The sequence below is a fragment of the Kluyvera sp. STS39-E genome, assembly GCF_040932435.1.
In the GTDB taxonomy this organism is placed as follows: Bacteria; Pseudomonadota; Gammaproteobacteria; order Enterobacterales; family Enterobacteriaceae; genus Kluyvera.
This window is the reverse complement of record NZ_JBFQGA010000009.1, coordinates 115,344-173,014: the sequence shown is the minus strand read 5'-3', so window position 1 is coordinate 173,014 and position 57,671 is coordinate 115,344. Positions and strand designations below refer to the sequence as shown.

Below are 57,671 nucleotides of genomic sequence, written 5' to 3'. Positions count from 1 at the left end.
AAGAATGATTTACAACACCAGAAGTATACATAGCTAATCCAACCTTGTGGGTTACTGTATGCATATACAGTACTACCCGTCTCACCAAAGATCAACCTCAATTTCTGAAAGTAACTCGCAAAATTGCACAGAAAATGCACGGGATGACAAATACACCTTGCTGTGTAAGGTGAACTTCCCTATGTTGCTTACTATGCGTTTCATTAACAAGTTTAATGTATCCATGCACATGATTATTAAGGATTAATCATGAAAATTATATCGTATAAACGGATTTATCAATCCCAAGAATGTTTCTCAATATTGGGGAAAATCAGGTCACGGGCGCTGTTCGGCGGTTACAGCCTTGCTGTCGACGACGCGGTCTTTGCAATGGTTGCGGAGGGGGAACTCTATCTGCGGATGTGCGAACAAAATGCCACTTATCAGGCTCAACACTCACCGCAATTACTCACATTACGAAAACGCGGGATGCCGTTGCAGTTAAAGTATTTCCACGTTGATGCTGCACTATGGGCGAATGCACCCGCTTTACTGCAGTTGGGTTTATCTTCACTGGAGGATGCTCGGCTAGAGAAATCCCTACAAAGGAAGCCATCACGGTTGAAGGATTTGCCAAATCTCTCATTTCATATGGAGCTGTTGCTGCATGAAGCCGGCGTTATGGATGTACAGGCGCTACGGCAAATTGGGGCGCAAAGTGCATGGCTGCTTCTTCGCCAAATCCGTAAACAGATCGGCATCAATGTGCTTTTTTCGCTAGAAGGGGCGATTACCGGCGTCCACGCTGCTGCACTCCCGGCACTAAGGCGCCAGGAGCTACAGAGTTGGGTGAAAATCTACATTCACAAATGGTAGATAGTTAGGTTCTAGGCCAGAACCTGCTTTTGAAGCCGACAGATTTCTGGAAGCAGTGAAATCATCAAACCGATCTGTTGCAGGACTAATGGCTCTTTGCTGTCTAGGCGAGTATCTAAATGACTAATCCGCTCGGCTAATCCGGTTAATGCCTGCTGAACTCTGTCTTCGTCCGCAGGCTGATGATGTAACGCATCATCGACATAGCAGACGGCATCGTCCAGAAGAGCCAGAACTGTCGGGGTAGTCAATTTTTCGCGGTGGGCGCCCAGCGCGGAAATATAGCTGGTTAAGGTGTGGTTGAGACACAGCAGGCGGAATGCAGTTTCACGCATCTCAGCGGTTACTTTGGGTTCTGTTGACATGTTTGACACGACAGAAGCCAACTCAGCATCGCGGTTATGCGCATCGCGTCGTGCAATACGGTAGGCGAGGCGGTTATCGCGGCCCTGATGATATTGTTCAAGAATAGCATCGAGATAGCGGCAGTTCGCATCGACGGCGCGCTCAAGCACCCGAGGTAAATTGCGGAATTTCCAATCCGGCCAAATAAAACTTACCGCTATCCATGCAATACCACAGCCTATTAGCGTATCAATGACGCGGGGTAGCGCGACTTCAAAACCTTCACCAAGCAGGTTGAAACACAGTAATACCAGCAGTGTGATGAACATGGTCGCGTGAGCATACTGCACATTACGAAAGGCAAAGAAAAGCACGCCGGTGATAACAATAAGTACCAGTTGCCCTTCAAGAGACGGTACGAGCAAGAGTATGGGTAGCCCCAAGGCCACGCCGACGAGTGTACCTATAATACGTAGCGCCAGCCGGTGGCGGGTTGCGTTGTAGTTTGGCTGGCAAACGAACAAGCTGGTGAGCAAAATCCAGTAACCGTGCTGTAGACCGGTTAACTGAATAAAGGCATAGCCCGCGCATAAAACCAGCGACATGCGCACCGCATGACGAAACAGCGCGGATTCTGGCGACATATTGCGGCTAAGCCGTAAGCGAATATCGTCGAATCCATGCAGACTATCATCAGCCAACAGCGTCTCTGTTTCACTCTCCATCTGAGATTGCAGCTGTTCGGACTCAATCGTTGCAAGCTGCGCATCAATGGCGCGCAGGTTGTTAAGCAGAAAACCCATCGCCTTAATTTGTTCAGGCGCAGCACCACTAGCCCGGGCGCGATCGAGTGCCGCGTCCAGATGGGTAAAAGCACGTTCAAAACGTGCATCATGCTGATAAGGAGTACGCAGCAAAATGGCTTTTGCCAGCGCCTGGCAGGCCATTGACTGCATAGAAAGCAGGCGCTGGAAACGGAACATCACGTCGCTATATTGGAAAGTATCGCGCAGTGTTTGGTACTGGATGTGCGATGAACTAGCGCGTTCGTGAATATCCTGAGCGACAAAATAGTAATGCAGCGTTCGACGCGTGCTGCGTTGGCCGCGATCCCCACGCAGGCGAGTTAATAAGGAAACCTTGGTCTGATTTAGTATGGCCATCAGTTGCCCGTTTGCCAGCGCGAGATCATACAGCGGCGCCTGGTCTTCACCGTCGAGGTCCGGGTCAAACAGACGAGACTTTAATTCAAGATAGTGAGCTAACTGCTCATAGCTGCGAGCGAGGTTATCCTGCAGCGGACGGATTGGGAAAATTAAGTGCCCAGTCAGCGTCAGCAGGTTATACCAGATTGCGCCAGCAATCAGCAGCAGCGGCTGCATATACCACTGGCTGTAGAGCGATACGCCCAGCATGGTATAAATGGCGATTAGCAGTGCACCAAACGCGATGGTGGCGTAGCGTTGCCCCAAACCGCCCAGCAAAATAAAGCCGACGGTTGAAACGGTCAGTCCCAGCGCAAACAGCCACGGCCATGGGAACAGCAGCTCTACCGAAGCAGAAGCAACAAAAAAGCTCAGTAGCGTAATAACCAGATTGCGCAGTCGCCCGCTCAGGCGATCGTCCAAATCAGTAAGAGCTGCCGCAACCACACCCAGCGTGAGTGGAATGGTTAGCTTAACGTCGCCCAACCACCATGGCAGAGCACAGGTCCCTACTAGCGCGATAAAAATCCTAGCGTTATAAAGCCAGGTACTATTCCATGTATAGCGGCGGAGCAACGGGCTAAGCATCTTGAGTGATGGATCCTAATTTACTGGAAACGACGACGAGCGTTAGCTTCACGTGCTGCGCGCGCAACTTCAACCGAAACCACGCGACGCCCGACGGGCCACAGCGCGATAGCAGCAATTTTAAAGTTTGCGATGCCCACAGGGATGCCAATAATGGTCACGCACTGCGCGATGCCCGCCACGATGTGCATCAGGCACAACCACCAGCCGAAAAGCACAAACCAGAGAATATTGAGCAGCGTACCGCCAGCATTCATGATGCCGCTTTTCGCGCCTGGATCGAGTTCATCAACATGTACGGCCTCATTGCCGTATGGCAGCAGCGACAGCTTGGTGATTTCCCAGCATGAGCGCGTGAGCGGCAGTGTGATAATTAAAACGATGCTGAACAGCGTTGCCAACAGCCAGCCCAGCGTTGTCAGAAAACCACCTAAAACAAAATTCAAAATATTCAGAACAGTACGCATAAAACCTCTGTGCAGTGCTGAGAAAAATAAGACCTGATGATTGTAACGTTTTTTTACGCTGGAGCACCTATTCTCTGGCGGTTACACTGTGAGATATCGAAAAAAGTCAGGACTCGGCATGACATGGAATTAAAAGCAACGACGCTGGGCAAGCGCATGGCGCAGCATCCCTACGACCGGGTTGAGATCCTCAATGCGGGTGTCAGGGTCTCCGGCCCACAGCATGAATATCTTATTCCTTTTAATCAGCTCATAAACATCAACTGCAAGCGCGGGCTGGTGTGGGGTGAGCTGGAATTTGTTCTGCCTGAGGATAAAGTCGTACGCCTGCACGGAACGGAGTGGGTCGATACGCAGCGTTTTCATCGTCATCTCCACGCCTTGTGGCAGGAATGGAGCGCAGAAATGAGCAACATTGCCGCCGAGCTTCTCCAGTCGCAGCTGGCGATTATTGCGGGCAGCAACGTCGAAACGCAGTGGCTAACTCGGCAAAAAGCGCAGGCTATCCGCCAGCAGATCATCACCGCGCTTGAAGGTTTACCGCTGCCAACGCGCCGTCTTATGGAATTTGATAATTGCCGTGATGCTTGGCTGGAGTGTCAAACTTGGCTGGCCGATAAAGATAGCGGCAGGGTGAAACACAACCAACGCTATACCGAAACCATGCTCGCTGAGTACAGCGAATTCTTTGATCGGATTGAATCTTCACCGCTGAATACCTCTCAGGCTCAAGCGGTGGTGAATGGCGAACGATCGCTATTGGTACTTGCAGGTGCCGGCAGTGGCAAAACCTCCGTGCTGGTGGCTCGTGCCGGTTGGCTGCTGGAGCGCGGTGAAGCTTCTGCTTCGCAAATTTTGCTACTGGCGTTTGGCCGTAAAGCGGCGCAAGAGATGGATGAGCGCTTGCAAGAACGATTGCACACCGATGCCATTACCGCCAGAACCTTCCATGCTCTGGCGCTATCTATCATCGAGCAGGGCAGTAAAAAAGTGCCGGTGGTCAGCAAGCTGGAAAATGATGCCCCTGCACGTCATACCCTATTTACCGAATGCTGGCAGGCCCAGTGCCGTGAGAAAAAGGCCCAAGCGAAAGGTTGGCGGCTTTGGTTACAAGAAGAACTGGGCTGGGATGTTGATGATGAGGCCTTTTGGGAAAACGAAAAGATCAAAAAACGGATGGGCAGCCGACTGGATCGCTGGGTAAGCCTTATGCGAATGCACGGCGGTACGCAGGCAGAGATGATTGCCGCTGCGCCAGAAGAGGTGCGCGATCTCTTCGGCAAACGTATCAAACTGATGGCCCCGTTGCTCAAAGCGTGGAAAACCGCGTTGAAAGAGGAGGGCGCGGTCGATTTCTCGGGGCTTATTCATCAGGCCATCATCATTTTGGAGAAAGGGAAGTTTGTCAGTCCGTGGAAGCACATCTTAGTGGATGAATTCCAAGACATCTCTCCGCAGCGTGCGGCATTGTTGGCCGCGCTGCGTAAGCAGAATTCGCAAACCTCGCTTTATGCCGTGGGGGATGACTGGCAGGCGATTTACCGGTTTAGCGGCGCACAGCTATCGCTTACCACCGCGTTCAACCACTATTTTGGTGAAGGGGATAACTGCGCGCTGGACACCACCTACCGCTTTAATAGCCGTATTGGCGAGATAGCCAACCGCTTTATTCAGCAAAACCCGCATCAATTGAACAAACCGCTTAACAGCCTGAGCGCCGGGGATAAAAGCGCCGTGACGCTGCTGGAAGACGACAAGCTGGATGATTTGTTTGATAAGCTCAGCGGCTACGCGACGCCAGAGCAGCGGATCTTGGTGCTCGCTCGCTACCATCATCTTAAGCCCGCAGCGCTTGCCAAGGCCGCGACCCGCTGGCCAAAATTGCATATCGATTTTATGACGATCCATGCCAGCAAAGGGCAGCAGGCGGACTACGTCATTGTGGTTGGTCTTCAGGAAGGATTCGATGGTTTCCCGGCACCGGCCAGAGAGTCAATTATGGAACAGGCACTGCTGCCTGAGCCGGAAGATTTCCCTGATGCCGAAGAGCGGCGTTTGCTTTACGTGGCAATCACCCGCGCGAAATTGAGAGTCTGGCTACTGTTTAATAAGGCTAAACCGTCACCGTTTGTTGAAATTTTAAAACAGCTGTCGGTCCCGGTTGCGCGTAAGCCGTAAACTGAACCGGCATCGCAGCAGCGGTGCCGGTATTCTCAGCGAATTACTTCAACCGTTCAGAAAGGTAGCGCTGGTAGTCAGGGATCAGAATATCGACAGGCTTGCCGAATTCAGGTGACTGGATAATAAAATCAGCGGTGGAGGCATTAGTGGCAACCGGAATGTTCCATACGGTCGCGAGGCGCAGCAGCGCTTTTACATCCGGATCGTGGGGAACGGCGTTAAGCGGATCCCAGAAAAAGATCAGGATATCAATTTTACCTTCCGAAATGAGCGCACCAACCTGCTGGTCGCCGCCCATCGGGCCGCTCAGCAGTGCCTGTACTTCCAGCCCCGTTGCCCGCTGCACCAGATTACCGGTGGTGCCGGTGGCTGACAGCGTATGCTGAGCCAGACATTCCTTATGGCGTTGCACCCATTTCATCAGCATGTCTTTGCAGTGGTCGTGTGCGACCAGCGCGATGTGTTTGCGTGCCGCGAGGGTGCGAGTCGTGAGTTCCATAAACATTCCCTAAGTGTGAGATCCAGACAGATTACTGCAAGAGAATCAGGCTGCAAGCCCTGATTGGCAAAAATTTGACGCGCGACATTGGCGGACTCGCTTACACTTAATCAAAAGGCTTGGAGGATAATGATGACTGAAAATGAAATTGCCAGTATTTTGACCACGACCCGCACCATTGCGCTGGTGGGAGCCAGCGATAAACCCGACCGCCCGAGCTATCGGGTGATGAAATATCTGTTGGATCAGGGCTATCACGTGATCCCCGTTTCACCCAAAGTGGCTGGTGGTACGCTGCTTGGGCAAAAGGGCTATGCCACCCTTGCGGATATACCTGAGAAAGTCGATATGGTGGACGTTTTTCGTAATTCTGAAGCGGCGTGGGGCGTGGCGCAGGATGCCATTGCCATTGGCGCCAAAACGCTGTGGTTGCAGCTTGGCGTAATCAATGAACAGGCCGCCGTGCTGGCGCGTGATGCGGGGCTGCATGTGGTGATGGATCGCTGCCCAGCGATTGAAATACCGCGGCTTGGTCTGGCTAAGTAATAAAAAACCCCGCATAGCGGGGTTTTTTCATTGAACAGGGCGGCTAGTTGCGCAGCCGCGGTGCCTGTAGCTGTCGGCGAATGGTGCGGGCCAGTTCATCCATCGTAGGTTGTTCAGGATGATCTTCACGTGGCTCACTGCTTAACTGCGCTTCGGCCAGATAAGTGTGCATCGGCTGGCCGTCATCGTCTTCCATCACCACGTGATACCAAGGCAACGCACGAAGTTCATCGTTAGCCGCCAGCTCATCGGGTTCTGGATCGTCAAGCGAGTAAACCGGGTCGATATCCACCACCACACCCAGATAGCCCAACAGAGAATGACGCACCTGTTGGCCAATACCGAATTTGCTGGTAATCATCATATACACCTCCCGGGAAACAGCGCCTCATACACACTCTCTATATATAGACACCATTTCGCTTTTCAAGTTACATGACGCGGCAGGCAAACCCTTTCAAATAGAGCCCTTCCGGGTACGTCGCAATCACAGGATGATCGGCTGCCTGACGGAACTGCTCTATAAATTGTACATCACGACCGGCATCTACAGCGGCATCGGCGATGATTTTCTGGAATAAATCGGTGGTCATCAGGCCAGAACAAGAGAAAGTCAGCAGCACGCCACCCGGGTTCAGCAGCTGGATAGCCAGCATATTGATGTCTTTATAACCACGGCAAGCGCCCATCAGCTGGCTCTTGTTCTCAACAAATTTCGGTGGGTCCATGACGATGACGTCAAATTTTTCACCCTGGTCGCGATATTTGCGCAGCAGTTTAAATACGTCATCGCGCACGAACTCCGCTTTGCTCAGGTCGAGTTTGTTCAACTCTACGTTCTGGCGAGCAATGTCCAGCGCTTCCTGAGAGGTATCGACGCTGGTGACCTGGCTGCATCCGCCCATCAGCGCGGAAACGGCAAAACCGCCGGTGTAGGAGAAACAGTTGAGGACGCGTTTGTTCTCGACATAGCGGCGGGTTGCCAGACGGCTATCGCGCTGATCAAGATAGTAGCCGGTTTTGTGGCCGCCCTGAATGTCTACCAGCAGCTTCATCCCGTGCTCTTCAATCGGCAGCAGCGTTGGCGGCAATTCGCCAGTGACCGGCCCCTGAGTGAGCTCCATCCCTTCTTTTTTACGCACGGCGACGTCGCTGCGATCGTAAATAGCGCACTCTGGATAGAGAGTTTGTAAAGCGCTGATAAGCGGCGCACGCTGATATTCAGCACCGGCGCTCAGCAGCTGCAGTACGAGGAACGAACCAAAGCGGTCGATGGTCACGCCCGGCAGACCATCAGACTCACCGGCAATGAGACGGTAGCTGTCCAGCCCGTCTTTTTGCGCCAGCCAGTCGCGCCAGCTTTGCGCCTGCTGCAGACGGCGAACGAAGAAGTCGATGTCGATGCTTTCTTTAGCGTCAAACGTCCAGACGCGGGCACGGATCTGCGATGCCGGAGAATATGCGCCGCGGGCTAACCATTTACCCTGATGGTCCACAATATCAATGGTCTCACCGAGACTGGCTTTGCCTTCCATGCGGGCGACCGCACCGGAAAAGACCCAGGGATGACGGCGCAGTAATGATTTTTCGCGCCCTTTGGCTAACACTAAACGTACACTCATAGTTTTTCTATCTGGCTATTTGAAGGAATCAGGCTGCATTTTCCCGACTTCCCCGCACAAATGCAACGAACGACGGAAGAATGTGGCGGTGATTACCGTTACAGTGTCTTGATGAAGTGAAAACATAACGGGGAAAAGCGACATGGAAAAATGTGTTATTTGTTGGGTTTACGGCCAGGTTCAGGGCGTGGGCTTTCGCTATTTTACCCAGCAGGAGGCAAAGCGGCTTGGGCTTTGCGGCTATGCGAAGAATCTCGATGATGGCAGCGTTGAAGTGTTGGCCTGCGGGGATGATGAGCAGGTTGAAAAACTGTTAGCGTGGCTAAAGGCCGGTGGGCCGCGCAGCGCTAGGGTTGATAAAGTTCTGAGTGAGCCTCATCAACCCGAAAAAGCGTGGAGCAACTTTAGTATTCGCTATTAAATACACTTCACCGGTTTTGGCAGGCCGGCAATTTTTGTCGCCTGTTTGGCCGGGCCTTTTGGGAACAACCGATAAAGATAGCGGCTGTTGCCTTTCTCTTCGCCGAAGGTATTCGCCATTGCCTTCACCAGCATACGGATGGCCGGTGAGGTATTAAATTCCAGATAGAAATTACGCACGAAACGAACCACTTCCCAGTGTTCAGGGCTCAGTTCAATCCCTTCACGTTCTGCAATCGCCGCTGCCAGCCCTTCGCTCCACAGCGTGGTATCTTTGAGATAGCCTTCGCTATCGGTTTCAATTTCGGTATTTTCGTAGATAAGCATAATTTTTCACATCACAAACAGATGCCGGGAAGTGTAGCAAATAAAAAGGCCCCGCATAAGCGAGGCCTCGATACTGCATGTTGAGCGGGTTAGTCGCGGCTAGCGAAGCCCAGGATGCTCAGCAGACTGACGAAGATGTTGTACAGCGACACGTAAAGGCTCACCGTCGCGCGGATGTAGTTGGTCTCGCCACCGCGGATAATGTTGCTGGTCTCAAACAAGATAGCGCCTGAGGAAATCAGGATGAACACGGCGCTAATTGCCAAGTGCAATGCCGGCAACTGCAGGAAGATGTTCGCCACCATACCAATCAGCACCACCACGATACCTGCCATCAGCATACCGCCGAGGAAGGACATGTCTTTACGGGTGGTCAGCACGTAGGCTGAACAGCTGAAGAACACCAGCGCCGTACCGCCTAACGCCATGCCGATGACGTCGCCCATGCCCGCAGACAGGTAGGCGTTAAGGATTGGCCCCAAGATGTAACCCAGGAAGCCGGTGAATGCGAACGCGGACAGAATGCCGACCGGCTTGTCTGCCGTTTTATGGGTCAGGAACATTAAACCGTACATACCCACCAGCGTCAGGATTAACCCCGGCGACGGCAGCATTAACACGGTGCTGGCTGTTGCTGTAATGGCGGAAAACGCCAGCGTCAGGCTCAACAGAAAATAGGTATTACGCAGGACTTTGTGGGTGCTCAATAGCGATGAGCGGTCACGCGATGATGTAATTATACGTTCCATAAGTCACTCTCTTTATGACAGATGTTAATAGTGACGTAGCATAAGAAAAGTTGCTTTTATTCCCTAATGTTTTTACCCATCTTTACTCTGCCTAACAGGGGGATTCCTGCCCGGTCACAGAATCCTCGCTAAAGTGGTAAAGAGCGAGATCAATCTCTTATAGGTTGTTGAAAAAACTTGCGTAATTTCATATCCGTGCCAAGAGTGAAGAGGGTAAAAACAACAAGGCAATGGAAATGAAATTACAAAAATATAACTACATCACGATGGTCATTCTGGCGATGGGAATGGCTGGGGCAGCGCAGGCCGCAAACGTCCCTCAAGGCACTGAGCTTGCCGAGCAGCAAACGCTGGTCCGCAGCAACGGCAATGAACCGGCCTCACTGGATCCTCATAAAGTAGAAAGTGACGTTGAATTTAACATTATCAGCGATCTGTTTGACGGGCTGGTGGCGGTGAAAGGCGATGGCAGTATTGAGCCACGTCTGGCGCAATCATGGGACAATAAAAATAACACCGTTTGGACATTCCACCTACGTCCGGGGATAACCTGGGCCGACGGCTCGGCGATTACCGCACAGGATGTCGTCTGGAGCTGGCAGCGACTGGTCACCCCGGCCACCGGTTCACCGTATGCAAGCTATCCAGGCAATATGCATATTGTTAACGCCGCAGATATTGCGCTAGGCAAAAAAGATCCCGATACCCTCGGTGTGAAGGCGCTGGACGACACGACGCTGGAAGTCACCCTCACGCAGCCCACTTCATCATTCCTTGCAATGCTGGCGCACCCATCGCTGGTGCCGCTGGATAAAGTGCTGATTACGCGTTACGGCGATAAGTGGGTTAAACCCGAACATTTTGTTGGCAGCGGCGCCTACAGTCTGACCGACTGGGTCGTTAACGAACGTATTGTTGCCACACGTAACCCGCGTTACTGGGACGACAAACATACGGTCATCAACAAAGTGACTTATCTGCCGATTCGCTCTGAAGCCTCTGACGTAAACCGCTATAAAGCCGGTGAAGTTGATATCGTCTACACGCTGCCGATTAACCAGTTCAGCCAGTTGAAAAAGACGCTGGGCGACGAGGTCGATGTCTCTCCGCAGCTGGCAACCTATTATTACGAATTCAACACCACCCGCGCGCCGTTTAACGATGTCCGCGTGCGCCGAGCGCTGAATATGGCGCTGGATAAAGACATTATCGCTGAGAAGGTGATGGGGCAGGGACAGCGTCCTGCGTGGGTCATCAGCCAACCTGAAATCGGCGGTATCAAGCTCCACGGCCCTGACTACGCCTCCTGGCCGCGCGATAAGCGTCTAGCGGAAGCGAAGAAACTGCTGGCCGAGGCCGGATTTAACGATGCGCATCCGCTATCGTTCAATCTGCTGTATAACACCTCCGAGTCGCATCAGCGCGTGGCGATTGCCGCGGCATCGATGTGGAAGAAAAATCTCGGCGTTGAAGCGAAGTTGCAAAACCAGGAGTGGAAAACCATGCTGGATGCGATGCATACTGGCAGCTTCGATGTGGTGCGCTATGCCTGGATTGCCGATTACGATGATGCTTCTACCTTCCTGAACACCTTCCGTACCGGCGACAGTGAGAACACGGCAAAATACAGCAACCCGGATTATGACGAGGCGCTGCGAGATGCCGCGAAGGCACCAGATTTAGCGCAGCGGGCGAAGGATTATCAGAAAGCGGAAGATATGCTGGGGCGCGATGTGCCGGCCATTCCAGTTTATCACTACGTACGCACGCACTTAGTGAAGCCGTGGGTAGGTGGATTTGCACCTGATAGACTCGGTTATTACTACACCAAAGATATGTACATCAAAAAGCACTAGGCAGAAAAAGGCGGCTAAAGCGCTGTAAAACTAGCCGTTTTGTTGTTTTTTCAGACGAACAACAACTTTTTGGCTGTTTTTCAGGCAAACGAACGTATTGGTGCTTTACAGGTCCGTTCGGGATGTTTATAGTGCGCCTCATTGGAAGCGTGGCCGAGCGGTTGAAGGCACCGGTCTTGAAAACCGGCGACCCGAAAGGGTTCTAGAGTTCGAATCTCTACGCTTCCGCCAAATAAGAAAAGGGGTTACCGAAAGGTAACCCCTTTTTGCTTTGGGCGTTGGTATATTTCTCGTTTTAATCTCCCTCATCAGTTATTCCTTTTGTCTTTGCTGTTACCTCCAAATCTGAAATCGCCTTAGCCTTTCTATCATGAGATGTTCCAAGGATCTTTTTGCCCAATTTTAGTCCTACTGATTTCTTGGCATCATTGCACTAGGGGTTAAACGTTTTACGGTTCACTCATCCCCCTGATGGGCTAGGGACTACAAACCCAGTGGCAAGGCCTCCAGCTAAATGCGCTAGCTTTACCACGCAGGAACGCTGGGACGAATAAACAACGGCAACCGAAAACGAGACGCTTAAACAACACCGGGCAGTCGCACAGGCGCAATGGATTATGACTGCGATGCACATCTCGGCATGTAACAATTTTAAAACATTTCCTATGAGACATGTGTTTTTATATGTCATCTAAGTAATGCTTGCGTCAGTCAGTGTGGATTTATATCTCTGTAAGTCATCGGGTATCAATATTATTTAATTTTTTGTAATTACATAAAAAAAATGGTTTGAAAATTCTGAAAATGTCTTCGCAAGACCATACATACTTAATCTTGAGGGGGGCGACTTAATCTTTTGTAAAACAAGGTTTTTTTTAACTAGAATGCTTCTTTATGCATTTTTTGCAGATTAAATGGCTACTATCTTTCAATGGGTTATTTTATTATCAATATGTTTATATTGTGTTAATTATTTTACTTGATCAACATTTAATTCTAATTGATATTTATTCCATGGTTTTTAATCTTGGTTTTGTGTAAATAATAAAATATTACATTGACGTTTGTGTCTGATTGATAACTTGTTTGGTCATTTGTAGAATCGCCGAAAATCAACATCAGAGATGTATCGTAGATAGGAGGACTTTATTTCATGAAGATGATGCCTATGACGCTAATTATTAATGCCATTAGGTGGATGCAAGGTGTTTTAGTATAGCGTTGATTTTCACCTTACGTTAAATTCATTAGCGTTATTTAATTTTTAGATGGAATTATGCACGTTTAAATCATGCATTGATTAACATTGTTTATGTTTTGAAATATCACATATCTAAACTTGGTGGATGTTCTTACGACCTTTTTATTAAAGGTGGCGGGTTTTTATTGTGAAAAGGAAATGTTTTTCTCTTCCTATAAATTGCATCCTTCTGATAAATACATGAATGCTTCCCATCATATTGGGCGGGGGTTCTACTATATTAGCTGGGTAAAAATGTCTACACATCCTAAAATGCTGGCACTATTAATTGCGTTAAACTCGAATTCTCTGTACGCAGCCATTCTTCTGGATGACACAGCCTTTCCAACTTCAGAGATTTCATCTGAACAGGATGACGTCATCATTACTACGGTAAACCCAATTTCAGAAATTAATATATCTAAAAAAGATAGATTTGGTTTGAAGGCGCATAATAATAGCATGGAGTTATCAGGTCCGGGGGTCTATATGATCAACTCAGACTGGGATGCTCCATTCTATCAGTACAGCGCAATAAGTTTAAGCAATACTGATTTTAAGTCTTATAGCTCACTAGAGATAAACACTTTTGGCGGAATAGGCATCAGGAGTTATGGGAGTGTGAAGGGGTTATTTGACAATGATTTGATCATCAGAAATCACTCTCTCAATGAAAGCGGTTATGAAGGCACTCCAAAATTTGTGGGGATAAGGTCGGTGAGCGAGTTGATTTATGGGCCATCTGAGCTAATTTTTAATAAGGGTGTTTCAATTTTATCAAATGCGCCAAAGTCATATGGAATTTATATTCAAAATGGTGCCTATGCAACGACAGATTTAGATCATCTCATTTTTAATGACATTGTTAATATTGTATTTGGCGGTGAGGACAGTATTGGCGTTTATGCTGAAGATAGAGTGGGAATAAGGCGATTTGGTTTCCTTTCCGGGTTGAGTGATAATATTGATTATATTTCTTTTAAAAACGGATTGAACGTGAATGTGGCCAATGGGTATGCAATTAAGACTACGTTGGCCGGTTCCGCAATCAGTGTTGCCGGTAAAAGTAATATCGTCGGTGATATTTATGCAGGGAATGATGGCTTAATTGAATTAATGTTGACATCCCAGTCATCGGTGGTTGGTAATATGAATAACCACAATGAAGACTACAGTATAAATGGGAGGATTAACGTTTCGTTATCCGAAGGCAGTGTGTGGTCAAATCAGGGCGATTCATTTATTAACGATTTGCTATTGAATAATAGCGTGTTGAATTTCTTACGAAGTGATGACCGATTTAATACCGTTGTTGTTGAAGGCGATTTTTTAAGTCACAACGGTGTAATTAATTTCAATACTGTACTGGGTAGCGACAACTCAGCAACAGATAAGTTAATTATCAAAGGCAACACTGCAGGAAACGCGACAGTTTATGTTAATAATGTGGGTGGTCAGGGGGCTGAAGTCATCAATGGTATAGAACTGATTCATGTTGATGGAGATTCAGCCGGTGAATTCATACAAGGGGGGCGTATTGTTGCGGGCGCATGGGATTATAGCCTCAGGCGTGGTTATGGTTCGAATGACAAGAATTGGTATTTGGTTAATAACAGCATTGCTCCTATGCCACAGCCACAACCAACTCCTAACGCTCGTCCTGAAGGGGGGAGTTATATAGCGAACCTAGCCGCAGCCAACAGACTGTTCAACGTCCGCCTGCACGATCGCAGCGGTGAAACCTGGTATCAGGATCCGGTCACCGGTGAAGCCCAGGTCACGAGCCTTTGGCTCCGCCAGGTCGGTTCACACAGTAAATTCCGGGACGGCAGCGGTCAACTGAAAACTCAAGGCAACAGCTATGTCGCACAACTGGGCGGTGATTTGGCCCAATGGTCTACCAACGGTTCGAATGAGGGGCATCTGGGCCTGATGGCCGGCTATGCTAATAGTCATAGCTCCACCACTTCTTCTCGCACCGGTTATGGCTCAAAAGGTTCCCTAAACGGTTACAGTATCGGAATGTACGGGACCTGGTTTGAGGACAAGAAAAACGATGCTGGCCTTTATCTCGACAGCTGGCTGCAGTATAGCTGGTTTAATAACAGCATCAGCGGTGAAGGGCTGTCGAGTGAGTCCTACAAGTCAAAAGGGCTGACAGCCTCGATGGAAACCGGCTACACCCAAAAACTTGGTGAGATCGCTGGCAGCCATGGCAGTGTGAATGAGTGGTTTATTCAGCCCCAGGCTCAGCTCACCTGGATGGGCGTGAAATCTGATGATCATCGTGAAACGAACGGGACAGTAGTAAAAGGACAGGGTGACGGTAATGTTCAGACTCGTTTGGGAGTGCGGACGTTCCTAAAAGGCCATCACGCCATGGATGCCGGCACTGGGCGTAGCTTTGAGCCATTCGTGGAGGCAAACTGGTTGCATAACAGCCGCAGCTTTGGCTCCACGATGGATGGTACCCGCATCCACCAGGCTGGCTCTCGTAATCTGGGAGAAGTTAAAGCTGGTGTAGAAGCGAAGCTGAGTCACAGCCTTAACCTGTGGGGGAATGTCGGGACGCAATTAGGTACCCGCGGCTACATGGATAGCAGTGCCATGGTTGGTGTCAAAATTAACTTTTAACGAAACGAACTCTGCGCTGCCAGAAAAACTGTTAGCACCTCCTTTTGTGGCAAATCTCCCATGATTTACGCCTAAAAAGACCAAAACCCGTCCCGACGGGTTTTCTATCTATGAAATGAATAAGTTAACCGATACCCTGAGCATCACTGACGGCGCTCAGGGTGACAAAAAGCGAGTTAAGAAAATCCTACTGGAAACGTAGGAAAGCACGGATGACTGGTTTTATTCATTCGACGTCGAAACAGGGCTGTAGCGAGGGGGATCACCTGCTCAGGACCATGTCGTAATTCGATGTGTTGTCCTCAATTCGTGGAATGCAAGAACCGGTCTAATCATAGAAAACTGAGGGCAGCAGAAAATGATCACGTGCAAAAAATAAAATTAACTTACTGTTATTAATATGATTTTGATTAAAAAGGCCACCTTCAGGTGGCTATTTTCATGGGGCAGCAGGAAGTCAAAACAATCAAAAAATAGTGGATTCAATCGCCTCCGAACTAATTCAGTGAGAAGTTTTACGGGTCTTACGAGCTATTACTAATGGTCGCACTTGGCTTTAATATCCCCGACAAAAGCGCTAACGGCATCTTGCGACACGTTATTGGAGTTCGTTCTGTTTATAGTCATATATGCTTTTGTACCATCAGTTGAAATCTGCCATGTCTGGATAGTAAGGCCGAGGTCTGTATTGTACGTTCCTATCATCGCTGTGGGACTGACTACGGTGTAGGTCATGATGCTATCTGTGACAGATGGGGCTTTCTTATCAATATTGAGGACAAATACTTTTCCAGTAAAACCATCTTTTTTAAAATCATATTGGTTGTACTGCTGGGAGCCTACACCGCTAAGATTTCCGACAACCCAGCATCCTGCATTAGCGGAAGCAGCAACCAGTCCTAGTAAGATTCCTAGTAAACATTTATTTAACATACTTAAATTTCCCTAAACCATATCGGATGATTGATATCTGTGGGGAAATAATACACGTATCCAATTTTTGATAAAGGTGGCCCAACGGTAGTTGCAGCGAAAGAGATAATCATGGCAAAGGGCGTCAGCCCGGCTGTCTGCTATGGAAGGCGGTCGTCGTTAACATTATCATGAAAATGATATTTATTTTCATTTGTGAATTGTTTCCGGAATATCGGTGCGCTACGGGGCAGCGTTCGCGCAGATTCTTGATGTCATCGTGACGTATGCCGTGACTGAATGTCCCTGAGAGTGCTGCGGACTGATGAGGCAAAAAAGTCGGGTTCAGAAATACATACCCTGCTGTAATCAGGCAACGGACCCGACAGAACACTTTCACCTGTCGTCGGAGGATTGCTAGCGAAGAATGGTGTCAAAGCGGTCCTTCTTATTACCTTTCCCCCTAAAATAAAAACCTAATAACGGATAGGTCTTTTGGCCTTCTATATATTGATTTGAATCAACATAAGATCATTACGCTAACCATTGTCCATGAAATTTAACTTATTCGATATAAATGTTCGCTTAATGTACTGCGCATGGTCTGATTGGCTGGGTAATCAGTACAATTTACTATTGGCTATCGGTAGAAAATTCTTAAAACAATAACTGAAACAGATAAAAGATCGGTATATTTGATCTTGGGTCGATCATTATTCTATTATCGAGTTTAAATCACTTTCATCTGAAAAGTGTGGACAGCGATAAACCGAGGGATGATGAGATGGCTGATAGTTTCCAGAATGAAGTGCCAAAGGCACGTATCAATCTAAAGCTTGACCTGCATACGGGAGGTGCTAGCAAGAAAACTGAACTCCCCCTGAAATTACTTGTGGCGGGCGATTTCAGTAATGGTCAGGAATCTGCGCCACTATCGGAGCGTGGAAAAGTTAATGTAAATAAAAACAACTTTGACGCGGTGTTGTCAGAATATTCCCCAAGCGTCGACCTTACCGTTAAAAACACCCTTGCCGATGACGGCAGCGAAGACAGCATCAGTCTGACCTTCCAAAGCATGAAGGACTTCTCCCCAGAACAAGTCTCCCGGCAAATCCCTCAGTTGAAGGCCATGCTCTCCATGCGCAATTTGCTCCGCGATCTCAAGGCCAATCTTCTTGATAACCAGGCTTTCCGTAAGGAACTGGAAAAAATCCTGCTGGACCCGGCATTAAGCGCAGAACTCCGTGCCGAGCTGTCTGCTCTGGCCCCGAAACAGCCATAACGGTCACGATGATTTAACGGATTAAAAAGGAATATGCTGATGTCTGTAAAAAATGAGAATGCCGCGGCTGGCGAGAGTGTGGTGCTTGAACGTCCTGCTGCAGGTAGCGTGTATGCGTCCCTGTTTGAAAAGATCAACCTGAACCCAGTCTCTGAGCTGAGCGCGTTGGATATCTGGCAGGATGCACAGGCGATGTCGGATGCAACTGCGGATGAACGTTTAACGGCAGGAATGCAGGTGTTCCTAGAATGCCTGACAAAATCGGGGTCCAAAGTTGAAAAGCTCGATAAAACGCTGATTGATCAGCACATCGCGGAGCTGGACTACCAGATTAGCCGCCAGTTGGACGCGGTAATGCACAGCGAAGAATTCCAGGCGGTAGAAAGCTTGTGGCGTGGCGTGAAATCGCTGGTGGATAAAACCGATTTCCGCCAGAACGTGAAGGTTGAGCTGCTGGACATGTCTAAAGAAGACCTGCGTCAGGACTTTGAAGATAGCCCGGAAATCATCCAGAGCGGTCTGTATAAACACGCCTATATTGATGAGTATGATACCCCTGGCGGAGAGCCCATTGCCGCACTGATCTCCGCTTACGAGTTTGATGCCTCTGCGCAGGATATTGCTCTGCTGCGTAATATCTCAAAAGTCTCTGCCGCAGCGCACATGCCGTTTATCGGCTCTGCCGGGCCGAAATTCTTCCTCAAAGATACAATGGAGGACGTAGCAGCGATCAAGGATATCGGTAACTATTTTGACCGCGCGGAGTACATCAAGTGGAAATCATTCCGCGAAACGGATGATGCTCGCTATATCGGTCTGGTGATGCCGCGCGTGCTTGGCCGTCTGCCTTATGGTCCAGATACCGTGCCGGTGCGCAGCTTTAACTATGTTGAAGAGGTGAAGGGTCCGGATCACGACAAATACCTGTGGACCAATGCTTCATTTGCTTTCGCGTCCAACATGGTGCGCAGCTTCATCAACAATGGCTGGTGTGTTCAGATCCGTGGGCCGCAGGCTGGTGGTGCCGTTCAGGATTTGCCTATCCATCTGTACGATCTGGGCACTGGCAATCAGGTGAAAATTCCGTCTGAAGTGATGATCCCAGAAACCCGCGAATTTGAATTTGCGAATCTCGGTTTTATCCCGCTGTCCTACTATAAGAACCGCGATTTTGCCGCATTCTTCAGCGCAAATTCCGCCCAGAAACCCGCGCTTTACGATACCGCCGATGCTACGGCAAACAGCCGAATCAATGCGCGTCTGCCATATATCTTCCTACTGTCACGTATTGCCCATTATCTGAAGCTTATTCAGCGCGAAAACATCGGAACCACCAAAGACCGTCGTCTGTTGGAGCTGGAACTCAACACGTGGGTGAAAAGTCTGGTCACCGAAATGACCGATCCCGGCGATGAGCTACAGGCGTCGCACCCGCTTCGCGATGCCAAAGTGGTGGTCGAGGATATCGAGGACAACCCAGGCTTCTTCCGCGTGAAGCTGTATGCGGTACCGCATTTCCAGGTCGAGGGGATGGACGTCAATCTGTCGCTGGTTTCCCAGATGCCTAAAGCCAAGTCGTAAGGCGAGGGGAAATCAGGGATGAAAATTTTTCGCCCACTTTGGGAGGACGGGGCCGCTCTGGCCCCGCAACAGTTCCAGCAGCAGGCCCGTTGGGATGCTTATGTTGCTGATATGGTCGCCCGGATGGCAATTTCCCATCCTTGGGGCGTGGCAAATGCAGAATTTGACGATGCCGCTCTCGCATTGTCGCGCCTCAATGCCACCCGCTTGGTGGTCCGGTTTCAGGACGGAACCCTTGTTGATACGGATTTGGCAGATAATCTTCCGCCGGTTTGTGATTTATCCGCCGCAAGCGGCTCTGAGTCTGTTGACGTGGTTGTCGCGCTGCCGCTACTGAGTGCCAGTGGTGGCAATCTTGATAACGGGCAGGACAGCGAACGTCCGCGCCGCTGGAAAGCGCAACGGGTAGTGGTGCAGGAGCTGGCCGGACATGAAAGCGGGGAGCTGGCCATTCTGCGTCATGCCATGACGCTGCGTTTGTCCACGCAGGAAAACACCGCATATCTGACCTGTCCGGTGGCCCGATTAGCACGTAACGCGCAGGGGCTGTGGAGCCGCGATCCTTCCTTTATTCCACCGATGCTCTCCGTTGCAGCAAGCCCTTCGCTGGTCACCGAACTGGGCGATCTGCTGGTCCGCCTGCAGGCTCGACGTAAACGCCTGATGGCGATGCGGCGCGAAAGCAACGAACGTCTGGCCGATTTTGCGGTGGCCGATGTTTCGCTGTTCTGGCTTCTCAATGCCCTGAACAGTGCCGAGCCGGTGCTGGCCGAACTGCTACAGACTCCGAATCGTCACCCGGAACTGCTCTACCGCGAACTGACTCGCTTGGCCGGCAGTTTGCTGACTTTTTCCCTAGACAACGATGCCGGGAATATCCCCGCTTATCAGCATGATGCACCTGAGCATGTGTTCCCGCCGTTACTGACACTGCTTGATAAGTTGCTGGAAGCCAGCCTGCCATCCCGGGTTATCAGTATCCAACTTGAGCAGCAAGAACAGCTCTGGAAAGGCTCTCTTCACGATGCGCGTCTGCGCGAAGGCGCCGATTTCTACCTTTCCGTGCGTTCTTCTATGCCAAATCATGAGTTGCAGACGAAATTCCCACTGTTGTGCAAGGCGGGCAGCCTTGAAGATGTATCGGATGTGGTGAATGTGGCGCTGAGCGGAATGGTAATCAAACCGCTGGCGCATGTGCCTGCGGCGATCCCTTTGCGTCTTGAGAATCAGTATTTCTCACTGGATCTAAGCTCGGAAGCGGCCCGTAGCATGCTGGAAATGGGCAGTTGCACCTTCTACACCCCGCGTTCATTGGGGGATGTGAAACTTGAGCTCTTTGCGGTGCTGCGCACATGAATAAATCCACTCTCAGTCAAATTGAACAGATTTTTTATCCGGGTTGGCTGATGGTCAGCCAACTGCGCGGCGGGCAGGAAGTCCAGGATGGGGAGGGGCTCTATCGCCGGGCTCGCCGTCTGGTACAGGAAGTGCGTGCCTCGCTTTCAGATGCCGGTTATAGCGACATCTGCCGAGACCACATGGTATACGCCCTGTGTGCCCTGCTTGATGAGAGCGTCCTCAACCGGGGAACCACGGACGACGGCTACCTGATTTGGCGGCGAGACCCGCTGCAGGCGCATTTTTTTGGCACCTTAAATGCTGGGGAAGAACTGTGGGAACGGATCCGCAATCTGCTAAAAGAGTCCGCGCCGGACACCGCAGTACTGACCTGCATGTACCGTACCCTCCAACTGGGATTTGTTGGCCAGTATCGTGCGCAGGATGACGAGCGTCGAGAGGATGTGGTTCGTGCGCTGGCTGAACGGGTGCCCGCATTTACCCTTGCTCAGGATGCACCGATTGTCGTCAGAGCATCTCGCCTGCGCGGCGGTCGTCGTCTGTACTGGCTCTCTTGGATTATCGGGGCGGCTGCTCTGGCGGCGCTGTGGTTCTTCCTCTCATCCTCCCTCACTGAACTGGTGAGCCAGACGATCAGGCTGGGGTAAACGATGCGTGATGTTTACCGGATCCTGCTAACCGTGCTCGCGGGCGTGCTGGCGATGTGGCTTATCCTAGGCTTCTGGCCGCTGTCGGTCGGGAGTCGTGTGGCGCTCAGCCTGCTGGTTTTACTGATCTGCGGGGCGATGCTCTGGCATCAACAGCGGGCATCCCAGCTACGGGCACAGGCGCTCATGGAGATGATGGACGAAAGCCTGCCCCCGGAAGATTTTCAGGGCGCGGTTATTTTGGCGTGCGGCGATAACGGCGCGCTGTTTGCTGAGTCTGCCCAGCATCGTGAAACCCGACAGGGCTGGTATGTGCGGATAAAAGATGCAGAGCAACTGCCGTTGCTTGCCCTGCACCTGAGTCAGATTCGTCCGGCGCTGGTGTCACAAATCTCTGTGCTGTTGGCGGTGGTGCCAGAGCAGCACACATCCACTGATGATTTTACACAGGCTTTACGAGGCTGGCAGCGTGCTGTCGTTCAATGCCGCGCGGCATTTGGCGCGCTTCCCCCGCTGTGGGCCGTCACCTGGCTGTCGCCGCCATCTGTCTGTTCTGACGTCGAGCCGGTTTGGTTTACCACGGTCAGCCAGCGAGCGGGTATCCAGGTGTATCAGCCAGGCCAAGGCAATTTGCCACTGGCAGATTGGGCCCGGGAAACAACTGCGGACGTGCGGCTTTCCCGTCTGAGCCAAGGGTTATGGCTTGAGAGTGGACTCACTTGGCTCCACAGCGCGGTTAGCAGCCTGCTGTCGGTGCGCCAGGGGGAATTGCCTGCCCTGAAACTCTGCGTTCAGGCGCTGTGTATGGTGCCAGTTAACGGCGTCGCCGGTAACCTTTGGCAGCAACATATTGCTTCTGTCACCGCACTACCGCCGGACGCCGCTAGGAACGGTGAGCCTTTACCGCTACCGGAATTGCTGCTGCCCGCGCTGCCACGCCGTCGTGGCGTCAGCCGGCGTATGGTGTTCTGGCGCTATATCGGGTTGACGGGGGGCATTTTCCTTGCGCTGGCGATGCTAGCCTCTTGGGTGAACAACCAGCGACTCATCCGCAATGTGGGCGATCATCTGGCCTTATACCACCACCTCACTGGCACACCGGCTGCACCCAAAATCCTTGCCCAGCAGCGGCTACGTGCCGACGGCGCTCTCTTGGACGACTGGCTGCGTCGCGGCGAGCCTATACGCTATCGACTGGGGCTGTATCAGGGGCTACGCCTGATACCTGCAGTGGAAGCTGCGGTGAACGACTGGGCACCACCACCACCTCCGCCTCCGGTTATCAAAAAGATTATCCAGGGGCCGAAGACTATCCGCCTCGACAGCATGTCGCTGTTTGATTCCGGCAAATCAACGCTGAAAGCCGGGTCAACCAAAATGCTGGTGAACTCGCTAGTCGGCGTTAAGGCGAAACCGGGCTGGCTGATTGTCGTGTCCGGCCATACCGATAACACCGGCAACCCGAAGCTCAACCAGATGCTGTCCCTGAAGCGTGCAGAAGCGGTGCGCGACTGGATGCGTGATACCGGTGATGTGCCGGAAAGCTGTTTTGCGGTGCAGGGCTATGGCGAAAGCCGCCCAATCGCAACCAATGATACGCCGGATGGCCGTACGCTAAACCGCCGTGTCGAAATCAGTCTGGTACCACAGGCCAACGCCTGCCAGATACCGGGCAATCCCAAAGCGTCATCGCAGGATGATGACGTCTCACAACACAATGGAGAGTAATTCCATGGCAATTCCTGTTTATCTTTGGCTGAAAGACGACGGTGGCGCAGACATTAAAGGGTCTGTGGACGTTCAGGATCGCGAAGGCAGCATTGAGGTGGTGGCTCAGGAACATAATCTGTACATCCCGACCGATAACAACACCGGCAAGCTGACGGGCACCCGCATCCACACGCCGTTCCTGTTCACCAAGGAAATCGATTCGTCCAGCCCGTACCTGTACAAGGCGGTGACCACCGGGCAGACCCTCAAGTCCGCGGAATTCAAGTGGTACAGAATCAACGATGCTGGCCAAGAAGTGGAGTACTTCAACACCAAACTGGAAAACGTGAAAGTGGTGAAAGTGAACCCAGTGATGCACGACATCAAGGATCCTTCTTACGAGAAGCACAACCACCTTGAGCGCATTGAACTGCGTTACGAAAAAATCACCTGGACCTACAAAGACGGCAACATCATTCATTCCGATTCTTGGAACGAACGCGCCACGGCGTAAACCGCAGGCGGGCAGAGTTTTCTGTCCGCTTTTTTTGCTGAGCGTCTGTTAATGCGGGCGCTCAGCAAAAAACCTCACAATTTGTCCGCTCAACCACATGCGCTTTGGTCCCCGTTACGGGAAACAGCGATGGGCGGTAGCGTGCCCGGAAGCCATCAAGAGAGAAAAAAATGGAAAACCCAGCCATCCTGTTACGACGTCTGAATCCGTACTGTGCCCGCGCGATGGAAGGGGCTGCTTCACTCTGTCAGACCCGCGCCCATGCTGAAATTCTGCCAGAACACTGGCTGCTAAAACTGCTGGAGCAGGGCGAGGGCGATCTTATCGTGCTGGCACGTCGCTACGAGTGGGATATGGACAGCCTCTGGCAGGATTTATTGGGCTGGCTCGATAAACAACCGCGCTCAGTACGCCACCGTCCACAGCTCTCGGAGAACAGCCAGAAGCTAATGCAGGAAGCCTGGTTGCTTGCCTCACTGGCTGGCGAAGAACAGATCCGAAGTCATCATCTGCTGATGGCCCTAGCCGAGAAACAAAACCTAGTGCGCTGTGATGGTCTGTGGCCTTTGCTGACACTGGGGCAGAGTCAGTTGGAGCGCCTACGTCCGTTGCTTGATGCGCAGTCAGATGAACGCCCGGAAGTGCAACTGGAGGCGAAACTGGCGCACAGCCACGGTGGAGACGTGGAGTTCGTCGGCCGTCCCGTCGGCGCGGAGGTAAAAGAGGGGGAACTCAGTCCGGCACTGCAGAACGCGCTGGATAAATTTACCCTCGATGTCACCGCGAAAGCGAAGGAAGGAAAAATCGACCCGGTATTTGGTCGTGATACCGAAATTCGCCAAATGGTGGATATTCTTTCCCGTCGCCGCAAGAACAACCCGATCCTAGTCGGTGAGCCGGGCGTTGGAAAAACTGCGCTGGTGGAGGGACTGGCGCTGCGCATCAGCGAGGGCAACGTGCCGGAAAGCCTGAAAACGGTGGTATTGCGTACTCTCGACCTTGGTCTGCTGCAGGCGGGGGCCGGCGTGAAAGGGGAATTTGAACAGCGCCTGAAAAACGTGATTGATGCCGTACAGCAGTCACCGGTGCCCATTCTGTTATTTATCGACGAAGCCCACACCATTATCGGTGCGGGCAATTCAGCCGGTGGCGCGGATGCTGCAAACCTGCTGAAACCAGCACTTGCCCGCGGTGAACTTCGCACCATCGCCGCAACCACCTGGTCCGAATACAAACAATATTTCGAGCGTGATGCCGCGCTGGAACGCCGCTTTCAGCGGGTGTTGGTTGATGAACCCGACGACGATACCGCCTGCCTGATGCTGCGTGGCCTGAAATCCCGCTATGCCGAGCACCATGGTGTGCATATCACCGACGATGCGGTACGTGCTGCCGTGACATTGTCGCGTCGTTATCTCACCGGGCGACAGTTACCTGATAAGGCGGTTGATTTGCTCGACACCGCAGCCGCCCGTGTGCGCATGAGCCTCGATACCGTACCGGAAGAGATTACCCGCCTGAAAGCGCAGATGATAGCACTGACGCTGGAAGAACAGGCGCTACTGGAAGACATTGCCGCCGGAAGCAACAGACATGGCGAGCGCCTGAACATAATTGAGCAACAGCGCGCTGGGCTTGAAACCACTCAGCAGCAGCAGGAAGAACGCTTCGGGCAGCAGAAAGACATTGCCCTGCAACTGATGGACTGCCGCCAAGACATCAGCCGTCAGGCGGATATTAATGACCTGCAACAACAACTGAATAGCGCGCAGCAGGATGACGTGCTGATTCAGATAGATGTTGATACCCGCACCGTTGCCAATGTGATTGCAGACTGGACCGGTGTGCCTTTATCTTCCCTAATGAAAGACGAACAAACCGAACTGCTGATGCTGGAGGCCGAAATCGGCAAGCGTGTGGTTGGTCAAGATGCTGCCCTCAATGCGATAGCGCAGCGTCTGCGTGCGGCCAAAACCGGCCTGACTTCAGAAAACGGTCCTCAGGGCGTGTTCCTGCTGGTTGGCCCTAGCGGCGTAGGGAAAACGGAAACCGCACTGGCGCTGGCTGATGTGATGTACGGCGGCGAGAAGTCGCTCATTACCATCAACCTCTCCGAATACCAAGAACCGCACACCGTTTCCCAACTGAAGGGCTCACCCCCTGGCTATGTCGGTTACGGGCAGGGCGGCATTCTGACCGAAGCGGTCCGCAAACGTCCGTACAGCGTGGTGCTGCTGGATGAAGTGGAGAAAGCACACCGCGATGTGATGAACCTGTTCTACCAAGTATTCGACCGGGGCTTTATGCGCGATGGCGAAGGCCGCGAAATCGACTTCCGCAACACCGTCATTCTGATGACCTCCAACCTTGGCAGCGACCATCTGATGCAGTTGCTAGATGAACAGCCGGATGCAACCGAAGGCGACCTGCACGAACGGCTGCGCCCGATACTGCGTGAGCACTTCCAGCCCGCGCTGTTGGCCCGTTTCCAGACTGTGATTTACCGTCCGCTGAGTGAGCCCGCGATGCGTACCATCGTGGAAATAAAACTCGGCCAGGTCAGCCAGCGCTTGAATCGCCATTACGGGCTGACGACGCATATTGGCGAAAGCCTGTATGACGCACTGACCGCTGCCTGCCTGCTACCCGACACCGGCGCACGTAACGTCGACAGCCTGCTCAACCAGCAAATTCTGCCGGTGCTGAGCCAGCAACTGCTGGCCCATATGGCGGCGAAGCAGAAGCCCGCTTCTTTAACTCTGGGATGGAGTGAGGAAGAGGGCATAGGGCTGGAGTTTGATTAACAGGCTTGGCTAAAGGGCAACAATTATGGACAACGCAAAAGAGATTGCCAGAGATATGTTGGATGCCATTCATATTGATGGGTCCGGACTTATCGGTGCCGTGGCGAAAGGCATTATTTCCTTACCAGTCAGCCTTGCCTACCTTGGCTATGATTTTATAGATGCCGAACACCGCAGAGAGAATCAGGATGATAAATTTCGATTAGCAGCGCTGGTTAAAAAAATAACCTTTAACGATAAAATTATTTATAAAGTTATTGAACCATTTATAGATGATTTTATATCTCGGGTTGATATGCCTTCTGTTACACTTCACATCATCGGTAATAGTGCGGGTAAGGCACTTTTTTCACAATTTACTGGTGTGAAATTGGGATATATGATTTCGGAACGAGCAACAACTGCATTGTTTGCGGGCACAGTGATCGGATCGTTACTTTCAATTGGCGCAGAGGCATCGCGTGCAATTTACACATCACGATATTTACGGCAAAGAAACCCTGAGGTTTATTACAAATTGAAAAATATGGGGGATTTGGACCTTTTATATTTCCTTGTCGAAGATACAGTCAAACCTTTCGAAAAAGCATGTAGCATACATGAACTCAATCCAGAAGAGTTTAGTAGGATTTGCAAATATTTCTTTGGTGGATTATGAATATTTTTGGAAAAATAATTTCTATTGTGCTTAATATTATTTGTGCAGTTGGCGCGACGCTTGTGCTTTGTGGGCTACTTCTTGTGCTTTGGTTTTTCTTTGTATCAGAGATGGAGAACAGATTCTATTGGGGAGGAGGGGCTTTTATCGTTGCATGTCTTGGTTATGTAATTTATCGGTATGCATTCCCAAAAATTCATAAAAAATGGGGGGATCATTATTAGTTCATATTTCACTTAGTTTAAATGGATCGTTATGAGCATAAAAGATTTTATACTTATCATTGTTTCACGGATCGTGGCCAGCATCGGGATGACGCTAGGGACTATCAGTATGGTATATTTTTTCTACTGTATCTTCTTTTCTGCTAATCCTTACCGATTTGTTTTTGGAGGGGCGAGTATAGTAACCTTTATCATAGGTTATGGATTTTATAAATTCTCCCTGAAATATATTTATGATGAGTGGGATCATTATAGATAGTACTCATTATATCTGTTGAGCTTGATTTTATTCGATATCATTCTGATCCGGGACAGGAGTTATACAAATGGAAAATATATTTAAAATAACAGAGGGTATCCTTAATCGCTATAAATTAGATATTCCTACCTGCCCTTATCCGTTGGATGTGGAACGTTTTGATGGTTTAGAACAAATGAGTGCTCTATATCATTATACCATTCGTTTTACTAGCCCACATCCGGACGTTACGGCTGAAATGATGTTGAGTAAAACAGCAACGCTGAGCATGGGGATGGGGGAACTATTTACTCCTATTGTCGGTAAAATTGTCCATGGTGTGGTGACAAATTTCCGGCGCCTGACAGGCTCACGCGATCAGGTTACGTATGAAATTATTCTGGAACCTTTTATATCCTTGTTGGATAGGCAGTATCGTACTCACCGTTTCTTCGTCAATAAATCAGTGCCGGAAGTGGTAGCGCAAATTCTTGGCGAGCATGGTTTGAAGGGGTGGGAATATGAGTTCGCCCTCAAGGCTGAGTATCCGAAACGCGAACAGATAAACCAGTATCAGGAAAACGACCTCGCATTTATCGAACGCCTGTTGGCCGAGGTAGGCATTTTTTACTTCTTCACTCTGCAGCCGGATACGCAGACTGAGGTGGTGCACTTCGCGGACAAACAGAGTGCTTGGGCGTTTGGCAAAACGCTGCCGCTAAACAGCCCGTCAGGGACGAATGACAACGGCATTGATTCAGTATGGGGCGTGCATGTCTGGCATAACGTGGTAGAGCGCTCGGTCACCGCCAGTGATTACAATCACCGTGAAGCCCAGAATATCTTGACTTCAGCGCCGGCGGACATGACTCGCGGAGACGGGGAGGGGAACACTTACGGTGATGTGTATCACTACCGCCCACGTCACCTTGAGCGCGGTGATAAAATCACACCGACGGCAGAAACCGGTAACTTCTGGGCGCGTCTGGAGCACGAACGTTTCCTGTCTACCCAGACCACGGTAACTGGCAGCAGTACTGACCATGCCTTGGGTCCGGCGCAGGTACTGACCATCACTGAGACGGCTATCCTGCCGACACTGCCTCGAGAAACAGAAAACGGGGTCGTCATTATCAGCGCCGGTTACTCAGCCAGCCGTCAGAACGCGCTGAAGGTGGAGTGGGCGGCAATGCCATATTACGAGAACCGCTGCTGGCGTCCTGCCGCTAAAAAGCGTCCGGTAGTCAGCGGTACGCTGACGGCCCGCATAACCAGCGCTAAAGAGAACGATATCTACGCCTGGCAGGATGCCTCGGGGATGTACCGAGTGAAATTCGATGCCGACCGCGATGATAAGCGCCAGGGCCAGGAAAGCATGCTCGTGCGCTTCGCCAAACCTTACGGTGGTGACAAATACGGTTTCCACTTCCCGCTGATACAGGGCACAGAAGTTGCCATTGCGTTCCATGAAGGCGATCCGGACCGTCCTTATATCGCTCATGCCCTGCACGACTCCCGCCACGTTGACCATGTCACGGAGGCTAACAGCACGCGCAACGTTATCCGCACAGCGGGTCTGAACAAACTGCGGATGGAGGACAAGCGCGGGGAGGAGCACGTTAAGCTCAGCACGGAGTATGGGGGGAAGACGCAGCTTAATTTGGGGCATAACGTGGATGCCTCCCGTGAGTTGCGTGGTGAAGGGGCTGAACTTCGTACCGACAGGCACGTTTCCATCCGGGGTGGAGCTGGGGTGTTTATCACTGCAGATAAACAGCCGTTTGCTGGGGACAAGATGCTTTCCATGCAGGAGGCGATTGCCCAGCTCGAGAATGCACTGAGTATTGCCCGAACCATGTCAGACGCAGCTGAAACCGCGCAGGCGCTACCCGCTGATATTCAGAGTCAGGTGAAGTTGACTGATGCCCTCAAAGATCTGGTGCAGCCAGGAATGGTGTTGAATGCACCTGAAGGAGTAAGCATCACCAGTCCGCAGGCTGTGCGTGTGGCTTCTGGTGCAGCCAGTGTAGGGATCATGTCCCAGCAAAATACTGATATCAGCGCGCTTAAGCGTTTTACTGTGGCTGCGGGTGAAGCTGTGAGTATGTTGGCTCGTAAGGCCGGGATGAAACTCTTTGCTGTTAAGGGAAAGGTAGAAATTCAGGCTCAGGATGATGCGCTTGATGCGATAGCCAAAAAGGATGTGACCGTAACCAGTACGGAAGGGCGGGTTGAAATCACGGCAGCGAAAGATGTCGTGCTGAAAAACCTGGATGGATCGTTCATCCAGTTGCAGGGTAAAAATATTATTCTGGGCTGTGAAGGTAATATCCTGTGGAAATGCGCCAACGCGCAGAAAATGGGTGCCGCCAGCTCTACATCCTCCGCACCTGATTTTCCTGGTGGGTATAGTGAGTATTTCGTGGCGCACGATGATAAAACTGGGCAGATCACACCGAACACTCGCTATCGGATTACGACTGGTAAGGGTGTTGTCTATTCAGGGGTGACTGATTCTGAGGGCAAAACCGCAGAAATCTTCACCGCATTATCAGATAAGATAAAAGTTGAACTCGGATAATTAGCTCGGATACACCAGAATAAATTTAACAGGAGTTGCCTCCATGAGTAATACGACAGAAACCGTTCATGGTAGTGGTAAAACAGGGATGCAAGCGAATGGTATCAAAGCCAATCATGTTACTGGCATCCGACTATATTTCCATGCAGATAGTGAAACATTTCTGGCTGTTGACGGTGATAAGCTTGAGCAGGAAAGTAATGAGCTAAATAGGTTGTTAGGTGACCAGGTTGATACGCAAATGCGCATAGATGATCTAACAGCTCAGTGCACAAAATTAAGCTGGGGGCAGGTTGGGGAGAAACAGGTTCTCCAAACTCAGATACAACAAGAAGTCCAAAGACTTGATGGTCTCAATAAAAAGTTGAAAGTTAAACTGACGACGCTTACACCGACAGAGGAACTTCCGAAAGCCACACTTCTTGACAGCAGTAGCAAAAGTGCTGTCGGGTTAATGGAATTAATTGAGGTTCGCGGAAATATGAAAGGTGTTCGGTATATTTACGCTATGTCAGATCAAATTAACAGCCAGTGGCGGCGTTATCCTCTTGGGGAAGGAGATAAAAAATCTGGAGGCAAAAGTTTTGTCGTCACTGAGTCATATACTGATAGTGAAGGAAAGACAAAAACACGGGAAAGAATTGATTATGACAAGCTCAAATCCCAGGTAAGTAAGATAAAACCAAAAATGCTGAAGGCTGAACAGGAATTATTGGAACAGCATACAGGTGTTCTTGGACAGTGGGCCAGAGATATGAATGATAGCCTTAAACATTCTCCATACCAGGGGGATAGATTTGGCTTTGATTCCCAATCCCAGCTCATGCGCTGGACTTATGGCGCGGGTTTAACGGAAGAATTAAACCCATTTGAAGTAGATTTTCGTAACAAGGGTAAAAAGTTAAAAAAGGAAGCTGCCACTAGCGGAAAAGCAAGTGCTTACGCAAGTCTTGCTCTCGCTGAGTCTAAAAGTAAATTAACCCTGTCGCTTCCTGACATACACGGTATTACGATGACCTATCCGCTGAAGCCAGAAATGGGTGGGGGAACCGGTAATTTGGGTACACTGCGTTTTGACTTTGAACTGGCATTGGCCGGTAGTGTTGGTGCAAGCTTAGGTGTTGAACTCGGCGTATCGATGAAAAGTAACTGGGCAAAAGGAGTTCCCGGATCTTCAGACAATACAGGCGCTCCCGGAGAGCGAAAAATAGATATAAGCAAAGCTGTTGAGGATCCAGAAACCACGGGAGAATTAACTGTTTTTGCCGGAGCCCAAGCCTCAGCGAATCTTTCAGGTGCTATTAAATGGCTTAACCCTGACAAAAAGGATTTAAAATATACGCAACTGGCAAAAGTGGCATTAGGGGCTACGGCTCAAATGGGAGTGGGTTGGAATGGTTCTTTCCGGTTCAGTTACGAAAATGGAAGAGTCAAGGTTCTGGCGAGAGCTGGAATGTGTTGGGGAGGAGGGGGAAAAGGAAGTGTTGCTTTTGATATAGATGGAGAGGCAATTATTACCGATTTCATGCCATGCTTAACCTACATGCTTCGGAATGCTGATTATATTCAGCTGTCAGAGAATGTAATCAGAGAGGGGGATTTTTATGCATTCTGCGCTTTACCGTTACTTATCGGTATGTACGGAGCTAATCAGTTGACTGATCATTTAGAAAAAGAAACAGCTCTGATATTAGAAAGGTTAAGAGATAGCTGGGATGAAAAAGAGCGGCGTGTACAGTTAATGCAACACATTTTAGATACACAAGGGGAGTGTTTAAGATATTCACCTCCCGAAAGTAAAGGAGCAGCGATCGCTTCGTTGACCGAGCGAAATTTCTGGGATGATGTTGCCAGCCCCGCAAGCCATGCCCAAACGAAGTGTGAAGGTCAGGTGACATATAGTGCAAGAAAACGGGCCGTACTGCTGTCATTACGTTGGATTCAGTCAAAAAGAGATTATGAAAATGTTATGCAGCATCTATCAAAAGCATTCGAAATATCAGGTTCATGGCAATCAAACCAACAGAAAGTAGCTGATTTTCTTGCATTGGGCGAAGAGGTTCAAACATATGGATTAGGGCGTGTTGTCCCAAATGCATCCTCCGTTAAGCTTTTTCCAAGCCATTACGCCAAAAATTTAATCTCAATCTACGAAAGCTTACCTGAATCAATAGATGTTCGTGGTAATGAATTGAAATCATTATCGGAAGTTTCTCCTTTTTTGATGGGAAGCTGCACCAGAGTTGTTGTTGATGGCATGGAGTTGAAAAAATGAAAATAAATAAAATTACTTTTTTTATAGCTATTAGTAGTTTCATTATTACTGGTTGCAATGAAGAAAAAGGCCAACAAGAACAAAGGAAATTAGCTTCACAGATTGTCGATTCAATGGTAACAGTAGATGGTGGGCGTTATCAGATGGGGGATTTTGGGCCTCTCGTTGGAGAAAAACTACCGTTCAGCAATGATAATAATAACAAGCCGCTGCATTGGGTTGATTTGACGAAATTCAAAATGGCAAAAAACAGAGTGACGTGGGGAGAATTTAATTTATGGTTATCTTTAACTAACAAAGATGCCAATAAATATTATAAGAAAATTTCAAATAGAAAAGTTGAAAGTAAATATGACGAACGTATGCTTAAGTACATTGGCGATGATTATCCAGCGGTGGCTAATTGGTCGGATGCATCTTCGTTTTGCCACTGGGTCGGTGGTGTTTTAGGACGGAAAGTATCATTGCCCACGGAAGCCCAATGGGAATATGCTGCACGCAGTCGCGGAAAGTTTAGACAGTTTGCTAATAGTGATAATATTTATGATCTAAGTGTTCCCGATTCAAAACTTAATTTTACTCACGACAGATCTCCAGTAGGCGCTTTTCCGCCAAATCCACTGGGACTTTATGACATGATGGGTAATGGGCATGACTGGGTTAATGACTGGTATGCTGATGATTATTATCAGCATTCGCCTGAAAAAGATCCTCAGGGGCCAGCTAATGGGACTGAAAAAGTAGTAAGAGGTTACTTAGGGTCAATGTTTGGTTTGTATGATATTACTCGAGGAAGCAATAAGCCGGAAACTGAATCAACAGGCTATGGATTCCGTTGTGTAGAAAACTAAATTACAGGGATAATGTTGCCAGCCCCGCCCCAAAATTTGGTTTCATTAACAGACCAAATCCAGGTTGGGTTCGCGTAGTGTGGAATATGAATGGAGAGAAGGTATGAGGCTAATAGTTAAAGCAATATCATTGTTATTTCTGGTCGGTTGTAACAGCAGTTCAGCAACTAATACAAAAGGGGATATTCATGCCCCGTTCGATGAGTGGTACTTTACATTTTCGACGCCTAGACCTCTGCCGGCCAAAGTTACACTTGTTAAACTTATTGATGTGAATAGATATGGAAAGGTCTTTCAGACAATAGATCAGCCACAAGGGCAGAGTATAGGAGTCTGAAGTCAACATGCAGGCCAAGGTATATCTCCTTTTAACAAAGCGAAATCTCCACCTCAAGTTATAAAATTTTGCTGGGATTCAATTATTGATAAAAAAGTCTATGAGACCACATTGATTTTTTCTTCAGATACAAAAAATAAAATGCTAAGTACTGAACCCAGTAATTACTCCCATGGAGATACATATTTTTTCCAATGTATAGTTATCGGGTTAGCTCCTGAAGGGAAAGTGCGAGTATGGTTAAAGAATAATGGAAGACCAAACTTAGAGCAAAAAAACACTCAGATTATCACAGTTTCTGGATCTGAATTGGATATGTGCAAAGGTGTGACGAAAAGTAACTTTAGCTATGGATATGATGACGATATCATAGACTTTATTAAAAATAAAAAATATCCTTATGGGGCATGGTGAATCATCATATTTTAAATGCGATAGGGGCTAAGTATCCGTAATTAATTCGAACCCCGGTTGGGTTCGTGCTGTCTGGAATATGCAGGGAGGAAAATCATGAAATCAATCACCAGAATAACTTTGGTTTTATTACTTGTGGGTTTTGCTAATGCCTGTGCCAGTGAGCAACCTAACAGTCTCAAAACTCCATGGGATAAATGGTACTTTGCCTTTACTACCCCAAAAGCTTTACCGGCGCAGGTTACACTATTAAAGCTGTTAGATGTTGATGGTTATGCATCGACATATAGAACTATTGATCAGCCGCGTGGAATCAGTGTCGGAAAATGGAGTGAGCGGAACTCAGCGGGGAGTACGCAGTTTAATAAAGCCGATAGATTGCCGCAGATAATGATGTTTTGCTGGGACTCGATTATTGATAAAAAAACATATCAATCAACTTTATTTTTCTCCCAAAATACATGGGATAAAATGATTAGCCCTTACCCTGATGTTTTAGAACCTGGGAAAGATGCATACCGGCAGACGATGCTGATAGGTTTGGCACCTGAGGGAAAAGTACGAGTCTGGTTGAGACAATATGGTCATTCGGACATCCCATTAAATGATACAAAAATAACGACTGTATCAGGTAAAGAACTTGATATGTGTAAAGGGGTGACAGGGCACCCTGATGGGTATGTTTACTATGGTGATACTCCTGATTTTATCAAAGGTAAGATATATCCTTATGGTAATTGGTAATCGTTGAAAACAGTGATTTTTAAAGATGTACATCACAAACCATTAATGGTCTATCATGCTTTTGTGAAAGGTGTTTTTATGAAACCATTTTACGGATTAGTATTGTTTTTTATCTCCAATCTGTGTTTTGCTGAAACGGTCACTATAGACCCAACATCAACAACTAAAGCCGACGATGCAAACTCAATTGCCAATATGTATCGTATGGGTATGGGTGTTCCGAAGGATATGAAAAAAGCATTTGAACTCTATCAGATTGCAGCTGAACTCGGAAACACGGATGCTCAGATCGATTTAGGTGATATGTATTATTCTGGAAAAGAAACCACTCAGAGCTACGAAAAGGCTAATTATTGGTATGAGAAAGCTGCGAATAAAAATAATGCCACAGCTCAGATGTATTTAGGTTACGCATACCTTAATGGCAAGGGAGTTGTAGTGAATTATGATAAAGCAAAGAGTTGGCTTGAGCTTGCAGTCAAACAAGGTGAACCTTCAGCTATGTATCATTTAGGCACGATGTTCTTTGATGGTAAAGGCGTAACTAAAGATCAAGACCAGGCTACCCCACTATTCAAAAAAAGCTGCTCCGAAGGTGATTCGAATGCGTGTGATAAGTTAAAGGAAATTAAAATAGAGAAATAATGTTCTTATCTGCATAGAGAAATGCATATGTGGAAATTAAAAAATGGAGTTTCGTATGTCTAAAGGCTTTGTATTGATTGGTGATAACACTACGCACGGCGGACAGGTTATTTCTGCCTCATCAACAATGGTAGTAAATGGCAAAAAGGTTGCTCTCGTTGGCGATAAAGTCAGCTGCCCAAAAGATGGACATGGCATTAATACCATTATTGAAGGATCGCCTGAATGGACCTCTGACGGTAAAGCCGTGGTTGTGGATGGTTGTCACTGTGAGTGCGGTTGTCAGGTGATCTCCAGTGCACCGGATTGCGTAATAGGATAAGTAATGAGCTGGGAGCGTCAGAAATCAACGATATCGGCTAAGCCCGAAGAACCTTCATTCATCCTGTGGATGATGCTGGGGGTTCTTGCGCTGGTTGGGTGCGTACTGTTGTTTGTCTTGCATGCCAATCAACTGGCCGGGCCACTTCAAACATTTAATCTTTGGGCTGTCACCGCATGCCCAACAGTTATCTGGTTTTTCTTTCTCTGTCTACGTGGCTGGCTCTATAACAATGCGGTGGACAAATACGAATTTGAATCCGGTGAAGCAGAATTTGCACAACAACAGTGGGTGAACTGGGCTGGGCGCAATATCGTAGTATTACACAGTGGCGTAATGCTACCTGCAAATCTGACGCCTCAACTTTTTTTGGCAGCCCCGCCAACACTGGAGCAAAGCACATCTCTGACCCGACGAATTTGTCAGCAAGGTAGTCACGAGGCGTATTGTTTTGTTTTGCTGTCAGGGTTAGCCAGCGCTATATCAATCCACGCTTTGTCACCACCGCTGGGAGTTTTATTCAGCATAATACTCAGTTATTTTATGTTTCCAACGGTGAACATGTCATTGTGGCCTGGCGTGGTACGCAGGAGGTGAGGGACTGGGTAACGGATATTACCTTTAGCCCACAGGTGTGCCCATCCTATCTTGCCCCGACGGGTAAAATTCATAAGGGTTTTTTAGATGCTTTTGAGTATGCTAAGGAGATGTCGCTTTCGAGTTTTGATGATATAAAATCGTTTATAATTGAAAAGAAACAACTATTCTTATGTGGGCACAGCTTAGGAGGAGCGCTGGCATTGATTTATGCCGCAGAGTTAAAATCAATAAAACCGCTTCTTTATACCTACGGTATGCCGAGGGTGTTCACCGCCGACGCCATTCTGCAGCTTACGGACATCACGCATTACCGGCACGTTAATGACTCGGATACCATTACCAGCGTACCAATGGATGTAAATCTCTATAACTGGTTTTATGAGATTTATGGTCCGATTGGTAGCGTACTGGGGACTACATGGTCCGTAGCGGAGTTGCTCTCACAAAAAATCACCGGCATTACCGTGGGGGATTGCTTTTGGCATCACGGAGATATTGTGCTGTTCTATTATACCACTCAGGTAGTGGAAAGCCTGCAATGCGAAGGCTCAATGAGCGCCCCTAAATGCCGTAGGATAAAGTACCGTCTGCCTAAAAAAACAAAATATTATTTAATTCCCTCCCTGGCGGAGGAAAAAAGTATTTCTGCGAAAAATCAGGATGTACAATTTATTCGATCTTTAACACCCGATAGCCTGAAGAAATGTTTTCCAAAAAATACCAACCCAGATTTAGACTCCATACTTACCGACCCGCGCAACCATTTTATGCCCGCCGCCTATCTGCCGTATATTAATGACCAACTGGTGGAACTGGTTTGCCCCGATGCCCCCCTGAAACGTAAAGAGAGCAGGGCCGCATTCGAAAAACAGTTGTCAGATGCCGGTATCCCGGATAATGAAAAGGAAAGAAATCGACTGTTTGCCGCGTTGCAGCGTCTGGTAGTGGAAACCCTGAGAGTGACGGAACAAATGCCTGAAGGGAAGCCCGCCCTGGAGCGTTTCCGTAAGACAAAAAAGGAATATGCTGAATGAAAATAGCTACTGTATTATACCTGCTGCCGTTATTATCACTTAGCGGTTGTGCGCTAAGCGAAAATTTCACACCTCCACCAAATGGTAAAACCGTAAAAGTTGCCGTTGTTAAACCTGTTGATGTCGATATTCTACCAATGGATGTAATTTATCGCTCGGAAAAATGCAGGGATAAAATATTTACCTCAACGGGAGCGATAACTTCCCGGGCGGGATATCACCTGCTTACCGTTTCTTTTAATCCGGAAAAAGGGAGCGATATAGTGAGCAACAATATTTTCCTTGATGGTGGCGGTCAGTATGAGTGGAGGTTAAGCAATATCCGTTTCCAGTTTAAGTTCAGTAATATGGAAAAATTTGGGGCTGATATTAAAAAGAATGTTCCTAATGATATCGTTTTTGTTTTTGATAAAAACGATCCCCCACGTGGGGATGGGCATTATGAAGATATATCTGGCGACGTTGTAATTAAGCAAGATTATTACCCCCTTGTTAGAAATGATCGCATGATAGATCATGCTAAAATTCTAAGGTTAATAAATAAAGATATGTTGACTTATAGAGTTAGCAATTCAGAGAGTCTTCTTTTTGAACCTAATGTTCACTCTGATAAGGTCATTAATGTATTAGGGCCAGAGAAATTTGGTGAAGATTCTATAACCACATATCCTGATGGCACTCAAACAACTAATGCAAAAGGGCCCGATCCTATTAATTTTGAAAAATTAAACTCGATAAAATAAACTCGGTAACTTTGAAGAGTTGCCAGTGTCTCTATAGCATTATATCAATCTTAAAAGGGAAAAGAGCAGGATCGCATTCGAAAAACAGTTGTCAGATGCCGGTGTCCCGGATAATGAAAAGGAAAGAAATCGACTGTTTGCCGCGTTGCAGCGTCTGGTAGTGGAAACCCTGAGAGTGACGGAACAAATGCCTGAAGGGAAGCCCGCCCTGGAGCGTTTCCGTAAGACAAAAAAGGAATATGCTGAATGAAAATAGCTACTGTATTATACCTGCTGCCGTTATTATCACTTAGCGGTTGTGCGCTAAGCGAAAATTTCACACCTCCACCAAATGGTAAAACCGTAAAAGTTGCCGTTGTTAAACCTGTTGATGTCGATATTCTACCAATGGATGTGATTTATCGCTCGGAAAAATGCAGGGATAAAATATTTACCTCAACGGGAGCGATAACTTCCCGGGCGGGATATCATCTATTGACTGTTCCTTTTAAGGCCGAACCGGGTAGTGATACTGTTAGTAACAGCGTTGCGCTGGATGGGGGGGGGCAGTGTGAGTGGAAACTCAGCAATATAAAATTTGATTTTCAATATCATAATATGAAGAGATTCGGGGCGGGGGTTAAGAGAAGTATACCCAGTGATATTGTTTTTGTTTTTGATAGAAATGCCCCCCCTAGGGGAGATGGGCATTTTGATGATGTCTATGGTGCTATAGAAATAAAAAAAATTACTACCCTTTAATTAGAAAGAAAAACACAGATGAGGAGATATTAGTTCTTAGTGTACAAGGCCAGCCAATGTTGACTTACCGTGTCCATGACGTAAATAGTATTGTATTTAAACCCATATTCCACTCTAACATGGTTGTTAATGCCGTTCCTCCAAAGAAGAAAGGTGATGGATATACGCTCACTTATCCTAATGGAGATGAAATAATAGATCGTTACTTCCCAAATTCAGAAAAAACGAAGTATGAATTTGTAAAACAAAAATCTCGTTAAAACATTATTAATGGCTGTTATGGGAGGGACATGTGTCTAAAGGGTTTGTACTGATCGGTGATAAAACCACGCACGGCGGACAGGTTATTTCTGCCTCATCAACAATGGTAGTAAATGGCAAAAAGGTTGCTCTCGTTGGCGATAAAGTCAGCTGCCCAAAAGATGGGCATGGCATTAATACCATTATTGAAGGATCGCCTGAATGGACCTCTGACGGTAAAGCCGTGGTTGTGGATGGTTGCCACTGTGAGTGCGGTTGTCAGGTGATCTCCAGTGCACCGGATTGCGTAATAGGATAAGTGATGAGCTGGGAGCGTCAGAAATCAACGATATCGGCTAAGCCCGAAGAACCTTCATTCATCCTGTGGATGATGATGGGGGTTTTCGCGCTGGTGGGGTGTGTACTGTTGTTTGTCCTGCATGCCAATCAACTGGCAGGGCCACTTCAAACATTTAATATTTGGGCCGTCACTGCATGCCCAACAGTTATCTGGTTTTTCTTTCTCTGTCTACGTGGCTGGCTCTATAACAATGCGGTGGACAAATACGAATTTGAATCCGGTGAAGCAGAATTTGCACAACAACAGTGGGTGAACTGGGCTGGGCGCAATATCGTAGTATTACACAGTGGCGTAATGCTACCTGCAAATCTGACGCCTCAACTTTTTTTGGCAGCCCCGCCAACACTGGAGCAAAGCACATCTCTGACCCGACGAATTTGTCAGCAAGGTAGTCACGAGGCGTATTGTTTTGTTTTGCTGTCAGGGTTAAGCCCAGCCCTGGAAAAGTTGCCTTTAGATATAGAACCCGCGGTCACGCTGCTGACCGACTCTCAAGATGATTTGCCAGCATTGCAGGATGCATTTGCACATGCTTGGCAGGCAGCCATTCTTGTTCGTCCGGTGCCGCAGTTGACCATTCTTAAGTCAAAGTCGTTCCTCTCGCTTGATGAGCGAATTAAATCACCGACGCTAGATGTGGATTTAATCCTGATTCACCAAACTCAAGGGCGAGATGCGTACAGTGATGCGCTGGCTGTCCTGTTGCTGACCACCGATGATGTTGCCACAAAATATAAGCTCTCTCTTAATGCCCGTCTTTTGCGTCCAATGGCACTTGATATGACGATTTCAGAAAATTCACTGGATACGTTTTTATCGACACAAACTCAGGCCTGTTCCACCGTCAGTATTGTTGGCGACAACGTGGAGTGGGGGAATGCTTTTCCCGGTCTGCTTGAAATAGCACAAAATTATGGCGGCCACTGGAAACCTGAACAGCTCCATTGGCTGGAGCAATATGCCGGGATCAGCGGCCCATTTTCCCCATGGATTCTGGCTGCAGTAGCTAGCGATATCGTGAATATACAAAAAGCAGACTGTCTGATGCTTTCTACAGATGGTGAGCAGAAATTTATTAATACAGTGCAAACAGGGAACAGAAATAATGAAAACGGGTAATTCGTCATGGCGTGGAGGCTGGGGCCGGCTGGGGTTCTCCGCCCTCATTGCTGGGGGGATTGCCTGGTTAATCTGGCAATTTGGTGATCAGATTGGACTGCACACTACGCTGCTGAAAAGCCTGGCGCTTGCCGGTGCGTTATTCTTGTTACTGATGCTTCGTCATGGCAAAACAATTGGCCTTGCCATCAAGCAGGGCTGGCATCGTTTTCAGGCTAAGCGAAAGAATGTCCTGCCCGCCGATGAAGGTCGCGTTAAACAAACCCCACCCCGCAACGTCACCGTCGACACCATCCGTCTCGCCATGCGTAACCTCTACGGCCGTCGCTGGGGGCGTAAAACCCGCATCCTGTTGATAACCGGTACTGCCGCTGAAGTGGAGCAACTGGCCCCTGGCCTCACTGGGCAGCTCTGGCAGGAAGATCGTGGGACATTGCTGTTGTGGGGCGGTGATCTCAATACGCCAGCAGACAATACTTGGCTAACCGCGCTGCGCAAACTGCGCCGCCGTCCGGTGGATGGTCTGGTGTGGGTGACCTCAGCGTTCGAACAGTTATCAGCACCGGGGTTGGAGCCGCCATTACCCGTGCCGTCTGAAAGCACCATGGACTCCCTGTCTCATGCCATCAGCACTCGTATGGATACGCTGGGCTGGAAAATTCCCCTGTACGTTTGGTCCCTGCATCCACGCGCCGGTCAGCCGGCAGGCCGCGTTGTGCAGGCGACAGGCTGTCTGCTGCCTTCCGGGTGTCGCACCGAGGAGTTGGCTGAACAACTCACAACCCTGACGCCGGAACTGACCTCGCAAGGCCTACAACAGGCCTGCAATGAGGTGACACACAACTTCCTGCTGACGCTTGCTGACCAGCTCATCCGCGCGCCGGAGAGCATCATCGCGCCGTTGTCGGTGATGCTAAACCCGTATCGCCCACTGCCGCTGGCGGGCGTGGTGTTCAGCCAGCCTTCTGCCGGCGCGGAGCGTGCCGTGGCGCATCACTGGGGCATGGATAAGCGCTGGGATATTCTGCCTGAATCTGTCCGGATGCTTCCTGCTGGGCTGCGCCCCGTTAAACCGGGGATTCCGTGGCGTAAGGCGATGGCGTCTGTTGCTGCGCTCACGATGATAGGATGGGCCGCCTGGATGGGCATTGCCTATGTCACCAACCGCACCCAGATTGACGGCGCCAATACCCTAGCCTCGATGGCTTCCCGGCAAAATCAGCCGCTCGAGCAGCGCCTGCATGCGCTGTCGGAGCTACAAAAAACGCTGTCTCGTCTGCAGTACCGGTCAGAACACGGCGTGCCATGGTATGAGCGTGCCGGGCTAAGTCAGAACAATGCGCTGCTGGCGGCACTTTGGCCGAGTTACCAGAACAGTGCATTGCCTCTGCTACGGGATGCGGCAGCCGATCATTTAAAGCGTCAGCTCGGCGCCTTTAATGCTCTGCCGCCGGGCAGTCCGCTGCGCGAACAGATGGCGAAAAGCACTTGGGAACAGCTGAAACTCTACCTGATGCTGGCGCGTCCGGAACATATGGATGCTGCCTGGTTCAGCTCTGCATTAATGAGCGACTGGCCGAAGCGTGACGGCGTGAAGGACGGCGCCTGGCAGGGGATGGCTCCGTCGCTGCTGTCGTTCTACGGCACACAGCTGATTGCGCATCCAGAGTGGAAACTCCGCGCGGATGAGGGCATGGTCAGCCAGGCGCGTTCGCTGCTGGTTCGCCTAATGGGTGTGCGTAACAGCGAATCAACCCTCTACCAAAAGATGCTCTCGCAGGTGGCGCACCTGTATGTCGATATGCGCCTTGAAGACATGACTGGTGATACCGATGTATCCCGTCTGTTCAGCTCCACTGAGGTTGTGCCAGGCATGTTTACCCGTCACGCCTGGGAGCAGGCTGTGCAGCCGGCCATTGAGAAAGTGGTGAAAGCGCGCCGGGATGAGCTCGACTGGGTGCTCACGGACAGTAAGCACCAGGTGAACAGCCAGGATGAAACCTCTCCGGAAGTACTGAAAATGCGTCTGACGGAGCGCTATTTTGCTGACTTTGGCGGGGCCTGGCTTGAATTTTTGAACAGCCTGCGCTGGAACCGGGCCACCACCTTGTCCGATTCCATTGACCAGTTAACCCTGATGGCCGACGTGCGCCAGTCTCCTCTGGTCGCACTCATGAATACCCTGAATGTGCAGGGGCGTACCGGACAAACCGGGGAGGCGATTGCGGATTCACTCGTGAAATCGGCAAAAAACCTGCTGGGGAATGACCCTAAAGATGCCATTGACCAGAGCGCCGGTGTGTATGGCCCGCTGGACGCAACCTTCGGGCCGGTGCTGGCGTTGATGGACAAGAGCCGCACCGGTGCACAAGACCTCAGCCTGCAGTCATACCTGACCCGAGTGACCCAGGTCCGCTTGCGCCTGCAGCAGGTAACCAACGCCGCTGACCCACAGGCCATGACCCAGACTATTGCCCAGACGGTATTCCAAGGAAAAGCCGTTGATCTGACCGAAACCCGCGACTACGGCAGTCTGATTGCTGCCGGGCTCGGTCAGGAGTGGAGCGGATTTGGACGCACGGTGTTCGTCAACCCGATGGAGTTGGCTTGGCAGCAGGTGCTGACCCCGGCGGCTGACAGCCTCAATGCCCAGTGGCAACAGGCTGTCGTCAATGAGTGGAATTCAGCGTTTGGCAGTCGCTATCCGTTTAACGTTGCCAGCAGCGATGTTTCCCTGCCGTTGCTCGCCAAATACCTCAATGCTGATGCCGGGCGGATTGCGCAATTTCTGCAGACCCGACTCAAAGGCGTCCTGCACAAAGAAGGCAACCATTGGGTGCCTGACAGCATCAATTCACAAGGGCTGGTATTTAATCCGGCATTCCTCAATGCCATCAACACCCTGAGCCATATCTCGGATGTGGCCTTCACTGAAGGCAATGCTGGGATGAACTTCGAGCTGCGGCCAGGCACCGCCGAAGGCGTGATGCAGACTGACTTGATTATCGACAGCCAGAAGCTGACTTATGTGAATCAGTTACCCGCGTGGAAGCGCTTTACTTGGCCTGCGGACACCGAAGCGCCCGGTGCAAACCTAAGCTGGATTAGCACCCAGGCGGGTACCCGCCAGTATGCGGATATTCCGGGCAGTTGGGGGCTGATACGGCTTCTTGATAAAGCCAACGTGAAAGCGTATCCGGGCATGGGGAGCAGTTACAGCGTGAGCTGGAAGGCTCAGGATGGCCGCATGCTCAACTATACCCTGCGTACCGAAGTCGGTGAAGGGCCGCTGGTGTTGCTGAAACTGCGCAATTTCCGTCTGCCGGAAACCATCTTTAACACAACCGGTATGGCAGCGTCAGAGCAGGTCGCCAGTGCGTCCAGTGATACAGAGGAAGTCTACTAATGAGCTCGCTGAATACCTTACTCAATGCCTGCCAAACAGAGCAGGTACCACTGCTAGCGATGACCCGAGAACACGTGGCGAGATGGGACAACTGGCTGCAGCCGCTGTCTGGTACATCGCCTGTGGGCGAAGACCCCGGTTATGACGATGACTTCCAGCAGATGCGTGAAGAGGTCAACAAGCTCTCTGGGGCAGATACCGAACTCATCTGCCGGCTTGCGGAGAAACTGCTGACCACCACCGCGAAAGACATTCGTGTCGCGACGTACTACTGCTGGGCCAGGCTGCACCGTGAAGGCGAGCAGGGGCTGGCTGAAGGGCTTGAACTGTTGGCTGGTTTGCTGGATCGCTTTGGTACACAACTGTATCCGCAGCGTGACCGCAGTCGTAAGGCGGCGTTGGAATGGCTAGCGGGTTCGCGCATGACGGATTCGCTCTCGCTGTACCCGGAAGTGGTCAGGGAGGAGGCGATGCGCACCACCGGGGCGCTGTTGCTGATTGCGCTGCTTACCGAAAAAGAACCGGATGAAATACGCCCGGGTCTGAACGCGCTGTACGGTGCACTGGAAAGCCGTCTGCAAAAAGCGGGTGGCGTGGATGCGGTGGTGCCGCAGAACGCCAGCGCCAGCGAAACCCCTTCGACGACCAATCACAACGATGTCCCGGTCATTGGACGCATCACCTCCGGTCAGGATTTGCTGGCTCAGGCCCGCACGCTCGCTGAATATCTGCGTGAGCAGCCCGACGGTTGGCTGTCGGCGCACCATCTGATGAAAAGCCTGCGCCACGATACCCTGCGGACCATTCCCGCCCCGGATGCGCAGGGCCGCACACGCATCGAGCCGCCAAGGGCAGATCAGCGTGCCCTGCTCAAACGCCTTTACCTGCAGCAGAACTGGGCTGAGATGCTCGAAACGGCGGACAGCACTTTTTCCCGCGGGGCCAATCACCTGTGGTTGGATTTGCAGTGGTATATCCACCAAGCGCTGACGAAGTCCGGCCAAGATACGCTGGCCGATATTATCGCCACCGACCTTAAAGGTCTGCTGACCCGCCTGTCCGGGCTTGAAACGCTGGCATTCAGCGACGGTACGCCGTTTGCGGATGAAGTGACGCTGAACTGGATCCGGCAGAGCGTGCTGGATACGGCTGGCGGTTGGGGCAATGACTCGCCATCAGCTCCGGCAACCGCCGGCAACGATGACATTCTGGCACTAGAGCCGGAGGCGCTGGCGCTGGCGGACAGCGACGGCCCGGAAGCGGCACTGGCTTGGCTCCAGAACCGATCGGGCGCCTCTACCGCGCGGCAACAGTGGTTGCTGCGGCTGCTGATGGGCCGCATTGCTGAGCAGTACGGTAAAAATGAGCTGGCGGCGCACCTGTTTGCACAATTGGGTGAGCATGCAGGGGAACTGTCCCTCAACGACTGGGAACCTGAACTGCTGTTTGAAGTTCGCGCTCGCCATCTGAAAATCCTGCGACTGAAAGCGGGTCGCAGTGAGGTTGACAAAACCCGCCTTACACCGGTCATGGACCACTTGCTAGCCGAGTTGATCGCGACCGATGCGGCAAGGGCCGTTGTGCTTTGCGGTTAGAACCACAGGAAAATGAACAGAATGGAAGATTTAACCCTCCGTTATTTCGATGCGGAAATGCGCTACCTGCGCGAAGCCGCGAAAGAGTTTTCTCAGACCCACCCCGACCGCGCTGCGATGCTGGATCTGGATAAGGCCGGGACACCGGATCCCTATGTTGAACGCCTGTTCGAAGGTTTTGCCTTCTCGATGGGGCGCTTGCGTGAAAAGATCGACGACGATCTGCCAGAGCTGACCGAAGGGTTAGTCAGTATGCTGTGGCCACATTACCTGCGCACTATTCCGTCGCTCTCGGTGGTGGCGCTTACGCCAGCATTGCAGACTATGAAAATGGCGGAAGTGGTGCCCGCAGGCCTTGAGATATATTCCCGTCCGGTAGGGCCGAAGCACACCGTCTGCCGTTACCGCACTACACGGGATGTGATGCTCAATCCCCTGTCTGTTTCGGGTATCACCATGACCACTGAATCTGATGGTCGTTCACTACTACGGATGCGCTTTTCCTGCAGTCGCCAAGCCGACTGGTCCAGCGCTGACCTGAGTCGCGTGAGTCTGTATCTCGGTGCGGATGCCCCCGTCAGCAGCCAACTGCATCTGATGCTGACCAAACGGCAGGCGGCACTGTACATGCGTCTGCCGGGGCAAACTGACCGTATCCGGCTTGACGGCTATTTCTCACCGGGCGGATTTGCCGAAGAGGACGTGCTGTGGCCGAAAGGCGATACCGCGTTCAGCGGCTATCAGTTGCTGCTGGAGTACTTCACCTTTCGCGACAAATTTATGTTTGTCCACCTCAATGGGCTGGGCGGGATCACGCCGCCTCCGGGGACGGAATATTTCGATATTGAAGTGGTGTTTACTACGCTGTGGCCGTCTGACCTGCCGGTCACCGATGAAGCCGTTCGTCTGCATTGCGTGCCGGTGATTAATCTGTTCACCCTTGAAGCTGACCCACTGACGATTACCGGTCTTGAAAGCGAGTACCTGCTGCGCCCTAAACGTTTGCAGGACGGGCATACAGAAATTTACTCCGTGGATTCGGTCACCGGCTCGAACCGGGCCAGTGATGCTGAGTACGTGCCGTTCAGCAGCTTCCGCCACAAAGGTGGGATGATGCGTCGCCATGCGCCGCCACGTTACTACCACACGCGTGTGAAGCGCAGCGTCACCGGGCTGTATGACACTTGGCTAATCCTCGGGGGCCATCAGTGGGAAGATGACCGGCTTGTCGAGCGCGAAGCCGTGTCGTTGCAAATCACCGGGACCAACGGTCAACTGCCGCGTCGGGCCCTGCAAAGCACGTTGCTCGATCGCTGCGAACAGGTGGTGGACACCCAGCTTTCAGTGCGCAATCTCTGCAAGCCAACGCTGCCCGTCTATCCGCCGGCGGAAGACCGTTTCCACTGGCGAGTATTGAGCCACTTGGGCTCTGGGTTTCTGAATATGATGAGCACCGCCGAAGTGCTGCGCGGGACGCTTGCGCTCTATAACTGGCAGGACGATGAGCTGAACACCCGGCGTTTAGAGGCCATTCAGCATGTAGCACATCATCGCCTGCAGCGCTTTGAGCAGGGTTTCCTGCTGCGCGGTCTGGATATTGAGATCACCCTCGACAGCAATGGGTTTACGGGCGAGGGCGATATCCACCTGTTCGGCGAAATGCTTAACCGCTTCTTTGCGCTCTATGCCGACATGAACCAGTTTAACCAGCTTACCCTTATCGTTCAGCCAGAAGGAAAACGTATCCGGTGGAAAGAGAATCACAGTCCGCGCCTGCCCGGCTGATAGCGCAGCTGGGCGACCGGCTGCCGTACATGAATTTTTACCGCTTCTGCCAGTTACTGGAGCAGAGTCAGCCGGATAAAACGGTCACCGGCAGCACATGGCAGGTGCGACATGAACCGGTACGCTTCCGACCGCATCCGGGAATGGGCTTCCCGGCTTCCGAAATCAAAGGCGTGGAATTACCCGAGCATCCGCACCTTCCGCCGACGGTGCGCATCACCTTCATGGGGCTCTACGGCGTGGAGTCTCCGCTGCCGACGCACTATATCGATGACATCACCCAGCGACGGGAAGGGTATGAGGCGACGGCGGACTTTCTCGATATCTTCAATCACCGGCTGATAGCCCAGTATTACCGCATCTGGCGCAAATATTCGTATCCGGCGACCTTTGAGGAAGGCGGACGGGACAAAACTTCGCAGTATCTGCTGGGGCTGACGGGGCTCGGGATTGACGGCTGCACGGACGGCATCGCGGCCCCGGCCTCTCGCTTTCTGGCGCTGCTGCCAGTCATGTTGCTGCCGGGGAGAACAGCAGAGGGTATGGCTTCGCTGGTACGTCTGTTGGCGCCTAACACGCAGGCAAAAATTTGGCACCACGACAAACGCCGCGTGCCGTTGAAGAGGCCGCTAACCATGAGCGTCAGCCAGCCCGTCACCCTGACAAATCGCCCGGTGATGGGTCACTATGCCACCGATGTGAACAGCCAGGTACTGATGCGTCTCACCACCACCGATCCAACTGAAGTGCAGGGCTGGTTGCCGAATGGGGAGCTTCACACGGATTTAATGGCGCTGCTGCATGTGTATCTTGGGTCACGGCTCGATGTCCGTTTGCAGCTGTGTGTCGACCGCAGCCTGCTGCCGGATGCGACCATGAACGCTAAGCCTAAAACCGGCGCAGTGCAGCTGGGCCGCACCGCCGTGATGCGGCCATTAAATGTGGCAAATACCGCCACCCATCCCAAAACCATAACCATCAATCTTGGCCGCTATGAGCGGGTACAGGAAAATATTCACCGCAGGGAGACCGATGAAGATGGCGATTACCGCTGGTAAATTTCCGCAGATTGCGCTGGCCACAGGTATCACGCTGATACTGGCGGGCTGCGGCTTGACCCAAAAAGTGACAGACGGCACCGTTGCCGTGACCAAATCGATTTTTTATAAGCAGGTGAAAACGCTTCACCTCGATATTCGCGCCCGCGAGGCGGTAAACCACAATGCCAGTGGCGTGGCATTGTCCACCGTTGTGCGCATTTATCAGCTTAAAGACCGCAAAACCTTCGATAGCACCGACTACCCGTCGTTGTTTAAGGAGGATAGCCAGGCCATCAAGGCCGATCTGGTGGCTGAAAAGGATATCAGGCTGCAGCCGGGCGGGGCGGTGATGGTGGATATGCCGATGGAGGAAAGCGCACAGTATGTGGCGGTGGCCGGGATGTTTATCTCACCGGACCAGCAAAACAACACTTGGCGTGTGGTACTCAGTCGTGACGAACTCAGCCCGAATAAGGCACGCGTCATCGAGGCGGGGAACAACCAGTTAACCCTACAGGCGCTGAAAGATGAGTGAGTCATCTAGTCCTTCGCTGTATGAAATGCTCTACGGCAACTTTACCGGCGGTCTCGACCTGCATCAGGTCAGCGAGCAGAACCAGGTCATTGTATCGGTTCTGGATAATATGCAGCGTATCCTTAACTGCCGTGCGGGCACGCTGGCACATCTACCGGACTACGGTCTGCCGGATATGACCAAAATTCTCCAAGGGATGCCGGGAACGGCCCATGAGCTGATGGGCACCCTGTCGGTTGTTCTGCTCAAGTATGAGCCGCGTCTGAAAAAAATCACTGTTGTCTTGCTGGAACAGAGCGTTCCGGGCGAACTGCGCTATGCCATTGACGCTGAACTCAAGGGCGTTGGCCTTGTGCGTTACGGCACGGAGTTTATGCCGGAAGGACGGGTGCTCCTGCGACATCTTAAACAACAACAGTATCTCGACACGAGCACCCGTCTGTAAGGCCAGAGAGCCCGACGGATTTAGCTGTCCGAACAATAGCTGACGGGGAACGGAGCTAAAAATAACAAAATATATCAAGGAGATGAAAATGATAAAAATAATCTTCCTGCTGGTACACCAAATGGAAGGCTGGTCATGAATAACATCACCACACGTAAAATTAAAACCGGCGGTGACCCGCGCATGCTAGCGGATTATGCCGCTTTGTGTGATGAACTGAGTAAGCTGACGCATCCGGCTCGCCCGGATGTGAACTGGCATTATGTCGAAAAACTCTGCCTCTCACTGTTTGAGCACAATGGCGTGGAGCTGCAGACGGCGGCTTGGTACACGCTGGCGCGGACGCAACATGCCGGGCTGTTCGGCCTCAATGAGGGGCTGGCGATACTCGAAGCGCTGATAAGCCATCAATGGGGGGCGCTGTGGCCGCAACCCGTTCATGCTCGCATGGAAATCCTCAGCAGCCTGAGTCAGCGTCTACAGCAACGGATGCGTTCGCTCCCGCTGAGTTACAGCGATCTCAGCCAGCTGTATCGGGCGGAGCAACTGCTTACCCGTTTGGGGGAGATGCTTGAGCGTCTGGAGCTTAAGCATCTAAGCCAGCTAGATACCTTGCGGACGTTGATGCACAACAGTGCTATTCGGCTGGAAAACAGAGATAGCGCAGCCAGCCAAAGACCAACGGTTGAGTCAGATATCGTGCTGCCTACCGCCGTTGTGAATGATGCAATGGCGAGTCGTCTTACTGAAGATGTGCCAGACGGTGCAGTGAAGTGGGTGTACGTTACGCAGCCAGAGCATCAGGTGAATGTTGAAGTCTTGGCGGCAATGCCTACTCCGGTAAAAAAGTGGAAGTCCTTCGCCGCCGGAATGTGTGCCATGCTGGTGATAAGCATCGTAGCAGTATGGGGCTGGCTGCATCTCCACCGGCCTGACCCGCTACAGGCTCAGTTTTTAGCTTCACTGGCACCGCTTCCCGCGCCTCTCATACCTGAACAGCTAGAGAGATTGCGCCAGCAGACTTCGTTGCCCGAGGACCTGATTGCCCAAACGCAGCAGCAGATTGCCCGACTGGATAAATTGCCCCCTGACTGGGCTCTTACTTACAGCCAAAAACTGACAGAACAGATTCAAGCGCTATGGCCGGGGCAGGCCAAGCCCTTGGTACAGCAATGGCAGCAACAACGCAATGCTGGCGCCTTGCCGGAAGAACAACTCAATGGCTGGCATCAGGGAATGACCCACCTGCAAAAACTGAGCGATCGGCTGAACGGGCTTGATGAGCAGAAAGGCAAATATATGACCGTTAGCGAACTGAAGTCGGTGGTATTTGCTGTCCGGCAATCTTTTAATCAGTCCATACCGGCTGAAGAGCAACTGCGAGTATTGTCAGAAAATCCTGCTGGAGCGCCTTTGCCCGCAGCAGCTAAGGCCCAACTGGAAATGCATTTGAAACAATTGGCTGCACGCTATGCTGAAATAAAACAGAGTGCCTCAGAGTAAACTGGCACCAAAAAATATCAGTGACACTGGCTGATATGAATGCAGTTATTGGATTGAGCTAGTTTGAATGAAACGTGAAATAAGCTGGCCAAATAACAAAGGGGCTACCGAAAGGTAACCCCTTTTTGCTTTTGAACTCTGGCATAAAGCTTTTTAAGCCCAACCATCAATCCTAACTTGGCCACACAACGCCCGGTTAACGGCGAATAAATTCCAGAATATCTTTGTTAATAACATCAGCATGGGTGGAATGCATACCGTGCGGGAACCCTGGATAGACTTTTAACGTACTGTTGCTGACCAGTTCGCCCTGAAGCAGCGCCGCATTTTTGTAAGGTACAACCTGATCGTCATCGCCCTGCAGAATCAGTGTAGGGACGGTGATGGCTTTCAGGTCCTCGGTCTGGTCAGTCTCTGAGAACGCCTTAATTCCTTCATAATGCGCTTTGGCGCTACCAATCATGCCCTGACGCCACCAGTTTTGAATCGTGCCCTGCGAGATTTCCGCGCCGGGACGGTTGTAGCCATAAAACGGGCCCGATGCGACATCAAGATAGAACTGCGCGCGATTGGCAGCTAACGCCTGACGGAAACCATCAAACACCTCAAGCGGTGTACCGCCGGGGTTGGATGGCGTTTTAACCATCAGCGGCGGCACCGCGCTTAGCAATACCGCTTTCGCGACGCGCTTCTGCGGCTGGCCAAATTTCGCGACGTAGCGTGCAACCTGTCCACCGCCGGTGGAGTGTCCAATGTGGACCACATTTTTCAAATCGAGATGCTCTACGACGGCGGATACATCGGCCGCGTAGTGATCCATATCATGACCGTCGCTCACCTGGCTTGAACGCCCGTGGCCACGACGATCGGACGCAATTACGCGAAAACCTTGCGACAAGAAGAACAGCATCTGTGTATCCCAATCATCAGCGCTAAGCGGCCAACCGTGATGGAAATAAATAGGCTGTGCCTCTTTAGGGCCCCAATCTTTATAGAAGATGCTGACGTTATCTTTGGTGGTGACAAATGACATGGTCTAACCTCCGGCGTTGGATAAAAGATGTGAGTATTCAGGTGCTTCAAGGCGGGTAAAGAGGAGCATGTAGTGCAAGTAATCCTATTAAAATCTGATTTTTTTTAAATTACGCCTACTAGTCTAGATGATAAAAACAGATTTGGTTCCCTGAGTTTAGGACCATGCACCTCGCACTCGCGGGGGACGTCACGATCGATATTTAATTGCCAGCTATTGATGTTTTTTAAAAATAGACTACAAGGGCAATGGGATTTACAGGTTAGTTTATTATGGATAATGAATTTCTTTTTAATTTAAGCGGTGCTTAAGGATATATTTTATATTCTGAAAGTTACTGGTGTATTTAACTTAAGTTATTGTTTTTTAGCGATTGATAGGATTAGTCTGAATTTAAATAAGTTATTTGTTGATGTAAATCAATGCATTGATTGAGCCCCACTAATTTTGGTTGTGCTTATATGAGCCATATCTCAATGTTGCCTCAACACAAAGTTAATTCATGTCATACAATCGTATGAGAAGTCCTTAAAAGAGGTTTTATTTTCTAATACTTGTGCGGTCTTGGGAGGTTTCAGGAGATTAAATTACATGATGGTCATCACAAAATTTGCCGTAAAAGATTAATCCCTACGTGCGGGTACCTTTGTCGCAAAATGGGTAATACGTTGTGAAATCCTTATCTGGCGATTTATTCAATGGATGAACGATTATAGATGGCATCTATAAAAAGAGCATTCAGGCGGCAAGTATTTTTTTGTCGTCGATTTTAGGGAATAGCGCATAAAAAAGAATAGTTAGCCAAGTAAATTATTTTCTTAATAAATCTAAAATAAATTTCTTCACATTGATTTTTCTGGCTTTTACATCGTTTGCTAATGGTGTGGATAACCCATATCGCTACGGTTTATCAGCCTGTTTTACATCGGGATATATTTGTTTGGTTGTTAACAATAACTCATTCATTACTGCTCTGTGACGAGGTCCTAATCATATGGCTAATATCTCCATTATTGCCCGGAGTGGCGGCACGACTTCTACCGTTTCTGGTGAATCCGCAAGCGTTGTCTCTCCTAGCATCGTAAAACTCAAAATCAATCCGCAGGACATCGCTGAGCTGGATCGCAGTGGAAACGATCTGGTGATTACCCTAAAGGATGGCGAGAAGATAACCGTTGAGAACTTCTATGCCGTGGATGCGCAGGGCAACGGTAATGAACTGGTATTGGAGGACCCGAATGGTGCGCTGTGGTGGGTCAAAGATCCGCAAACCGGCTTGCACTTTGCGCCGCTGACTGACATTGACGATCTGATGCTGGCTCAAGCCGGCAATCATAGCGCGCTGGGCTGGGGGCTTGGGATCTTAGGCGCCGTTGGGATAGGCGTGGCAGCAGCTGCTGGAGGCGGCGGTGGGGGACATAATAATAACGATGACCCGCCCACGACCGGAGGCAAACCGGACCCAGAACCGACCCTGCTAGATAACGTTGCAAACCTAGTTATTACTGACAACGTTGCGCAAACCACGGGCAGTATCGCCCGCGGCGGTTCCACCAATGACAGCACGCCTACGCTAAGCGGCACGGCGATCCCCAATTCCATTGTCACCATTTACGATGGCACCACCAAACTTGGCAGCGTTCAGGCCGACGCCAAAGGGGCTTGGAGCTTTACGCCAGCCAATCTGTCGGACGGTGTACACAGCTTCTCAACCACGGTCACCGTGGGTAATCTCACCAGTTCAAACAGCGGCGGCTTTGTGGTGACCATTGATACCCACGCGCCGGATGCGGTGACCCTGCTTATCGCCACCGATAACCAGAAACCGGGGCTGGGAACCCTTGTTAATGGTCAGTCAACCAACGATAACACGCCGGTATTAAGCGGCAAGGCAGAGCCGGGAAGCACGGTCAATATATACGACGGCAATACCCTTGTGGGAAGCGCGGTTGCCGATGCTCAGGGAAACTGGGGGCTGGAGCTGTCCACGCCGCTCAAAGATGGGGTGCACAGCCTGACGGCAAATGCCACCGATCTGGCGGGCAACGTGGGGCCAACCACCACGGTGCTGAACTTTACGGTCGACACCGACGCGCCGAAGGCGATGACCACTTTTGACATTAGCGATAATGTCGGTGGCTATCAAGGGCCGTTGCACAGCACTGACGTCACCGACGATAGCACTCCAACCTTTAGCGGTGCTGCGAATAGCGTCGAAGGTGGCGCGACGGTCAGCATCTATGATGGCACTACGCTATTAGGCAGCGTGAAGGCGGCAGCAGACGGCAGCTGGAGCTTTACGCCGGGCGCTCCGTTGGACCCGGGCAGTCATACCTTTACCACCGAAGTCACCGATGCGGCGGGCAACGTCAGTGATAAATCACCGGATTTTGAGCTTATTATTTTGCCTCCGACGGGTCTGGTTACCGGGTTGACGGTGAGCGATGATGTTTCGCCGGTTACCGGGCCGCTAGCGAACGGCGCGATAACTAACGATAACACCCCGACCTTCACCGGGAAGGCATCTCCAATATCTGTGGTGACAGTCTTCGATAATGGTGTGCAGATCTCCGGCTCTATCTTAGTGGATCCACTGTCCGGCTGGTCATTTACGCCGCCATCGGGATTAGCCGATGGCACACATGTCTTTACTTTCGCCGTCAACGGCAGCATGGATCCGCAGTCGTTTGTCTTGGTTATCGATACCAAAGTGCCAGATCCGGTCGGCGACATTACCGTTGTTGACGATCTCAACCCGGATATCGGCCAGCTGCACAGCGGCGACTCGACTAACGACGGCACGCCAATTATTAGCGGTATGGCGGAAGCCGGTACGACGGTGACAATTTATAATAACGGCATCGCTATCGGCACTGCGCTGGTGGGTAGCGATGGCCACTGGGGCTTTACGCCGGGAACGGCGTTAACCGAAGGATCTCACACTATCACCACCACGGTGACCGATTTAGCAGGCAACATCAGTGCACCGTCTGCCGATTTTGTGCTGGTCGTTGATACCGAGGCTCCGCAGCCGGTCGCGCTGTTTATTGCCACGGATAACTCCAACCCGGTAGTTGGCACCATTGTGTCCGGCGATGTCACCAACGACAGCACGCCCGTTCTCAGCGGACAGGCGGAGCCGGGCAGTGAAATTATTATTTACGACAACGGTGTTGAGTTAGCGCGTGCAGTCGCCGATGCGAAAGGCAATTGGGGGCTGGAACTCTCCACTCCGCTCAGCGATGGTTCTCACAGCCTGACGGTCGTGGCGGTGGATGCCGCAGGCAACGTGAGCCAGCCGACGCCAGAACTGGTCTTTAGCGTGGATACAGCAACCCCGCTTGGCGCGATAAACATCGTCGTGACCGATGATGTCGGGCCGGTTCAGGGCAAACTGACCAGCGGCAGCACCACCGACGACACTACGCCAACCTTCTCCGGGCGCGCCGAACCGAACGGCACCGTCAGCGTGTATGACGGCACGACGCTCTTGGGACAAGCCACGGCAGATTCAACCGGACGCTGGAGCTTTACCCCAAGTGCACCGCTGCCTAGCGGCCTGCATCATTTCACAACCACCGTCACCGATGCGGCGGGCAACGCCAGCCCGGCTTCACCGACGTTTGATTTGACGATTTCCCCGATTGCCGGGCCGATAAGCGGGCTGGTGGTGAATGACAACGTCAACCCGATAATTGGTGCGCTGACGAACGGCGCGGCGACTAACGACGATACGCCAACCTTTAGCGGAAAAGCGACCGCCAACAGTACCCTGCGGGTCTACGATAACGGTGTGCTGGTCGCGACGATACCTGTAGATGCCAGTGGTAACTGGACGTACACCCCGTCTCCGGCACTGGGCAACGGTTCGCACAGCGTGACCTTCACGGTCGACAGCGGCAGCGGTCCTTCCGTGCCGTCCGAACCGTTTGTGGTCACGGTTGATACCGCAGCACCGAATGCGGTCACAGGCCTGACCGTGGTCGATGATAAATCACCGGGGATTGGGCAACTGGTCAACGGTGGCATCACCAATGACAACACACCGATTATCAGCGGTCGCGCCGAGCCCGGCACGACGGTAACCATTTACGATGGCGGCGTGGTAATCGGTACGGCGAAAGTTGACGATGACGGGCAGTGGGGCTTTACTCCCGGCACGCCGCTGACGGACGGCACTCACCACATCACCACCACCGTGACTGACGCGGCTGGCAACGTCAGCGCCGCATCGCCAGACTTTGTGCTGGGGGTAGACGTTACCGCGCCCAATCCGCCGACGCAGTTTATCGTCACCGATAACGTACAGGCTAACGTGGGGACGGTAGATTCAGGCGCGGCAACCAACGACAGCACGCCAATTTTGAGCGGCAAAGGTGAAGCTGGCGCTGAGATTATTATTTATGACGGCGAGACAGAAATTGGGCGGACCACAGTTGATGCCCTGGGTAACTGGGGCCTTGAACTGGCAACGCCGCTAACCGACGGCGCGCATAGCCTGACGGCGGTGGCCGTTGATGCGGCGGGGAACGCCAGCCAGCCAACCGCCGCGATAGATATCACCGTAGATACCCTCGCGCCGAATCGGGTGACCGACCTTGTCGTGACGGAAGACAATGGCGTATTGAATAACGGCCAGCTAACCACCGACGCAACGCTAATCTTTAGCGGCACTGCGGAAAAAGGCACCACGGTAAGCGTGTACGACAACGGTGTGCTGCTGGGCACGGCCCCAGTGGGCAACAACGGTACGTGGACGTTTACGCCCGATGCCCCGTTGACGACAGGTGCGCATACGTTTACCACTCAGGTAACGGACTCAGCGGGCAACACGAGCTTAGCCTCCGATCCATTTATTACGTCAGTGTCGCCGCCTCTCGATTCGGTCACCGGCGTGATGGCGATAGATAATGTCCTTCCCGTGAGCGGGCTAGTGACGAGCGGGGGCACCTCCAACGATAACCATCTGACTTTCACAGGCAACGCCCCGATTGGCTCCACGGTTACGGTTTATGATAACGGTGTGCCGGTGATGACCGTTCAGGTTTCGGTGCTCGGTACTTGGATATGGTCATCTGTGCCGGCATTAACGGAAGGGCTGCACAACTTTACCTTTACGTCCACTGTCGGAACGTCGATTTCAGCACCGTCAGCGCCGTTCGTGGTGACGATTGATACCCATGCCCCCGATCCGGTGGCGAATCTCACCGTTGTCGATGATGCCGATCCGAGCATTGGCCAAGTGGCTAACGGCGGGTCAACCAACGACGGCACGCCGATAATCAGCGGTACCGCTGAGCCGGGCACCACGGTAACGCTTTACGATGACAATATTTATATCGGTCAGGTTACCGTAGGAGCTGATGGGCATTGGGGCTTTATCCCTTCAACGCCACTGGTGGAAGGTAACCATTACATCACCACTCAGGTAACCGATGCTGCCGGCAACACCAGCGGGCTCTCGCCGGTGTTTGTGCTGGAAGTGGATACGGGCGCGCCTTCGGAGGCAACCAATATCCAGGTGTACGACGATCGCGCACCGAGCGTCGGCTATATTGTGAGCGGCGATGCCACCAACGACAATACGCCAACCCTGAGTGGCAGGTCTGAAGCCAACGCTGTCATCACCATTTACGACGGCAACAACGTGATAGGCACTACCCAGGCAAATGGACTGGGAATTTGGAGCTTCACGCCGACTGCGGTGTTGAGCGACGGGCCGCATAGCTTGACCACCACGGTCACCGATGGAGCGGGCAATACCAGCTCGAAATCACCGCCGTTTACTCTGACTGTGGATACCACCCCGCCTGCGGTTATCACTGCCATGACCATCACTGCCGACACTGGCGTTCT

General features: G+C 50.9%; 45 protein-coding genes and 1 tRNA gene (2 of these 46 cut by a window edge). 36 read left to right on the top strand and 10 right to left on the bottom strand.

What is annotated here, in order from left to right; all coding sequences use genetic code 11:
• Window positions 1–31 carry the beginning of an SOS-induced cell division inhibitor SulA gene (gene sulA, locus AB4K05_RS19780; protein ID WP_368481628.1) on the bottom strand. It extends 479 nt beyond the left edge of the window, so 31 of the gene's 510 nt are visible here — the first part of the coding sequence; it begins with the start codon at window positions 29–31; its stop codon lies off the left edge, out of view.
• A 218-nt stretch (window positions 32–249) separates the two neighbouring features.
• Here sulA and AB4K05_RS19775 point away from each other — a divergent pair, with 218 nt between their 5' ends.
• A complete protein-coding gene (locus tag AB4K05_RS19775) occupies window positions 250–858 on the top strand; it encodes a TfoX/Sxy family DNA transformation protein (protein WP_368481573.1) in 609 nt (202 codons plus the stop codon).
• 11 nt (window positions 859–869) lie between these two features.
• On the opposite strand, the gene yccS is transcribed toward AB4K05_RS19775, so the two are convergent.
• Window positions 870–2,996: a YccS family putative transporter gene (yccS, locus tag AB4K05_RS19770; protein ID WP_368481572.1), complete on the bottom strand. Its 2,127-nt coding sequence runs from the start codon at window positions 2,994–2,996 to the stop codon at window positions 870–872.
• A gap of 20 nt (window positions 2,997–3,016) precedes the next feature.
• The gene (locus tag AB4K05_RS19765) at window positions 3,017–3,463 is read right to left on the bottom strand and encodes a YccF domain-containing protein (RefSeq protein ID WP_368481571.1); all 447 of its coding nucleotides are present in this window, start codon (window positions 3,461–3,463) and stop codon (window positions 3,017–3,019) included.
• A gap of 123 nt (window positions 3,464–3,586) precedes the next feature.
• Between AB4K05_RS19765 and helD the strand changes: the two genes are divergently transcribed.
• Window positions 3,587–5,641, top strand: coding sequence for a DNA helicase IV (helD, locus tag AB4K05_RS19760; protein WP_368481570.1), 2,055 nt, complete (start codon window positions 3,587–3,589; stop codon window positions 5,639–5,641).
• 43 nt (window positions 5,642–5,684) lie between these two features.
• On the opposite strand, the gene mgsA is transcribed toward helD, so the two are convergent.
• The gene (mgsA, locus tag AB4K05_RS19755; RefSeq protein ID WP_368481569.1) at window positions 5,685–6,143 is read right to left on the bottom strand and encodes a methylglyoxal synthase; all 459 of its coding nucleotides are present in this window, start codon (window positions 6,141–6,143) and stop codon (window positions 5,685–5,687) included.
• A gap of 132 nt (window positions 6,144–6,275) precedes the next feature.
• Here mgsA and AB4K05_RS19750 point away from each other — a divergent pair, with 132 nt between their 5' ends.
• Window positions 6,276–6,689, top strand: coding sequence for a CoA-binding protein (locus AB4K05_RS19750; protein ID WP_368481627.1), 414 nt, complete (start codon window positions 6,276–6,278; stop codon window positions 6,687–6,689).
• A 43-nt stretch (window positions 6,690–6,732) separates the two neighbouring features.
• On the opposite strand, the gene hspQ is transcribed toward AB4K05_RS19750, so the two are convergent.
• Window positions 6,733–7,050, bottom strand: a complete 318-nt coding sequence (gene hspQ, locus AB4K05_RS19745) for a heat shock protein HspQ (protein WP_234501848.1) — start codon at window positions 7,048–7,050, stop codon at window positions 6,733–6,735.
• A gap of 70 nt (window positions 7,051–7,120) precedes the next feature.
• Entirely contained in the window at window positions 7,121–8,311 is a 1,191-nt protein-coding gene (gene rlmI / locus AB4K05_RS19740; RefSeq protein WP_368481568.1) for a 23S rRNA (cytosine(1962)-C(5))-methyltransferase RlmI, read from the bottom strand.
• 142 nt (window positions 8,312–8,453) lie between these two features.
• Between rlmI and yccX the strand changes: the two genes are divergently transcribed.
• Entirely contained in the window at window positions 8,454–8,732 is a 279-nt protein-coding gene (yccX, locus tag AB4K05_RS19735) for an acylphosphatase (protein WP_368481567.1), read from the top strand.
• On the opposite strand, the gene tusE is transcribed toward yccX, so the two are convergent.
• Entirely contained in the window at window positions 8,729–9,058 is a 330-nt protein-coding gene (tusE, locus tag AB4K05_RS19730) for a sulfurtransferase TusE (RefSeq protein WP_368481566.1), read from the bottom strand. The genes yccX and tusE overlap by 4 nt on opposite strands.
• A gap of 89 nt (window positions 9,059–9,147) precedes the next feature.
• Window positions 9,148–9,807, bottom strand: a complete 660-nt coding sequence (yccA, locus tag AB4K05_RS19725) for an FtsH protease modulator YccA (RefSeq protein ID WP_368481565.1) — start codon at window positions 9,805–9,807, stop codon at window positions 9,148–9,150.
• A gap of 236 nt (window positions 9,808–10,043) precedes the next feature.
• Here yccA and AB4K05_RS19720 point away from each other — a divergent pair, with 236 nt between their 5' ends.
• The 3 genes from AB4K05_RS19720 to AB4K05_RS19710 all read left to right on the top strand — a co-directional run bounded on the left by AB4K05_RS19720 (window position 10,044) and on the right by AB4K05_RS19710 (window position 15,537).
• Window positions 10,044–11,663, top strand: a complete 1,620-nt coding sequence (locus AB4K05_RS19720; protein ID WP_368481564.1) for an ABC transporter substrate-binding protein — start codon at window positions 10,044–10,046, stop codon at window positions 11,661–11,663.
• 143 nt (window positions 11,664–11,806) lie between these two features.
• Window positions 11,807–11,894: transfer RNA gene (locus AB4K05_RS19715), tRNA-Ser, on the top strand.
• A gap of 1,168 nt (window positions 11,895–13,062) precedes the next feature.
• Window positions 13,063–15,537, top strand: coding sequence for an autotransporter outer membrane beta-barrel domain-containing protein (locus AB4K05_RS19710; RefSeq protein ID WP_368481563.1), 2,475 nt, complete (start codon window positions 13,063–13,065; stop codon window positions 15,535–15,537).
• A gap of 537 nt (window positions 15,538–16,074) precedes the next feature.
• Here the strand turns inward: AB4K05_RS19710 and AB4K05_RS19705 are convergent.
• Window positions 16,075–16,470 (bottom strand): hypothetical protein, encoded by a 396-nt coding sequence (locus tag AB4K05_RS19705; protein ID WP_368481562.1) that lies wholly within the window; start codon window positions 16,468–16,470, stop codon window positions 16,075–16,077.
• Between the two features lie 763 nt (window positions 16,471–17,233).
• Here AB4K05_RS19705 and tssB point away from each other — a divergent pair.
• From tssB to AB4K05_RS19565, 28 genes are all read left to right on the top strand, one after another.
• Window positions 17,234–17,731, top strand: coding sequence for a type VI secretion system contractile sheath small subunit (gene tssB / locus AB4K05_RS19700; protein ID WP_368481561.1), 498 nt, complete (start codon window positions 17,234–17,236; stop codon window positions 17,729–17,731).
• A 33-nt stretch (window positions 17,732–17,764) separates the two neighbouring features.
• Window positions 17,765–19,312 (top strand): type VI secretion system contractile sheath large subunit, encoded by a 1,548-nt coding sequence (tssC, locus tag AB4K05_RS19695; protein ID WP_368481560.1) that lies wholly within the window; start codon window positions 17,765–17,767, stop codon window positions 19,310–19,312.
• Between the two features lie 18 nt (window positions 19,313–19,330).
• Window positions 19,331–20,668 carry a type VI secretion system baseplate subunit TssK gene (gene tssK / locus AB4K05_RS19690; protein ID WP_368481559.1) on the top strand — a complete coding sequence of 446 codons (1,338 nt, stop codon included), beginning with the start codon at window positions 19,331–19,333 and terminating at the stop codon, window positions 20,666–20,668.
• Window positions 20,665–21,318 (top strand): type VI secretion system protein TssL, short form, encoded by a 654-nt coding sequence (tssL, locus tag AB4K05_RS19685; protein WP_368481558.1) that lies wholly within the window; start codon window positions 20,665–20,667, stop codon window positions 21,316–21,318. Before tssK ends, tssL begins: the two co-directional genes overlap by 4 nt.
• Before the next feature lie 3 nt (window positions 21,319–21,321).
• A complete protein-coding gene (locus AB4K05_RS19680) occupies window positions 21,322–23,046 on the top strand; it encodes an OmpA family protein (RefSeq protein ID WP_368481557.1) in 1,725 nt (574 codons plus the stop codon).
• A 4-nt stretch (window positions 23,047–23,050) separates the two neighbouring features.
• The gene (gene hcp, locus AB4K05_RS19675; protein WP_368481556.1) at window positions 23,051–23,542 is read left to right on the top strand and encodes a type VI secretion system effector Hcp; all 492 of its coding nucleotides are present in this window, start codon (window positions 23,051–23,053) and stop codon (window positions 23,540–23,542) included.
• A gap of 170 nt (window positions 23,543–23,712) precedes the next feature.
• On the top strand, window positions 23,713–26,346 hold the full coding sequence (gene tssH, locus AB4K05_RS19670; protein ID WP_368481555.1) for a type VI secretion system ATPase TssH: 2,634 nt from the start codon (window positions 23,713–23,715) through the stop codon (window positions 26,344–26,346).
• Between the two features lie 25 nt (window positions 26,347–26,371).
• Window positions 26,372–27,004 (top strand): hypothetical protein, encoded by a 633-nt coding sequence (locus tag AB4K05_RS19665; protein WP_368481554.1) that lies wholly within the window; start codon window positions 26,372–26,374, stop codon window positions 27,002–27,004.
• Window positions 27,005–27,554: 550 nt separating this feature from the next.
• Window positions 27,555–30,047, top strand: a complete 2,493-nt coding sequence (locus AB4K05_RS19660; RefSeq protein ID WP_368481553.1) for a type VI secretion system Vgr family protein — start codon at window positions 27,555–27,557, stop codon at window positions 30,045–30,047.
• Window positions 30,048–30,090: 43 nt separating this feature from the next.
• A complete protein-coding gene (locus AB4K05_RS19655; protein WP_368481552.1) occupies window positions 30,091–32,322 on the top strand; it encodes a hypothetical protein in 2,232 nt (743 codons plus the stop codon).
• Window positions 32,319–33,173 (top strand): formylglycine-generating enzyme family protein, encoded by an 855-nt coding sequence (locus AB4K05_RS19650; protein WP_368481551.1) that lies wholly within the window; start codon window positions 32,319–32,321, stop codon window positions 33,171–33,173. Before AB4K05_RS19655 ends, AB4K05_RS19650 begins: the two co-directional genes overlap by 4 nt.
• A gap of 358 nt (window positions 33,174–33,531) precedes the next feature.
• On the top strand, window positions 33,532–33,924 hold the full coding sequence (locus AB4K05_RS19645; protein ID WP_368481626.1) for a DUF2931 family protein: 393 nt from the start codon (window positions 33,532–33,534) through the stop codon (window positions 33,922–33,924).
• A gap of 96 nt (window positions 33,925–34,020) precedes the next feature.
• Window positions 34,021–34,668: a DUF2931 family protein gene (locus tag AB4K05_RS19640; protein WP_368481550.1), complete on the top strand. Its 648-nt coding sequence runs from the start codon at window positions 34,021–34,023 to the stop codon at window positions 34,666–34,668.
• Between the two features lie 78 nt (window positions 34,669–34,746).
• Entirely contained in the window at window positions 34,747–35,313 is a 567-nt protein-coding gene (locus AB4K05_RS19635) for a tetratricopeptide repeat protein (RefSeq protein WP_368481549.1), read from the top strand.
• A gap of 55 nt (window positions 35,314–35,368) precedes the next feature.
• Window positions 35,369–35,635 carry a PAAR domain-containing protein gene (locus AB4K05_RS19630; protein ID WP_071995313.1) on the top strand — a complete coding sequence of 89 codons (267 nt, stop codon included), beginning with the start codon at window positions 35,369–35,371 and terminating at the stop codon, window positions 35,633–35,635.
• Window positions 35,636–35,638: 3 nt separating this feature from the next.
• Window positions 35,639–36,232, top strand: a complete 594-nt coding sequence (locus AB4K05_RS19625; RefSeq protein WP_368481548.1) for a hypothetical protein — start codon at window positions 35,639–35,641, stop codon at window positions 36,230–36,232.
• A complete protein-coding gene (locus tag AB4K05_RS19620; RefSeq protein ID WP_368481547.1) occupies window positions 36,205–37,269 on the top strand; it encodes a lipase family protein in 1,065 nt (354 codons plus the stop codon). The genes AB4K05_RS19625 and AB4K05_RS19620 overlap by 28 nt, the downstream gene beginning before the upstream one ends.
• Window positions 37,266–38,012: a hypothetical protein gene (locus tag AB4K05_RS19615; RefSeq protein WP_368481546.1), complete on the top strand. Its 747-nt coding sequence runs from the start codon at window positions 37,266–37,268 to the stop codon at window positions 38,010–38,012. The genes AB4K05_RS19620 and AB4K05_RS19615 overlap by 4 nt, the downstream gene beginning before the upstream one ends.
• A 246-nt stretch (window positions 38,013–38,258) precedes the next feature.
• Window positions 38,259–38,753 carry a hypothetical protein gene (locus AB4K05_RS19610; RefSeq protein WP_368481545.1) on the top strand — a complete coding sequence of 165 codons (495 nt, stop codon included), beginning with the start codon at window positions 38,259–38,261 and terminating at the stop codon, window positions 38,751–38,753.
• Window positions 38,754–39,045: 292 nt separating this feature from the next.
• Window positions 39,046–39,312, top strand: coding sequence for a PAAR domain-containing protein (locus AB4K05_RS19605; RefSeq protein ID WP_368481544.1), 267 nt, complete (start codon window positions 39,046–39,048; stop codon window positions 39,310–39,312).
• A gap of 3 nt (window positions 39,313–39,315) precedes the next feature.
• Window positions 39,316–40,473: a hypothetical protein gene (locus tag AB4K05_RS19600; RefSeq protein ID WP_368481543.1), complete on the top strand. Its 1,158-nt coding sequence runs from the start codon at window positions 39,316–39,318 to the stop codon at window positions 40,471–40,473.
• Window positions 40,460–43,879 carry an ImcF-related family protein gene (locus AB4K05_RS19595; RefSeq protein WP_368481542.1) on the top strand — a complete coding sequence of 1,140 codons (3,420 nt, stop codon included), beginning with the start codon at window positions 40,460–40,462 and terminating at the stop codon, window positions 43,877–43,879. Before AB4K05_RS19600 ends, AB4K05_RS19595 begins: the two co-directional genes overlap by 14 nt.
• Entirely contained in the window at window positions 43,879–45,474 is a 1,596-nt protein-coding gene (tssA, locus tag AB4K05_RS19590) for a type VI secretion system protein TssA (RefSeq protein ID WP_368481541.1), read from the top strand. The genes AB4K05_RS19595 and tssA overlap by 1 nt, the downstream gene beginning before the upstream one ends.
• 21 nt (window positions 45,475–45,495) lie before the next feature.
• Entirely contained in the window at window positions 45,496–47,259 is a 1,764-nt protein-coding gene (gene tssF, locus AB4K05_RS19585) for a type VI secretion system baseplate subunit TssF (RefSeq protein ID WP_368481540.1), read from the top strand.
• The gene (tssG, locus tag AB4K05_RS19580; protein WP_368481539.1) at window positions 47,223–48,317 is read left to right on the top strand and encodes a type VI secretion system baseplate subunit TssG; all 1,095 of its coding nucleotides are present in this window, start codon (window positions 47,223–47,225) and stop codon (window positions 48,315–48,317) included. The genes tssF and tssG overlap by 37 nt, the downstream gene beginning before the upstream one ends.
• Window positions 48,298–48,834 carry a type VI secretion system lipoprotein TssJ gene (gene tssJ / locus AB4K05_RS19575; RefSeq protein WP_368481625.1) on the top strand — a complete coding sequence of 179 codons (537 nt, stop codon included), beginning with the start codon at window positions 48,298–48,300 and terminating at the stop codon, window positions 48,832–48,834. The genes tssG and tssJ overlap by 20 nt, the downstream gene beginning before the upstream one ends.
• A complete protein-coding gene (gene tssE, locus AB4K05_RS19570) occupies window positions 48,827–49,279 on the top strand; it encodes a type VI secretion system baseplate subunit TssE (RefSeq protein ID WP_368481538.1) in 453 nt (150 codons plus the stop codon). Before tssJ ends, tssE begins: the two co-directional genes overlap by 8 nt.
• A 135-nt stretch (window positions 49,280–49,414) precedes the next feature.
• Window positions 49,415–50,782, top strand: a complete 1,368-nt coding sequence (locus AB4K05_RS19565) for a VasL domain-containing protein (protein ID WP_368481537.1) — start codon at window positions 49,415–49,417, stop codon at window positions 50,780–50,782.
• 196 nt (window positions 50,783–50,978) lie between these two features.
• Here the strand turns inward: AB4K05_RS19565 and AB4K05_RS19560 are convergent, their stop codons facing one another.
• A complete protein-coding gene (locus tag AB4K05_RS19560) occupies window positions 50,979–51,815 on the bottom strand; it encodes an alpha/beta fold hydrolase (protein WP_368481536.1) in 837 nt (278 codons plus the stop codon).
• Window positions 51,816–52,809: 994 nt separating this feature from the next.
• On the opposite strand from AB4K05_RS19560, the gene AB4K05_RS19555 reads away from it, so the two are divergent.
• A protein-coding gene (locus tag AB4K05_RS19555) for a BapA/Bap/LapF family large adhesin (protein ID WP_368481535.1) crosses the window boundary here: on the top strand, window positions 52,810–57,671 show its 5' end (the start). The gene runs 10,093 nt beyond the window's last position; only the first 4,862 of its 14,955 coding nucleotides appear in the window; its start codon is at window positions 52,810–52,812; its stop codon lies beyond the right edge, outside the window.

What these genes read in the sequence shown, in the direction of transcription:
- rlmI (WP_368481568.1), bottom strand. Translation starts at nt 8,311, where the DNA reads ATGAGTGTACGTTTAGTGTTAGCCAAAGGGCGCGAAAAATCATTACTG.
- AB4K05_RS19615 (WP_368481546.1), top strand. Translation starts at nt 37,266, where the DNA reads ATGAAAATAGCTACTGTATTATACCTGCTGCCGTTATTATCACTTAGC.
- hspQ (WP_234501848.1), bottom strand. Translation starts at nt 7,050, where the DNA reads ATGATTACCAGCAAATTCGGTATTGGCCAACAGGTGCGTCATTCTCTG.
- yccS (WP_368481572.1), bottom strand. Translation starts at nt 2,996, where the DNA reads ATGCTTAGCCCGTTGCTCCGCCGCTATACATGGAATAGTACCTGGCTT.
- AB4K05_RS19595 (WP_368481542.1), top strand. Translation starts at nt 40,460, where the DNA reads ATGAAAACGGGTAATTCGTCATGGCGTGGAGGCTGGGGCCGGCTGGGG.
- tssE (WP_368481538.1), top strand. Translation starts at nt 48,827, where the DNA reads ATGAGTGAGTCATCTAGTCCTTCGCTGTATGAAATGCTCTACGGCAAC.
- AB4K05_RS19775 (WP_368481573.1), top strand. Translation starts at nt 250, where the DNA reads ATGAAAATTATATCGTATAAACGGATTTATCAATCCCAAGAATGTTTC.
- tssH (WP_368481555.1), top strand. Translation starts at nt 23,713, where the DNA reads ATGGAAAACCCAGCCATCCTGTTACGACGTCTGAATCCGTACTGTGCC.
- AB4K05_RS19660 (WP_368481553.1), top strand. Translation starts at nt 27,555, where the DNA reads ATGGAAAATATATTTAAAATAACAGAGGGTATCCTTAATCGCTATAAA.
- AB4K05_RS19635 (WP_368481549.1), top strand. Translation starts at nt 34,747, where the DNA reads ATGAAACCATTTTACGGATTAGTATTGTTTTTTATCTCCAATCTGTGT.
- hcp (WP_368481556.1), top strand. Translation starts at nt 23,051, where the DNA reads ATGGCAATTCCTGTTTATCTTTGGCTGAAAGACGACGGTGGCGCAGAC.
- AB4K05_RS19625 (WP_368481548.1), top strand. Translation starts at nt 35,639, where the DNA reads ATGAGCTGGGAGCGTCAGAAATCAACGATATCGGCTAAGCCCGAAGAA.
- AB4K05_RS19680 (WP_368481557.1), top strand. Translation starts at nt 21,322, where the DNA reads ATGCGTGATGTTTACCGGATCCTGCTAACCGTGCTCGCGGGCGTGCTG.
- AB4K05_RS19720 (WP_368481564.1), top strand. Translation starts at nt 10,044, where the DNA reads ATGAAATTACAAAAATATAACTACATCACGATGGTCATTCTGGCGATG.
- tssJ (WP_368481625.1), top strand. Translation starts at nt 48,298, where the DNA reads ATGGCGATTACCGCTGGTAAATTTCCGCAGATTGCGCTGGCCACAGGT.
- AB4K05_RS19710 (WP_368481563.1), top strand. Translation starts at nt 13,063, where the DNA reads ATGTTTTTCTCTTCCTATAAATTGCATCCTTCTGATAAATACATGAAT.
- AB4K05_RS19665 (WP_368481554.1), top strand. Translation starts at nt 26,372, where the DNA reads ATGGACAACGCAAAAGAGATTGCCAGAGATATGTTGGATGCCATTCAT.
- AB4K05_RS19655 (WP_368481552.1), top strand. Translation starts at nt 30,091, where the DNA reads ATGAGTAATACGACAGAAACCGTTCATGGTAGTGGTAAAACAGGGATG.
- mgsA (WP_368481569.1), bottom strand. Translation starts at nt 6,143, where the DNA reads ATGGAACTCACGACTCGCACCCTCGCGGCACGCAAACACATCGCGCTG.
- AB4K05_RS19560 (WP_368481536.1), bottom strand. Translation starts at nt 51,815, where the DNA reads ATGTCATTTGTCACCACCAAAGATAACGTCAGCATCTTCTATAAAGAT.
- AB4K05_RS19600 (WP_368481543.1), top strand. Translation starts at nt 39,316, where the DNA reads ATGAGCTGGGAGCGTCAGAAATCAACGATATCGGCTAAGCCCGAAGAA.
- tssB (WP_368481561.1), top strand. Translation starts at nt 17,234, where the DNA reads ATGGCTGATAGTTTCCAGAATGAAGTGCCAAAGGCACGTATCAATCTA.
- tssA (WP_368481541.1), top strand. Translation starts at nt 43,879, where the DNA reads ATGAGCTCGCTGAATACCTTACTCAATGCCTGCCAAACAGAGCAGGTA.
- AB4K05_RS19650 (WP_368481551.1), top strand. Translation starts at nt 32,319, where the DNA reads ATGAAAATAAATAAAATTACTTTTTTTATAGCTATTAGTAGTTTCATT.
- yccX (WP_368481567.1), top strand. Translation starts at nt 8,454, where the DNA reads ATGGAAAAATGTGTTATTTGTTGGGTTTACGGCCAGGTTCAGGGCGTG.
- tssC (WP_368481560.1), top strand. Translation starts at nt 17,765, where the DNA reads ATGCTGATGTCTGTAAAAAATGAGAATGCCGCGGCTGGCGAGAGTGTG.
- AB4K05_RS19750 (WP_368481627.1), top strand. Translation starts at nt 6,276, where the DNA reads ATGACTGAAAATGAAATTGCCAGTATTTTGACCACGACCCGCACCATT.
- helD (WP_368481570.1), top strand. Translation starts at nt 3,587, where the DNA reads ATGGAATTAAAAGCAACGACGCTGGGCAAGCGCATGGCGCAGCATCCC.
- tusE (WP_368481566.1), bottom strand. Translation starts at nt 9,058, where the DNA reads ATGCTTATCTACGAAAATACCGAAATTGAAACCGATAGCGAAGGCTAT.
- AB4K05_RS19640 (WP_368481550.1), top strand. Translation starts at nt 34,021, where the DNA reads ATGAAATCAATCACCAGAATAACTTTGGTTTTATTACTTGTGGGTTTT.
- yccA (WP_368481565.1), bottom strand. Translation starts at nt 9,807, where the DNA reads ATGGAACGTATAATTACATCATCGCGTGACCGCTCATCGCTATTGAGC.
- AB4K05_RS19610 (WP_368481545.1), top strand. Translation starts at nt 38,259, where the DNA reads ATGAAAATAGCTACTGTATTATACCTGCTGCCGTTATTATCACTTAGC.
- AB4K05_RS19705 (WP_368481562.1), bottom strand. Translation starts at nt 16,470, where the DNA reads ATGTTAAATAAATGTTTACTAGGAATCTTACTAGGACTGGTTGCTGCT.
- AB4K05_RS19565 (WP_368481537.1), top strand. Translation starts at nt 49,415, where the DNA reads ATGAATAACATCACCACACGTAAAATTAAAACCGGCGGTGACCCGCGC.
- AB4K05_RS19630 (WP_071995313.1), top strand. Translation starts at nt 35,369, where the DNA reads ATGTCTAAAGGCTTTGTATTGATTGGTGATAACACTACGCACGGCGGA.
- AB4K05_RS19765 (WP_368481571.1), bottom strand. Translation starts at nt 3,463, where the DNA reads ATGCGTACTGTTCTGAATATTTTGAATTTTGTTTTAGGTGGTTTTCTG.
- tssL (WP_368481558.1), top strand. Translation starts at nt 20,665, where the DNA reads ATGAATAAATCCACTCTCAGTCAAATTGAACAGATTTTTTATCCGGGT.
- tssF (WP_368481540.1), top strand. Translation starts at nt 45,496, where the DNA reads ATGGAAGATTTAACCCTCCGTTATTTCGATGCGGAAATGCGCTACCTG.
- tssK (WP_368481559.1), top strand. Translation starts at nt 19,331, where the DNA reads ATGAAAATTTTTCGCCCACTTTGGGAGGACGGGGCCGCTCTGGCCCCG.